Origin of the sequence: Shewanella sp. ULN5 (genome assembly GCF_030731885.1) — a bacterium.
GTDB lineage: Bacteria > Pseudomonadota > Gammaproteobacteria > Enterobacterales > Shewanellaceae > Shewanella > Shewanella holmiensis.
In genome coordinates this window covers 1-57,671 of record NZ_JAPJEE010000022.1, presented here as the reverse complement: position 1 = coordinate 57,671, position 57,671 = coordinate 1, and the positions used below count along the sequence as shown (strand labels likewise).

46 protein-coding genes (1 of these 46 running past the window's edge) are annotated in these 57,671 nt (G+C 41.1%); 27 read left to right on the top strand and 19 right to left on the bottom strand.

What is annotated here, in order from left to right:
• Positions 1 to 1,670: the 3' portion of a SurA N-terminal domain-containing protein gene (locus ORI98_RS16580; RefSeq protein WP_306135966.1), read on the top strand. The gene continues 205 nt to the left of window position 1, outside the view; only the last 1,670 of its 1,875 coding nucleotides appear in the window; its start codon lies beyond the left edge, outside the window; its stop codon occupies positions 1,668 to 1,670.
• Positions 1,671 to 1,836: 166 nt separating this feature from the next.
• Positions 1,837 to 2,715, top strand: coding sequence for a GyrI-like domain-containing protein (locus tag ORI98_RS16575; protein ID WP_306135965.1), 879 nt, complete (start codon positions 1,837 to 1,839; stop codon positions 2,713 to 2,715).
• Between the two features lie 90 nt (positions 2,716 to 2,805).
• On the opposite strand, the gene fabV is transcribed toward ORI98_RS16575, so the two are convergent.
• The 7 genes from fabV to pspF form a co-directional block, all read right to left on the bottom strand.
• Positions 2,806 to 4,008 (bottom strand): enoyl-ACP reductase FabV, encoded by a 1,203-nt coding sequence (gene fabV / locus ORI98_RS16570; protein WP_306135964.1) that lies wholly within the window; start codon positions 4,006 to 4,008, stop codon positions 2,806 to 2,808.
• 105 nt (positions 4,009 to 4,113) lie between these two features.
• Positions 4,114 to 4,899, bottom strand: a complete 786-nt coding sequence (locus tag ORI98_RS16565; RefSeq protein ID WP_261298922.1) for an ATP-binding cassette domain-containing protein — start codon at positions 4,897 to 4,899, stop codon at positions 4,114 to 4,116.
• Complete coding sequence (locus ORI98_RS16560; protein ID WP_261298921.1) at positions 4,880 to 5,890, bottom strand: oligopeptide/dipeptide ABC transporter ATP-binding protein; 1,011 nt, start codon at positions 5,888 to 5,890, stop codon at positions 4,880 to 4,882. Before ORI98_RS16560 ends, ORI98_RS16565 begins: the two co-directional genes overlap by 20 nt.
• 3 nt (positions 5,891 to 5,893) lie before the next feature.
• Complete coding sequence (locus tag ORI98_RS16555) at positions 5,894 to 6,784, bottom strand: ABC transporter permease subunit (RefSeq protein ID WP_261298920.1); 891 nt, start codon at positions 6,782 to 6,784, stop codon at positions 5,894 to 5,896.
• A complete protein-coding gene (locus ORI98_RS16550) occupies positions 6,771 to 7,802 on the bottom strand; it encodes an ABC transporter permease subunit (protein WP_261298919.1) in 1,032 nt (343 codons plus the stop codon). The genes ORI98_RS16555 and ORI98_RS16550 overlap by 14 nt, the downstream gene beginning before the upstream one ends.
• A 2-nt stretch (positions 7,803 to 7,804) precedes the next feature.
• On the bottom strand, positions 7,805 to 9,430 hold the full coding sequence (locus tag ORI98_RS16545) for an ABC transporter substrate-binding protein (protein ID WP_371931186.1): 1,626 nt from the start codon (positions 9,428 to 9,430) through the stop codon (positions 7,805 to 7,807).
• Between the two features lie 147 nt (positions 9,431 to 9,577).
• Entirely contained in the window at positions 9,578 to 10,678 is a 1,101-nt protein-coding gene (gene pspF, locus ORI98_RS16540; RefSeq protein ID WP_306135963.1) for a phage shock protein operon transcriptional activator, read from the bottom strand.
• Between the two features lie 179 nt (positions 10,679 to 10,857).
• Here pspF and pspA point away from each other — a divergent pair, with 179 nt between their 5' ends.
• The 6 genes from pspA (at position 10,858) to ORI98_RS16510 (ending at position 15,300) form a co-directional block, all read left to right on the top strand.
• Positions 10,858 to 11,541, top strand: coding sequence for a phage shock protein PspA (gene pspA / locus ORI98_RS16535; protein ID WP_261298916.1), 684 nt, complete (start codon positions 10,858 to 10,860; stop codon positions 11,539 to 11,541).
• Between the two features lie 20 nt (positions 11,542 to 11,561).
• Entirely contained in the window at positions 11,562 to 11,801 is a 240-nt protein-coding gene (pspB, locus tag ORI98_RS16530) for an envelope stress response membrane protein PspB (RefSeq protein ID WP_188842879.1), read from the top strand.
• Positions 11,788 to 12,183: an envelope stress response membrane protein PspC gene (gene pspC / locus ORI98_RS16525; RefSeq protein ID WP_306135962.1), complete on the top strand. Its 396-nt coding sequence runs from the start codon at positions 11,788 to 11,790 to the stop codon at positions 12,181 to 12,183. Before pspB ends, pspC begins: the two co-directional genes overlap by 14 nt.
• 46 nt (positions 12,184 to 12,229) lie before the next feature.
• Positions 12,230 to 13,687, top strand: a complete 1,458-nt coding sequence (locus ORI98_RS16520) for a YcjX family protein (protein ID WP_306135961.1) — start codon at positions 12,230 to 12,232, stop codon at positions 13,685 to 13,687.
• Positions 13,688 to 13,702: 15 nt separating this feature from the next.
• On the top strand, positions 13,703 to 14,830 hold the full coding sequence (locus ORI98_RS16515; RefSeq protein ID WP_306135960.1) for a TIGR01620 family protein: 1,128 nt from the start codon (positions 13,703 to 13,705) through the stop codon (positions 14,828 to 14,830).
• A gap of 137 nt (positions 14,831 to 14,967) precedes the next feature.
• Complete coding sequence (locus ORI98_RS16510) at positions 14,968 to 15,300, top strand: helix-hairpin-helix domain-containing protein (protein ID WP_306135959.1); 333 nt, start codon at positions 14,968 to 14,970, stop codon at positions 15,298 to 15,300.
• A gap of 59 nt (positions 15,301 to 15,359) precedes the next feature.
• Here ORI98_RS16510 and ORI98_RS16505 read toward each other — a convergent pair whose 3' ends face one another.
• Positions 15,360 to 16,097 (bottom strand): YciK family oxidoreductase, encoded by a 738-nt coding sequence (locus ORI98_RS16505; RefSeq protein ID WP_306135958.1) that lies wholly within the window; start codon positions 16,095 to 16,097, stop codon positions 15,360 to 15,362.
• A gap of 257 nt (positions 16,098 to 16,354) precedes the next feature.
• Here ORI98_RS16505 and ORI98_RS16500 point away from each other — a divergent pair, with 257 nt between their 5' ends.
• From ORI98_RS16500 to ORI98_RS16490, 3 genes are all read left to right on the top strand, one after another.
• Entirely contained in the window at positions 16,355 to 18,856 is a 2,502-nt protein-coding gene (locus ORI98_RS16500; protein WP_306135957.1) for a VolA/Pla-1 family phospholipase, read from the top strand.
• Positions 18,857 to 18,971: 115 nt separating this feature from the next.
• Entirely contained in the window at positions 18,972 to 19,982 is a 1,011-nt protein-coding gene (gene sohB, locus ORI98_RS16495; RefSeq protein WP_306135956.1) for a protease SohB, read from the top strand.
• Positions 19,983 to 19,990: 8 nt separating this feature from the next.
• Positions 19,991 to 21,034 (top strand): AraC family transcriptional regulator, encoded by a 1,044-nt coding sequence (locus ORI98_RS16490; protein WP_306135955.1) that lies wholly within the window; start codon positions 19,991 to 19,993, stop codon positions 21,032 to 21,034.
• A gap of 339 nt (positions 21,035 to 21,373) precedes the next feature.
• Here the strand turns inward: ORI98_RS16490 and ORI98_RS16485 are convergent, their stop codons facing one another.
• From ORI98_RS16485 to ORI98_RS16470, 4 genes are all read right to left on the bottom strand, one after another.
• Positions 21,374 to 22,612 carry an SO2930 family diheme c-type cytochrome gene (locus tag ORI98_RS16485; protein ID WP_306135954.1) on the bottom strand — a complete coding sequence of 413 codons (1,239 nt, stop codon included), beginning with the start codon at positions 22,610 to 22,612 and terminating at the stop codon, positions 21,374 to 21,376.
• A 62-nt stretch (positions 22,613 to 22,674) separates the two neighbouring features.
• On the bottom strand, positions 22,675 to 25,320 hold the full coding sequence (locus ORI98_RS16480; RefSeq protein WP_306135953.1) for a parallel beta-helix domain-containing protein: 2,646 nt from the start codon (positions 25,318 to 25,320) through the stop codon (positions 22,675 to 22,677).
• A gap of 217 nt (positions 25,321 to 25,537) precedes the next feature.
• Positions 25,538 to 26,605, bottom strand: coding sequence for a DUF3083 family protein (locus tag ORI98_RS16475; protein ID WP_261298905.1), 1,068 nt, complete (start codon positions 26,603 to 26,605; stop codon positions 25,538 to 25,540).
• A 164-nt stretch (positions 26,606 to 26,769) separates the two neighbouring features.
• Positions 26,770 to 27,327 carry an arylesterase gene (locus ORI98_RS16470; RefSeq protein ID WP_306135969.1) on the bottom strand — a complete coding sequence of 186 codons (558 nt, stop codon included), beginning with the start codon at positions 27,325 to 27,327 and terminating at the stop codon, positions 26,770 to 26,772.
• Between the two features lie 61 nt (positions 27,328 to 27,388).
• Between ORI98_RS16470 and ORI98_RS16465 the strand changes: the two genes are divergently transcribed.
• The 9 genes from ORI98_RS16465 to ORI98_RS16425 all read left to right on the top strand — a co-directional run bounded on the left by ORI98_RS16465 (position 27,389) and on the right by ORI98_RS16425 (position 39,862).
• Positions 27,389 to 28,132 carry an ABC transporter ATP-binding protein gene (locus ORI98_RS16465; protein ID WP_306135952.1) on the top strand — a complete coding sequence of 248 codons (744 nt, stop codon included), beginning with the start codon at positions 27,389 to 27,391 and terminating at the stop codon, positions 28,130 to 28,132.
• Positions 28,132 to 30,615: an ABC transporter permease gene (locus tag ORI98_RS16460; protein WP_306135951.1), complete on the top strand. Its 2,484-nt coding sequence runs from the start codon at positions 28,132 to 28,134 to the stop codon at positions 30,613 to 30,615. Before ORI98_RS16465 ends, ORI98_RS16460 begins: the two co-directional genes overlap by 1 nt.
• Before the next feature lie 429 nt (positions 30,616 to 31,044).
• Entirely contained in the window at positions 31,045 to 31,644 is a 600-nt protein-coding gene (recR, locus tag ORI98_RS16455) for a recombination mediator RecR (RefSeq protein WP_261298902.1), read from the top strand.
• Positions 31,645 to 31,853: 209 nt separating this feature from the next.
• On the top strand, positions 31,854 to 33,767 hold the full coding sequence (gene htpG, locus ORI98_RS16450) for a molecular chaperone HtpG (protein WP_306135950.1): 1,914 nt from the start codon (positions 31,854 to 31,856) through the stop codon (positions 33,765 to 33,767).
• 58 nt (positions 33,768 to 33,825) lie between these two features.
• Positions 33,826 to 34,692, top strand: coding sequence for a tetratricopeptide repeat protein (locus ORI98_RS16445; RefSeq protein ID WP_306135949.1), 867 nt, complete (start codon positions 33,826 to 33,828; stop codon positions 34,690 to 34,692).
• A 135-nt stretch (positions 34,693 to 34,827) separates the two neighbouring features.
• Positions 34,828 to 35,472 carry an adenylate kinase gene (adk, locus tag ORI98_RS16440; protein ID WP_188842916.1) on the top strand — a complete coding sequence of 215 codons (645 nt, stop codon included), beginning with the start codon at positions 34,828 to 34,830 and terminating at the stop codon, positions 35,470 to 35,472.
• Between the two features lie 775 nt (positions 35,473 to 36,247).
• Entirely contained in the window at positions 36,248 to 37,552 is a 1,305-nt protein-coding gene (locus ORI98_RS16435) for an inosine/guanosine kinase (protein ID WP_306135948.1), read from the top strand.
• A gap of 319 nt (positions 37,553 to 37,871) precedes the next feature.
• Complete coding sequence (nadE, locus tag ORI98_RS16430; RefSeq protein ID WP_306135947.1) at positions 37,872 to 38,702, top strand: ammonia-dependent NAD(+) synthetase; 831 nt, start codon at positions 37,872 to 37,874, stop codon at positions 38,700 to 38,702.
• Positions 38,703 to 38,902: 200 nt separating this feature from the next.
• Entirely contained in the window at positions 38,903 to 39,862 is a 960-nt protein-coding gene (locus ORI98_RS16425) for a WD40 repeat domain-containing protein (RefSeq protein WP_306135946.1), read from the top strand.
• A 53-nt stretch (positions 39,863 to 39,915) separates the two neighbouring features.
• Here the strand turns inward: ORI98_RS16425 and ORI98_RS16420 are convergent, their stop codons facing one another.
• Positions 39,916 to 40,458 (bottom strand): hypothetical protein, encoded by a 543-nt coding sequence (locus ORI98_RS16420; protein ID WP_306135945.1) that lies wholly within the window; start codon positions 40,456 to 40,458, stop codon positions 39,916 to 39,918.
• A 109-nt stretch (positions 40,459 to 40,567) separates the two neighbouring features.
• Between ORI98_RS16420 and ORI98_RS16415 the strand changes: the two genes are divergently transcribed.
• Complete coding sequence (locus ORI98_RS16415) at positions 40,568 to 42,022, top strand: carboxylesterase (RefSeq protein ID WP_306135944.1); 1,455 nt, start codon at positions 40,568 to 40,570, stop codon at positions 42,020 to 42,022.
• Here the strand turns inward: ORI98_RS16415 and ORI98_RS16410 are convergent.
• Positions 42,000 to 44,177 carry a diguanylate cyclase gene (locus ORI98_RS16410; RefSeq protein ID WP_371931185.1) on the bottom strand — a complete coding sequence of 726 codons (2,178 nt, stop codon included), beginning with the start codon at positions 44,175 to 44,177 and terminating at the stop codon, positions 42,000 to 42,002. The two genes, ORI98_RS16415 and ORI98_RS16410, sit on opposite strands and share 23 nt — an antisense overlap.
• A 356-nt stretch (positions 44,178 to 44,533) precedes the next feature.
• On the opposite strand from ORI98_RS16410, the gene ORI98_RS16405 reads away from it, so the two are divergent.
• From ORI98_RS16405 to ORI98_RS16390, 4 genes are all read left to right on the top strand, one after another.
• Positions 44,534 to 44,800, top strand: a complete 267-nt coding sequence (locus tag ORI98_RS16405; RefSeq protein ID WP_188842927.1) for a DUF4212 domain-containing protein — start codon at positions 44,534 to 44,536, stop codon at positions 44,798 to 44,800.
• 11 nt (positions 44,801 to 44,811) lie between these two features.
• Entirely contained in the window at positions 44,812 to 46,530 is a 1,719-nt protein-coding gene (locus ORI98_RS16400; RefSeq protein WP_261298887.1) for a sodium:solute symporter family protein, read from the top strand.
• Between the two features lie 137 nt (positions 46,531 to 46,667).
• On the top strand, positions 46,668 to 48,515 hold the full coding sequence (locus ORI98_RS16395) for a DUF294 nucleotidyltransferase-like domain-containing protein (protein ID WP_261298886.1): 1,848 nt from the start codon (positions 46,668 to 46,670) through the stop codon (positions 48,513 to 48,515).
• Entirely contained in the window at positions 48,515 to 49,216 is a 702-nt protein-coding gene (locus ORI98_RS16390; protein ID WP_306135943.1) for an exonuclease domain-containing protein, read from the top strand. Before ORI98_RS16395 ends, ORI98_RS16390 begins: the two co-directional genes overlap by 1 nt.
• 100 nt (positions 49,217 to 49,316) lie before the next feature.
• On the opposite strand, the gene ORI98_RS16385 is transcribed toward ORI98_RS16390, so the two are convergent.
• The 5 genes from ORI98_RS16385 to dapA all read right to left on the bottom strand — a co-directional run bounded on the left by ORI98_RS16385 (position 49,317) and on the right by dapA (position 54,897).
• Positions 49,317 to 50,402 carry a ketoacyl-ACP synthase III gene (locus ORI98_RS16385; RefSeq protein WP_261298884.1) on the bottom strand — a complete coding sequence of 362 codons (1,086 nt, stop codon included), beginning with the start codon at positions 50,400 to 50,402 and terminating at the stop codon, positions 49,317 to 49,319.
• A gap of 140 nt (positions 50,403 to 50,542) precedes the next feature.
• A complete protein-coding gene (locus tag ORI98_RS16380) occupies positions 50,543 to 51,238 on the bottom strand; it encodes a GntR family transcriptional regulator (RefSeq protein ID WP_306135942.1) in 696 nt (231 codons plus the stop codon).
• Positions 51,239 to 51,344: 106 nt separating this feature from the next.
• On the bottom strand, positions 51,345 to 52,916 hold the full coding sequence (locus ORI98_RS16375) for an aldehyde dehydrogenase (NADP(+)) (protein ID WP_306135941.1): 1,572 nt from the start codon (positions 52,914 to 52,916) through the stop codon (positions 51,345 to 51,347).
• A 10-nt stretch (positions 52,917 to 52,926) separates the two neighbouring features.
• On the bottom strand, positions 52,927 to 53,928 hold the full coding sequence (locus ORI98_RS16370; RefSeq protein WP_261298881.1) for a 4-hydroxyproline epimerase: 1,002 nt from the start codon (positions 53,926 to 53,928) through the stop codon (positions 52,927 to 52,929).
• 60 nt (positions 53,929 to 53,988) lie between these two features.
• Positions 53,989 to 54,897 (bottom strand): 4-hydroxy-tetrahydrodipicolinate synthase, encoded by a 909-nt coding sequence (gene dapA, locus ORI98_RS16365; protein ID WP_306135940.1) that lies wholly within the window; start codon positions 54,895 to 54,897, stop codon positions 53,989 to 53,991.
• 406 nt (positions 54,898 to 55,303) lie between these two features.
• On the opposite strand from dapA, the gene ORI98_RS16360 reads away from it, so the two are divergent.
• Positions 55,304 to 56,575 carry an FAD-binding oxidoreductase gene (locus tag ORI98_RS16360; protein WP_306135939.1) on the top strand — a complete coding sequence of 424 codons (1,272 nt, stop codon included), beginning with the start codon at positions 55,304 to 55,306 and terminating at the stop codon, positions 56,573 to 56,575.
• A 139-nt stretch (positions 56,576 to 56,714) separates the two neighbouring features.
• Positions 56,715 to 57,269: a D-glycero-beta-D-manno-heptose 1,7-bisphosphate 7-phosphatase gene (gmhB, locus tag ORI98_RS16355; RefSeq protein ID WP_261298878.1), complete on the top strand. Its 555-nt coding sequence runs from the start codon at positions 56,715 to 56,717 to the stop codon at positions 57,267 to 57,269.
• Positions 57,270 to 57,671 lie beyond the last annotated feature (402 nt).

Genomic DNA, 57,671 nt, shown 5'->3' with positions numbered 1-57,671 from the left:
AATATGGCGAAATGTTTGATGCCTTATCTGCTGATGACAATTATATGCAAAGTATTAAAGCCAGTGTGTTAGATCGCTTAGTGGCAAATGCTTTGGTTGATCAAGCTGCAAGTGATCTTGGTTTGCGCGTATCAGACGAACAAATAAAACAAGCTATTTTCAGTGAACCGGCTTTTCAAACTGATGGCCAATTTGATAACGATCGTTATCAAGCAGTTTTACGCCAACTAAATTATCAGCCTATAACGTTCCGTAATATGATGCATGTCGATATGACACGTCGTCAGTTATTAAACGCATTGTTAGGTAGCGACTTTGTCCTAGATGGTGAAGCTAAGCAATTGGCTGAAGTTCAAAATCAAACTCGCGACATTCGTTATATCGCCGTGGATGCAATGCCTTTCCTTGCTACTGCAAACGTGACGACGGAAGATGCTAAAGCATATTACGACAGTAACTTAACTCAATTTAATAGTCCTGAGCAGGTTAGCCTAGAATATGTTGAGTTAAATGTTAATGATATTGCTAAAGATGTCTCAGTTGATGATGCTGAAATCAGCCAAAATTATGAAGATAATCAAGCACAATACCAAACGCCCGAAAAACGTTTAGCAAGTCACATCTATGCCGCGAGTGGCGATGATGCGGCTGACAAGGCTAAATTAGAAGCCATTGCGGCTCGTATCGCAGCGGGTGAAGATTTTGCTGAATTAGCTAAAACAGAATCAGAAGATCAATTCAGTGCTGAGCAGGGCGGTCAAATTGACTGGTTTGAACAGGGCGTGATGGATCCTGCATTCGATGAAGCGTTATTTGGTCTTGAAAAAGGGCAAGTATCAGGTGTTGTTAAAGGTGAGTTCGGATTCCATATCATCAAATTAGTTGATATTCAGCCAGGTGCTGTAGCTGCGTTTGATGATGTAAAAGATAAAATTATTGCTCAAGTTAAAGAAAAGAAAGCACTAGATATCTTTTATGGTTTACAGACTAAGCTTGCTGATACCAGTTATGAAATTCCTGACACTTTGTTAGATACTGCTAACGCCGTTAAAAAAGAAGTGCAAACAACAGGTTTATTTACCCGTGATAACCCACCGGCTAACTTGAACAAACCTGCACTGGTTAAAGCTGCGTTTTCAGATCAAGTACTGACAAGTGGCATGAACAGCGATGTGATTGAACTTGAGCCTAATCATGTAGTGGTTATTCGTGTTAAGCAGCATCTGGATGCTGGCACTTTGAGTTTCGATAAAGTTGAAACCAACATAGTGCAACGTCTTAAACAAGAGAAAGCCAATGAAACAGCCCGTGAAAAAGCAGCGGGTTACATGACTCAACTAAAAGCGGGTGATTTTGCTCTTACAGATGCTCAACTGATCACTGTGTCTAAATTAGGCCGCTTTAATCAAGACATTGATGCTGCCATTGCCAATAAAGCTTTCAAGATGCCTACGCCAGAAGCTGGGGCTGTGTCAATTGATACCGCGGCATTAGGTTCAGGATATGCTGTCGTTGTGCTTGATAAAGTTAATGCAGCTGAGACTATTGAAGCAAGTGCATTACAGTCAGTAAAAGAAGGTCTTGCTCGTCAATACGGACAAGCTGATTATCGTGCAGTGATTGATTCTCTTAAAGCGAAAGCAACAATTGAATATCCTGTAGCTGAGTAATTTTTATTAGCAATAATAAGCCAAGGTGATTATGACCTTGGCTTTTTTGTTTCTAAAAATCAGACTTTTATTTATGATGAAGATTGACTACGTTACCTTGAACCTTCAAGACGTGAATAATAGTTCGTAGCTTTAACGTAAACATTGATTAAAATAAGGCGCTACTGTGGCTCTAGAACAACAATTTGAGCATGTTTTACAATTCATTGATGAGCATTTAAGTGAAAACCTGTCGCTCGCACTCTTAGCGGATAAAGCAGGGGTGCCAGTTAATCATTTCGAATTTATTTTCCATAGTTTGTATCATACTCAATTCAAAGACTATTTATCATTATTACGCAATATGGAAGCGGCTCAAACCTTAAGTTTTGATAAGTCAGTGAGTATTGAACACGTTGCTCAAATAGCAGGTTATGCCTCAACCACGGCATTTGTTGATGGTTTTACTCTCAGTATTGGTCAAAGCCCTGAATCGTTTAGACAAGCGCCAAACTGGGCCAATTTTTTTTCGAAGCAACAGCCGTTAAAAACGCTCTCAGAAGGGCATGAACAATTAGGCTATTTAGATGCCAATATTCGCGTTGAGACGCTGGAAGAGCTTGAATTGCTGATGATTGAACATCGTGGCCCTGCATTATATGTTTCTCAGTCTATTCAGGCCTTAATTGCGTTTAGAAAAGCACACAGCTTACTGCCATCGCAACAGCGTACATTCAATTTTATTTATTCTTTGCCTCAGGATCACAGCCACAATTATTCAATCGACATTGGTGTGAGTGTATCTCAAGCACAGTTAAGCGCGTTACAGGAGGTATTGTCTGGCTCTGCTCATTTTAAGGTAAAAACATTGCCTAAAGGACGCTATGCGGTGTTATCCCATAATGGTTCTCAAGATGAATTAAACGGTAAAATAAAGTATTTGTATGGCACTTGGCTGACAAAGATGAACTATCAGCTTAGAGAGCAGCCATTAACATTTGAACGCTTTGATATGGGGAATGATGATGAGAATGTTAATCTTAAAATCTATTTAGCAATTACATAAACTTGCAGTGCAGGGGGCTGTAATACATGGCTAATAAAATAACAAAAAACCAGCCTAGGTGGCTGGTTTTTAATGGTATGACAATATTGATTATAGGCTAATCACGTCAAACTCTACATTTGGATCGACATCAGCTTCGTAATCGATACCTTCAATACCAAAGCCAAATAGCTTCAAAAATTCTTCTTTGTATTCGCGGTAATCGGTTAGCTCAGATAAATTCTCAGTGGTCACTTGTGGCCACAGATCACGGCAATGCTTCTGAATTTCTTCACGTAATTCCCAGTCATCTAAGCGTAAACGATTTGATTCATCTACTGCAGGCGCTTGACCGTCAGCGCGGTATAAACGCTCGCTGAACATACGATAAATTTGGTCCATACAGCCTTCATGAAGACCTTCTTCACGCATCTTCTTAAATACCATGGCGATATACAATGGCATTACCGGAATGGCAGAACTTGCTTGGGTTACTACACTTTTAAGCACAGCAACATTGGCACTGCCGCCAGTTGCAGACAACTTGGTATTTAACGCATGCGCGGCACGGTCTAAATCCATTTTGGCTTTACCTAATGCCCCGTGCCAGTAGATTGGCCAGGTGATCTCGGTACCAATATAGCTATAAGCTACGGTTTTACAGCCATCAGCTAATACACCAGCCTGTGAAAGGGCTTCCATCCACAGTTCCCAATCTTGTCCGCCCATGACCGTCACAGTGTCGGCAATTTCTTGTTCTGTAGCAGGTTCAACTGAGGTTTCAATAATGGTGTCTTTGTTAGTATCGACTGCTGTTGCGCTATAGGTTTCACCCATAGGTTTTAGGCTTGAACGGATAACTTCACCAGTATCTGGTAATTTACGCACTGGAGAGGCCAGTGAATAAACCACCATATCAATTTGATCTAAGTCTGCTTTAATCAGCTCAATGACTTTTTGTTTAGCTTCATGACTGAAAGCATCGCAGTTTATACTTTTTGAATATAAACCTTCGGCTTTAGCAAACTTATCAAACGCGGCAGAGTTATACCAACCTGCAGTACCGGGTTTGGTTTCTGAGCTTGGTTTTTCAAAAAATACACCGATTGTGGCCGCGTCACTACCAAATGCTGAAGCGATACGTGAAGATAAACCATAACCACTTGATGAACCGACAACTAATACTTTCTTAGGGCCGTTTGATATTTTACCTTTGGCTTTAGTGAGTTCGACTTGTTCTTTGACGTTAGCCTCACAACCAACAGGGTGAGTCGTGGTACAAATAAAGCCACGAATTTTGGGTTTAATAATCATAAGTCAGTTTCTTCCTTTTTAGTTGGCACTAGGATAATAAGTTCATCGGTGAAATGGCACTGATTTTTGTCTAAAGTGCCTAATTTGGCCAGTGGTTGGAGCAGTTTAACGCTTTTGCATAAATTGACTTTGCTCTTGGATAAGCCTTTGGGTGTATTCATGTTGTGGTGACGTGAATAAGTCTTCTGTTTTGGCTTTTTCTACTAAGCAACCATTTTGCAGCACCATCACCTTATCACTGATATGCCTAATGATATTTAAATTATGGGACACAAAAATATAGGATAAACCCAGCTCTCTTTGAAGCTTTAAGAGTAAGTTGATGATCTGTGAACGCACCGATAAATCAAGTGCCGTTAACGCTTCATCGGCAATAATAATCTTAGGATTTAGCATCAATGCCCTGGCCACTGCCACACGTTGTTTTTGTCCTTCAGACACCATGTGCGGATAAAAATTAACATGTTCGGGCAATAAACCGACTTTCCTTAAGGTATCAATAACCTGAACTTTACGCTCTTCAGCAGATAAATCGGTACTGAAACGCAGTGGCTCATTTAATAAATCACCAATAGTTAATCTAGGATTCAACGAAGTGTTTGGATCCTGAAATATCATTCTGATTAGACGGCAACGTTGCTTTAAATTGCGAGACTCTAAGGCTTCGCCTTCAAAAAATATATCGCCACTGCTGCGCTGCTCTGCACCGACAAGAATACGAGCCAAGGTCGATTTCCCAGATCCAACTTCACCGACAATCGCCAAGGTTTCACCTCGCTCAAGCTCAAATGAAACTGGCATTAAGGCATCATAATATTGTGGCGTAAATCCCTTATAACCTGTTAAGTACTGTTTACTTAGGTTAGTCACTTTAAGCAAAGGTGTTGTCATCGGCTTCTTGCTCATTTTTGTAAGGGAAGTGGCATGCAAATGCACGATCTTTTAATTGCTCTAAATTGGGTTGTTTAACACATTGACGCTTCGCTTCTGGACATCTAGGCCCCAGACGACAGCCTGCAGGCAGATTCTGAACCGATGGTGATGAACCCTGTAGTGTTGGTAAGTTGGATTTGTGACGCATCTTACCAGTGTAATCAGGTAAATTCTTTAACAAGGCCCGTGTATAAGGGTGAAAAGGGCTTGAGACTAATTCTGATGTCAAGCCAGATTCCATCATTTGCCCACCATACAGCACCGTGAGGTGGTCACAATACTGAACTAAGGTCTCAAGTTCATGGCTGACTAATAAAATGGACACATTTTGTAGCTGATTTAACTGCGATAGTAGTCTGAAAATTTGTGCTTGGGTGTTTAATTCCATCGAATTGGTCGGTTCGTCAGCTATTAGCAACTTGGGATGGTTTGCCACAGCCATAGCAATCATGACTTTTTGGCATTCGCCTTCAGATAATTCCCAAGGAAAACATTTCATTAAGGCTTTAGGACTTTTAATGCCGACTTTATGGAGCCATTTTTGGGCGTTTAAATAAGTATCTTTTGACCTACGCCAAAAAGGCACATTTTTATTGGGAGTGATGGCCTCGATTAATTGACTGCCGACGGTCTTAACCGGATCTAAGCTGCCTGAGGGATCTTGAAAAACCATCGAAATATCACTACCCATAATACAGCGACGCTCTTTTGCGGTTAACTCTAATAAGTTTTGCCCATCAAACATCATTCTGTCGGCAATAACATGCCAGTTTGGACCAAGAATACCGAGAATGGCTTTTGCCAGAATACTTCTGCCAGATCCTGATTCACCAACTAGTCCATGGATTTCGCCAGGATTCATGGTCAAACTCACTTTCTCGAGCACAGCGACCCTACCCGTGTCGGTATCCAGCTCTATGGTAAGGTTTCTAATATCGAGTAATGGCATAGGTTAGTTTCTTATTGGGGCTATTGCGGAACGTAATCCGTCGCCCACAAGGTTAACGGCAAGTACGCTGAATAAAATGGCTACACCCGGAATAGTCACCGTCCAAGGTGCTAGTAAAAGGTTATCAAGTCCTTGAGCGATCATCGCTCCCCATTCAGGACTGGGAGCCTGGGCTCCTAAGTTGAGAAACCCAAGTGCTGCGATATCTAATATTGCCGCGGAAATAGCCATAGTGACTTGAATAATCAGTACTTCCCAAACGTTTGGCATGATGACATACCAAAATATTTGCAAATCGTTGGCACCATCCAGTTTGGCCGCTGTTACATATTCTTTTTGTAGCTCTTCATGTACCGCTTGATGTATGGTGCGAATAAATTGCGGCACCATTGCAATTCCGACTGCCCAAAAGACATTACTTAATCCTGGTCCAATAACGGCGACCACCAAAATTGCCATTAATAAGGATGGGATAGAGAGTAAACCATCAAGCAAATGGCCTAAAATACTCGATTTTAAACCGCGCATCATGCCGGAAACCGCGCCAATAATAAAGCCAAAGAATAAAGCACAACTGACAATAATCAATGACATACCGAAGGTTAATTGCACGCCGTGTAATATTCGGCTGAAAATATCACGTCCTAGATCATCGGTGCCAAGAAAGTACTCAACATGTCCTAATGGATCCCATGATGGTGGTAAAAGCAGTATCTGCTGATTCTGTTCATTCACTGAATAAGGAGCAATAAATGGTGCAAGAAGGGTTAATACCAGTAAAAATCCAACGCCCCAAAGGCCAATTAAAGCAAATGGGTTATGGGAGAATGATTTCCATACACGCCCAGCAGGAGTCGCAATATAATCCTGCTTATAAATCTTAATAGGTGGCATACAGTTCCTTTTTACTCATGGGGTTAATGGCTGTATGAATAAACTCAATCAATATACTAAGGAAAATAATCAATAATGATACAGATAAAATACCTGCTTGAATGACGGTATAGTCACGTTGATAAATGCCTGACACTAGCCAGCTTCCCACTCCAGGCCAGGAGAAAATAACTTCTACAACAATACCATAGCTTGCAAATGAACCTAACATAATACCGATACTTTTAAGTACGGGGATCATCGCATTGGGTAAAGCATGACGAATGATAATTTTGAGGGTATGTAATCCACGCGCTTCTGCAGCACGAATATAGGTTTGATTCATCACTTGCAACATTGCTTGACGAGTAATACGCACAATTAAAGTAAAAGGCAGTACGGCCAAGGTTATTGCGGGTAAAATCAAATGCATCAAGGCATCGACAAAAGCTTGCTGGCTGTATATTGAATCAGAGAGTAAGGTATCAATTAACATAAAACCGCTCACGGTCTCTATTTGATACAAAAGATTAATTTGCCCTGAAATGGGTAGCCAGCCTAAATTAACCCCAAACCACAATGAGAGCGTCAACCCAAGCCAGAACACTGGAATGGAGTAGCCAGTTAATGTCAGCCCTAAAATACTGCGTTGTATCAGCTTATTTTTACTGAGCGCGGCAGTAACACCAATGGGTACACCGAAAATTAACGCAATAAACCCTGAAAATAACGACAGCTCAAATGATGCAGGCAGCACGGTTTTCAATTCTTCAAAAACCAATTGTTGTGAGTTATTCGAGATGCCCATGTTGCCACTTAAACGTTGTTCAACGTAGGCAATAAATTGGCTAAAACGGTTGCTATCTAAATTGAAATCGTCGTTAGCTTGAGTGATTTGAGCTGCAGTGGGTTGTTGGATCCCAGTGAGAGCATAGTGTTCGTTAACAGGAAAAAGATGAGTCGCATAAAACAACACAGCCATCATGATGAGGGTAGTGGCTAAAAATAAGCTAACTCGTCTAAAAAAGTATCGCCACATGGTTAATTACTCTCTTGATGATTTTGTACGATTTTGGCAAATGCAATACCACCATAAGGTCTGACTTGCATTGACGTAATGGTATCTTTTTTCAAGATAACTTTTTGAGCATGTGCAATCGGGATTAAAGGCACTCGATCACTCAAAATAGCTTCGGCAGCTTGATAGAATGCTTTACGGTCTTCTCTTATGGTGGTGTTTTGTGCTTGCGTTAATAAGTGGTCAAAATCAGCCTGACACCATTTAGATCGATTATTATTTGATGATAAGGCTGCGCAACTCAGCAGGGGGGTAAAAAAGTTATCGGGATCACTGTTATCGGCATTCCAACCAATCAGTACGGAGTCATAATCATCACTGGCCAATTTCTGGGTAAAAACACTCCAATCGTATGAGATAATATTGATTTTAACGCCTACTTTGGCCAAATCTCCCTGAATCAATTCAGCCGTTTTAAGCGCATTTGGGTTATAAATTCGTGCGACAGGCATTGCCCAAATATCAATTGCTAAGTTTTTTATCCCAGCTTGCTCTAAAAGTAATTTGGCTTTTGCTGGATTATATTCATTACTGGCTAGATTGGCTGAATATGCCCAGGATGCTGGCGGCAAAATACCATTCGCTTCAACAGCAATATCATTATAGACCACGTCTAAAATATTCTGTTTATCAATAGCGTGGGCAATGGCTCTTCTTACTCGAATATCATTTAAAGGTGGCTTCTGAGTATTCAACGCCCAAAAAGCGACGTTAAGCCCAGGTTTTGCATCAACTTTGATGTGCTTATGCTGATCAATTACCGCTAACTCGCCGGCTTTAGGTAATGCAGAGACACTGCAGTCCCCTGTGATGAGTTTTGCAATTCGCGCAGTGCTCTTCGGTGTAATATCAAAAACCAGATGCTCTATATCGGGTTGAGCTCCCCAATAATTAGGGTGACGAATATAACGAATATATTCATTTTTAATGTATTGAGTTAATTGAAAAGGTCCGGTACCCACTGGTTGTAAATCTATCTGTTCAGGCACTCCATCTTTGAGTAACTTTGTCGCATATTCCGCGGACAGCATCACGGCAAAATCAGTGGCGAGATTAGATAAAAAAGAAGCATCTTTACGATTCAGATGAAATATAACTTGGTAGTCATTAACCTTTTCAATAGACGAAATAAGCTGTTCAAAACTAATACTTTGAAAGAAAGGGTAACCTGTACGGCTTACTGAATGGTAGGGATGTTGAGAGTCTATAATGCGGTTGAAAGAAAATAATACATCATCAGCATTAAACACTCGTTGCGGTTTAAAACGATGGGTCTCATGGAACAATACGTTATGACGCAGATTAAAGGTATAACTTAAACCATCATCGCTAATGTACCAGTCGGTAGCGAGTCCCGGTACAATATCGCCTAAATCAGGATTGTAATTTACCAGTCTGCTGTATATTTGATGTGATGTGGCATCAATGGTCGTGCCTGAGGTAACAAGTTGTGGATTGAAGCTTTCAGGGTTACCTTCACTGCAATATACCAAGCCCGGCGGAAGAGTTGCTTGGCCACACGCACTGAGTAACAGTCCGGTAAGACATACAAACATTAGTTGAAACCGTTGTTTCAAGAACACAGTCATAGCGAAATCGTATTTTTGCGGATCTGAGTGGTCATTTTAGCAGTGTAAATATCTTGGTAGCAAACAAGTTATTAAATTGTTTTTGGTGACTTTTTATCATCGCCCTTTAAAGCCTAATGGATTAAAGGACGATGTGATTATTTGTTGTTAGAGTAAATTGTATTTTTTTAAGATGCCACGCAATTGATGGTAACTCAGGCCGAGTATTTCTGCGGTTTTCTTTTGATTAAATTGACTTTCAGCTAAGGCCAATTGCAGTAATTCAATTTCTTGCTTTTCGGTATGCTCTTTAAAGTCGAGAGGAAAAGTGATTTGAGCTGCCGTGCCAGAACTTGTTGCGTTAGATAAATCCGACGCTAAAGCAGGGTTTGGGTCAGTGTTAACTTCTTTAACTGGTTCAGCCATTTGAGCCGATGTGGCGGCAACTTGTTGACGTTCTTTTGTTTTTATACGTGTTTGTGGACGATAAGGTGATGCGAATGGATCCAAAATAATATGATCAATCTCCTGTCCGTCGCTTCCTTCACGATAAACACTACGCTCAACCACGTTTTTCAGTTCGCGAATATTACCTGGCCATGTATGGCTCATAAGCTGCTCAACTGCCAATGGGCTGAATCCGCCGAAATATTCTAATTTAAGTTGCCGTGCCATACTGATGGCGAAGTATTCGGCTAAATCCATAATATCTTCTGTACGACAACGAAGTGGCGGTAAGGTGATCACATCAAATGCAAGTCGGTCGAGTAAATCCGCTCGAAATTCGCCTAAATCAGCCAGTGATGGTAAGTCTTCATTGGCAGCACAAATCAAACGCACGTCAGTTTGTACCGTTTTACTGCCACCGACACGTTCGAATTCGCCATATTCAATAACGCGTAATAGTTTTTCTTGGATAAGACCTGATGTGTTCGCTAACTCATCTAAAAATAATGTGCCGCCATTAGCGCGCTCAAAACGACCTTCATGTTTACCTTTTGCGCCAGTAAATGCCCCAGATTCATGGCCAAACAACTCTGATTCGAGTAAGTTTTCACTTAATGATGAGCAATTAAGTTTAATAAAACTTTGATCCCATCTACCTGATAGGTAATGTAAACGTTCTGCTATGAGTTCTTTACCTGTACCGCGTTCACCAATAATCAGTACAGGCTTTGACAAAGTCGCTATTTTCGAGACATGCTCTAATACTTCAAGCAGTGCATTAGATTGTCCGATGAGGTTATCTTGTTGAAATTGCTTATTCACAGTATTTGTTAGTCTTTTACGCTAATTATTGGTGAAAATAATAATAAGTGGCTCCGTACATAAAAGAAAGAGAAATGTGAAAATATAGTTAATCTGTTGATATTAAAGTAATTATAAATGTTGGCACACATAATGTATTAGTTATTGCGTCATCCACATAGAAAACTGAGGTACATATTATGGGTATTTTTTCTCGCTTTGCTGATATCGTTAATTCAAACATCAGCGCAATCCTTGATAAAGCAGAAGATCCAGAAAAAATGGTTCGTCTGATTATACAAGAAATGGAAGATACGGTTGTCGAGGTTCGTTCTACTTCAGCTAAAGTTCTTGCTGAGAAAAAAGAATTGCTTCGCCGTATCACTCGAGTGCAAGAGCAGGTTCACGATTGGGAAGAAAAAGCGGAATTAGCTATTTCTAAAGACCGTGAAGATTTAGCTAAAGCGGCATTAGTTGAAAAGCAAAAAACGGCTACTTTGTTAGCAACGCTTGAAGCTGAATTGAAAGTCGTTGAAGAGCATATTGCGCGTTTAAAAGATGAAGTGAGCCAGTTACAAGAAAAGTTAACTGATGCGCGAGCACGTCAAAAGACTATCATCATGCGTAAGCAAACAGCCACTTCACGTTTAGAAGTAAAAAAGCAGCTTGATTCAAGTAAAATTGATGATGCCATGATGAAATTCGAGCAATATGAGCGTCGGGTTGAAGGACTTGAGGCACAGGTTGATGCTTATGATTTAGGTAAAAAGTCAACTTTAGACGATGAGTTTGCTGCGCTAGCTGCTGAAGATTCTGTTAACGATGAGTTGGCAGCATTAAAAGCAAAAGTAAAAGCAAAAAATCAACCTAAATCAAAAGCGTAATAATTTTTCAGAGGTGAGTTATGGATATGGATCTTCTTATTGCACCAATTATCATTTTTATGATTGTTGTGGCTCCTATCTGGTTGGTGCTTCATTATCGCAGTAAGCGACAAGTGAGCCAGGGGCTCACTGATGAAGAATTTAACCAGCTAAATGATTTAATTGCGAAGGCGGATAAAATGAATGGTCGCATTCATACTTTAGAAGCTATCCTTGATGCAGAATCTCCAGAGTGGAGGACGAAACATGAGCGAGTCTAACGGACGTACCTTATACCGTAATCCGCAATCAGGAAAAATTGCTGGAGTGTGTGCGGGAATCGCAGAGTATTTTAACTTTGAAGTTTGGTTAGTAAGAGTGGTCTCAGCATCAATTTTATTACTAGGTGGCAGCGGTTTTATTGTGGTTATTTACATTGCGATGTGGATGATTTTAGATGTAAAACCACGTAATCAGTCACATTTAGATGCGCACAAAGATATTGAAGTTAAAAAGAAAGTTTGGCAGGCTGGCGAGCCAGCAAAACAGGCGCTATTTGATGTAAATCGTCAGTTTGCATCGTTAGAGTCAAGATTACAAAAATTGGAAAAACATGTCACTTCAGACACTTTTGATTTGAAACGCCAAATCAATAATCTGTAATCAAATCTAGGGCGGTTATCCGCCCTTGTTTTATTTGGAACTTACAATGAGTCTACTGGAACGCTCGTTCAATAAAATCGCTCAATCCGCCCAATCATTGGTTCACCGCAGTACAGATAGGCATGTGCGTTTGGCTGTCACGGGGTTGTCTGGCGCAGGTAAAACCGCTTTTATCACAGGGTTAGTGAATCAGTTATTACACGCGGGACTCAACTTTGATAAGAATCCACTGCCTTTATGGCAAGTCGCTAGAGACGGTCGTTTATTGGGTGTTAAACGTACTTTACAGCCAGATCTCAATATTGCTCGTTTTGATTATCAAAATGCTATGCAAGCTTTGGGTGGGCAACCGCCAGTTTGGCCACCTTCAACACGAAACATCACTGAGCTTAGATTGGCTATTAAATATCGTCCCGAACAAGGGGTATTAGCTAAATTGACAGATTCAGCCACATTATATGTGGATATTGTTGATTACCCAGGTGAGTGGTTATTAGATCTTCCAATGCTTAAACAGGATTTTGCAGCTTGGTGTTTAAACCAGCAGGATGCCGTGACGCGCTTACAAAGCAGTTCATTGTATGCTGTTTTTAGCGATCTTATTGCGGGTATTGAGTTAGCCGCTGCTGCTGACGAACAAGTACTAAAAAAGATTGCCGATACTTATCAAAACTTGCTTAATGAGATGGTACATAAACACGGGTACTATTTTGCACAGCCTGGAAGAATGTTGTTACCCGGTGAATTTGAGCATACTCCATTACTGACTTTTTTCCCGTTGTTAAGTTTATCACCGCTGCAACATGCACAATTCAACGATACTGAAGCAACTAGCTATTACCAGGTGCTAAAAACGCGTTATCAAGAGTATGTTTCCAAAGTGGTAAAACCTTTTTATCAAGATCACTTTGCTAAGTTCGATCGTCAAGTGGTGTTAGTGGATTGTTTAAATGGGCTTAATCATGGGCAAGCGCAGTTCAATGATATGGCACAAGCACTAAACAGCATAATGGAGAGCTTTCAATTTGGTCAATCCAGTCTGCTTAAACGTCTTTTTTCACCCCAAATTGATAAGGTGCTATTTGCCGCAAGTCAGGTAGACCGAGTCACTCGAAGCCAACAGAGTCATATTTTAAATTTATTAACAGAAATGTTAAAACAGAGCCAACATTTTGCACGCTTTGAAGGTTGTGAAGTGGAAACCATGGCGATCAGTGCAATCAAGGCGACTCAACATGGCATGATTAATTCGGCTAATGGTCAGCAAGAAGTGCTTAAGGGTACGGATAAAACCGGAAAGTTAGTAACACTTTACCCTGGAGATGTGCCAAGTCATCTACCACTGGCTGATTTTTGGCAGCAACAAGGCTTTGGCTTTTGTGCATTTTCACCGCCGTCTTTAGCTTCTTTGCCAGATGCCAATGTTGATCCCCAACAGCGCCTTTATCCGCATATTCGCTTAGATCATTTACTAGAGTTTTTGTTGGGCGATAAGCTGACCTAACAATTGAGTAAAAATATGAAGAACAATAACATAAAGCCGGCTCAAGTGTTTTCTGAACAACAAACGGTTGATGCTAAAACAGATGATGCTGTGTCTACAGTGCAACCGCCTTTAAAGCCCGCGCAATCTTTCAATGAGGCTGATTTTATTGATGAGTTGGCATTAGCAACGGACAAAACAGCTGATGACCTTCAATCATTGATGCCAGAGAGTGTGCTTGACGAAGTACTAAAGGAATCGAAGCAACCCAAAAGATGGTCTTTGTTGGCCAAGCTATCGCTTATTTCTGTCGGATTGTTGATTATTGTGCAGACGGTAACGGGTTTATTGACTGCTTTTGAACAAAGCCCATATTTGTTTGGTTTTTATGCATTTGTACTTGGTGTGTTGATCACCTGGTTGAGTGTTATTGTGATTAAAGAGTGGCGAAAACTTGTGGCTCTCAAACAGGTCGGTGTCAATCAAGATACTGCTACCCGATTGGCTGACAGTATGCAGATTGGTGAAGCTGGGCCCTATATTGAGTCATTGCTTCTACATTATCCTGATAACCAGGCTAAGCATGCTTATTTGTCTCAAGTCAGTGTTGAGCATAATGATGCTGAAAAAGTTATGTTATTTGATGACCTTGTGTTATCAGAGCGGGATGAATTAGCCAAAAAATATGTGAGTCGCTTTTCTGCTGAATCAGCTTTGCTGCTTGCTGCTAGTCCATTAGCGGCATTAGATATGGCACTCATTTTATGGCGTAATCAAGCCATGATTTCAAAAATTGCCAAAGTTTACGGTATTGAGCTAGGGTACTGGAGCCGCATAAAGTTGATTCGTTCAATTATCGTCAATATTATCTATGCTGGTACCGCTGAGGTCGCAACCGATTTAGGTACCCAATTATTGTCAGTTGAAATGACAGGTAAGCTATCTGCCAGAGTCGCGCAAGGTTTAGGTGGTGGATTACTGACGGCTAGATTAGGCTATCAGGCTATGGCTTTATGTCGGCCGATTAAGTTCAATAAAAAAAACAAACCTAAGTTAAGCAAAATCCATCAACACTTGTTGTCTGAGATAAAAGGATTAACTGCTGACGCAATTAACCAGTCAAAAGTATTAAAAGCAACTGATGAAAAGCAAAAAGTACAATAAATTAAGCAGATTTTTTGTGGTTTTTTTAATCAAAGTCTAATCTTAATATCTATCTTAATGACGAGATAGATTACTGAGCCCCGCCAGGGAATAGGGAAGTCGGCATTTGGCTCTGATTAGGACATAGGAGAAATAAGATGAAATTATCACCTTTTAGTTTGTTTGCTGTAATGACGATAGGGTTACTATCATTTGCGCATATCAACCTACATGCCGCGCAAGAAACGCCTGCGAAACAAGTGAGTCAAAAAGTGGTTGAGGCTAAATCTGACGTCACCTCAAAAGTGAATATTAATAAAGCTGATTTAGCGGAGTTACAATCATTAAATGGCATTGGTGAAGCAAAAGCTAAGTCTATCATCGAATACCGTAATAAAAATGGTAAATTTAAAGATGTAAAACAGCTGATGGAAGTCAGTGGGATAGGTGAAAAGTTATTAGCGCAAAATGCCGGTAGATTGGTCATTTAACCCTACTTATTAAGATAAAAAAGGAAGCATTTGCTTCCTTTTTGGTTAAATGCTTTTAGTTATTGGGCATTTAGGGCTTGTCCATTGGTGTTGATAGAATCATCACCCATTAAAAACAAGTAGGTTGGCATAATGTCTGCGGGTGATTTTAATGATTGCGGATCTTCAGCTGGGTAAGCTTTAGCGCGCATTTCAGTTTGGGTCGCACCAGGGTTAATACTGTTTACGCGAACCTGTGTGTTATCACACTCATCAGCAAGCACTTGCATCATGCCTTCTGTTGCAAACTTTGAAAATGCATAAGGTCCCCAATAAGCACGACCTTTTCTGCCTACACCGCTAGAGGTGAAGATAATTGAAGCATTAGCAGCTTTGCGCATTACCGGCAATAAAGCTTTTGTTAAAATGGCCTGAGCTGTGACATTCACTTTCATGATTTCTTCCAGTGAAGCCAAATCAATATGCTCAAAAGGACCAAGCGCGCCTAATTGTGAAGCATTGTGCAACAAACCATCTAGTTGACCGAATTGTTCAGCAATGGTTTCAGCCATATCGACATAGTTTTGTTCTGTCGCACCTTTTAAATCTAGTGGCACAATAGCTGGTTTTGGCGCGCCTAAAGCGACAATTTCATCATAGACTTTTTCAAGTTTTTTGACGGTTTTCCCCAATAGAATAACCGTAGCACCATGCTGTGCGTAAGCTAACGCAGCAGCTCGGCCAATACCATCACCTGCGCCAGTGACTAATATTGTTTTATTATTAAGCAAATCTTTTCTAGCTTGATATTCCAACATGATTCATTAATTCCTTGGGACACAACTGCCCGTCAAATCTACAATCGAACAAAAGGTAAACGACTGTTTTAAACAAATGACTGATATTTGTATGCTAAACAGCCAACAGGGTGTAATAAACTTGTAGCTAACTCTATAATTTTACGTTAACTTGAAACTAGCTAAGGGCTAAAATAAGTCCTTATGGTCATGATTGGACTATTGTGACCAATTTTTGGGGAAAACAAAATTATTACAACAAGATTTGGGGAAAAAAGATGAAAAGACTCATTTTGGGTGTTGCTATTGCATCTGCTCTAGGACTAACAGGTTGTTCGGAAGAAAGCTTTAATGAAGCTAAAGAAAGTGCCACTCCTTTAGTACCTGTGTCTCATATGCAGTTTGATCCTGCCAATGGCAAACTTCCATTACCAAACGATTTACTCTTTAGCGGTACCACTGATGGCACATTAAGCATTCCTGGTGAAGATGGAATTGACTACGTCAATCCTCAATTAGCATTGGGTGCTCTTGATGGTTGGTCAACCACTTCGCCTATTACTGTTACCGTAGAGTTAGCCAAAGATACTGATGGGAATATGCTTACTCTTGATGCTGCATCAGTATTTCAGCCTGGTGCAGTAAGAGTTTTTGAGGCAACTGTCGGTGGCGCGTTATCAAGCGATCCAGAGTGTAAAGCGGCAGCTTCTGTTTCAGCATGTAAAGTAGGTGATGAATTAACATTTGGTGTCGACTTTGTTTCTAAGGCTTCAGGTAACAAAGTGGCTATCGTGCCACTTAAACCTCTTAAAGCGGGCCAATCTTACCTTTATGCGACCACAGATCTTATTCAGGATTCATTGGGTCGCGGTATTGCGCCATCAACCACTTATGGTTTGTTAAAGTTAGATATTGACGTAAACCCTCTAGAAACGGCTGCGCAGTTACAGCTTCAAGGATTAGTGAATAGCTATGAAAAAGGCATGGCGGCAGAGCATGGTGTCGACCCTGCATCAGTCAGCTTCTCAGGCTTGTTTACAACTCAATCAGTAAAAGATGTGTACGAAACAACCAAATTACTCATGGCTGGTAAAAAAGAATATAAGCCATCATTTGTACAAACTCCAACGCCAATGCCCAATGGTGCAGGCGGAGTTGTTACCGTTGCCCAAGCGGCCGGATTAACGCCAGCAGATGGTGCTGCTTATGTGGTTTCAAGTTTAGCTGATGTGTATACCGCAGCAATTAAAGTACCAATGTACGGAAGCTGTTCATCAAGTGCTTGTTTAAGCCCACAAGGTGAGCCGTTAATTAATGGCCGGTGGTTTGCCCAAGGCGATAGCCCTGTATCAGTTTTATTAGCTGTTCAATCAGGTAAACTTAGTCAGGCAAATTTTGCCCAACAAGCTATCGGTTTTGGTATTGACCCAAGTGCAGCGTTTGCAAACCCGAGTTTATTAGCGGGTTTCTCTTGGACGTTAAAGGATGGCGTTACACCTCTAGACCCAACCAAACATTTAACTAAGTTTAACCCGATCCCAAAAATCATGAGTTATGAAACTGTTCCTGTATTGATTGCTATGCCAAACGCACAAAAAGTGGCCGCATTCCAGGCAACTCAAGGGTTAACCTTTACACAACCTACTAACGGCTGGCCAACTAATATTGCTATGCATGGTTTAGGTGGTGGTAAAGAGATGGCGTTAGCTTATGCTGGCTCTTATGCTGCTATGGGAATTGCAACGATTGCGATTGATATGCCGTTGCATGGTGCGCGTTCATTTGACGCCAATGGCGATGGAAAGTATGAAGTGTCGGCAACTGACCCATCTTACGGTGTGGTAGTTGGCAAACCTGATGCATTCAAAAATGGTAGCCCATTAGTATTTGTGAACATTGGTAGCACATTAACGGTACGTGATAACTTCCGCCAAGCAACAATGGATCATTTAGCATTGCGTTTGTTACTGACGGGCATGTACTCGCAAATCGCTCAAGCAGGCGGTCAGCAAGTATTTGATATCAGTAAAATCAGTGCTCAGGGTTTAAGCCTTGGTGGTATTGTTGGCACAACATTCTCTACCTATGCCAGTTCAGGTTTAGTTGACCCAGCGTCTGGAACACAATTACCTAACGCTTATGGCTTAACGGCCTCTTCTTTAGTTGCTCCAGCTGGTGGTCTAGCAGGTTCATTTGCGGGTTCTGCAACATTTGGCCCAGTATTGTTTGATAATATTAGTAAGTCTGACACTTTCATGGCGTTGGTTAATGCTGCTAATAAGGTTCCTGGTTATGAAGAGGGGACCCCTGAATACGATGCGCTGGTGCAAGCGGTTTATGCTGAGTTTTTACCGACTTTCGCCTTTGCTGTGCAAACGGCAGTTGATAGTGCAGATCCTGTGAACCACGGTGCTAAGTTAGCGGCAACAGGTTTACCGGTTCACTTAATCGAAGTGGTTGGTGATGGCGCGGGTAATTTACCTGACCAAGTTTTACCTAATGTTGTTGAGGGGTTCCCACTGTCGGGTACTGAACCTTTAATCGCATCGCTAAAATTGGGTTGTATTGACTCAACTGCGGCGGGGTCTGGTGCGGTAAGATTCTCTAAAGGACATCACAGTTCAATAGTGAGCCCAAGTGAAACCTCAGCCACCGATGGTATGGCTGCACAAGCTACAGCTGAAATGCAATCTCAAGTAGCCATGTTTGCTCGCACTGCGGCATTAGGTGCCGCAACAGTTGTGGTATCTGATAGCGATGTAATCCAAACTTGTAACTAATCATAACAATTTAATGTTTTGATTGTTTAAAAACCCAGCATATGCTGGGTTTTTTATTGTTTGTTTATCAATGGATATTGGTAAACTAAGTTATTATTTTTTCTCGGAGTGAATTTTGGACTTTTTAATTGAATACGGCATGTTTCTCGCTAAAGCGGTGACCATAGTGATTGCGATTGTGGCGGTGGTGATTGTCGTTATTGCCAGTGGCATGAAGAATAAGACAGATAAAGGCGAGCTTAAGCTAACAGATTTAACTGATGAATTAAAGCAATTGAAACATGATTTAAAACATGAGGTATTGTCTAAAAAACAGCTTAAAGCTTATGAAAAGGAAGTAAAAGCAGAAGAAAAGGCCGCTGAAAAAGAAGATAAATCACCCAGTAAAGTTTATGTCATCGATTTTAAAGGCAGTATTGATGCGAGTGAAGTGGCCTCTTTACGTGAAGAGATAACTGCTATTTTAACGATTGCTGAAAAAGACGATCAAGTATTGGTCAATGTTGAAAGTGGCGGCGGCATGGTTCATGGCTATGGTTTAGCATCAAGCCAACTAGATCGATTACGTCAGGCCGAAATTCCTTTTACTGTGTGTATTGATAAAGTGGCCGCAAGTGGTGGCTATATGATGGCTTGCGTTGCCAATAAGATTGTTGCTGCCCCTTTTGCCATTGTAGGCTCTATCGGTGTGGTAGCCCAATTACCCAATTTTAGTCGCTTATTGAAAAAGCATGAAATTGATTACGAACAACACACTGCAGGTAACTTTAAGCGCACCTTAACCGTATTTGGTGAAAATACCGATGAAGGTCGTGAAAAGTTTCAACAAGAGCTGGAAGAGACTCATGTCTTGTTCAAGCAGTTTGTGAGTCATTATCGTCCAGAGTTAGATTTGGAAAAAGTGGCAACGGGTGAGCACTGGTATGGTAAGCAGGCTTTGGATTTAGGTTTGGTGGATGAAATTGCTACCAGTGATGACATAGTGCTATCTTTTGCCAAAGATCATCAAGTTTTTAAATTGAAATATCAAACGAAGAAAAAACTAGCGGATAAAATCGCCCACGGAGCATCGTTGTCAGTGTCGAGTGTGGTGAGCAAATTGGCAGAGTTTAATCGGGTGCTTTAGGGCTTATTATGCTTAAACAAGGCGGCTACAATCCAAATCTTATGGTCGGAGATCAATGTTATCCGGCCTTTGAATTACGCAATTTGTTAGTGTTCATTCAGCAAGAGCTGGGTGATGACTTAGTGCAAACTATTTGCCAGCAAATTGGCGTGGGGATGGTTGAGTTAGCCGCCAGTCAGTTTGTGTATGTATGGCAGGTGGATTTCGCCTTAGAGTCACTTCGCACTCATAGCTCTCATGATATGGGGGCTAAGTTAGGTGCCAGCTATCAAGTCGAAAGTTTAGATGTACTGTTACCTTATTTAGAACAATTTGACACCCTGGGCGATTGCTTACAGTTTGTCGTTAAGCACCCAGAGCTTGTTGGTAGCTTTACCGACAGTCTTATTCGTGTTGAGGGTAATAAATTGTGGGTTCGTTGGCTTAACACGGGTAAGTCAAATATTAAAAAGTATTCGTTTCAGTTTCAACATAGCATCTGTTCATTAATTGGTTTAGCAAGGCAATTAGCGGGCAAGCACATTGTGGTAAGCGATATTCATCTAGCTGAGTCTCAACAGAATAGTGATGGTGTCGAACATCCGTTTTTAGCTGAATTTACTGGTGCTAAAATGTGCTACCAACAAGCCTATTTTGAATGGAGTATTGAAATTAATTGGTTATCATTGCCGATAACCTTCGCATTTCCCCAGCAAAATAGCACTGATCAACGCCCGCATATTCCTTCTTTGATTGAAGCGGTTTTACAACAATTGCGTCGTGCTATGCCTGAGGTGCCCACTTCGCTAGAAATGGCCGAAATGATGCACATGAGCGATCGGAGCTTGCGCCGAAAGCTAGCTTCAGCAGGCAGTAGTTATCAAAAGTTAGTCGATCAAGTGCGATGCCAGTTAGCAATAAAAATGATTCTGTCAGATAAAATGCATGCTGAGGATATTGCTGACATTATGGGATACAGTGATGTTAGCCATTTTAGGCAAAGCTTTAAACATTGGTTAGGTTACCCTCCCGGCTATTTTTTACGTCAGAACTTATCAGAAAAGTCTGAATGACAGTTGCTTTGACGTTAATGCATTATAATTATGAGGTTTTCATTGTCATAATTCATGGTTAATGACAAAGCTGAACTCTTATCAAGGCAGTAAAATAAGTTTTAGTTAACTTCGTAGCAAACTTGTCATTTGTTTTGAAAACAAGACAGATTAACACGTCAATAACGGGCCTATTGCACATTAATGAAACGCATTTAGCAAGACATAGGGCTGTTTGGTAAGCGCTTACTATCCCAAGCTGGGGTCAGTCCGCCATGGCGTAATTTCATTAAGATAACAAACATAGACAAAGCCACGACAAAAACCATATTTGCTCATCTCCATCTGCATTTTTAATGCTTATTGGCAGTTTCCTAAACTAGGCGGTAATGAGTCAATCCACTGCTTAATCAATGCAACGCCTTCTTGATGAACCACCTCGCGGCCAATAGGCGGCATTCTATCTTTAGCTGAAGATAAAATTTGTCTTTCATGAATGATCGAGCGATCTCCATTTCCGGGCACTATGTCGTAAGCGAGGCCGTTAGGGCCACCATCCCATCCAGGAGGTTGTTTGCAAATACCATATTCGAATGTAGTGTGGTCAACATCAAAGCCGAGCCTCAGCCCTGAAATACTGGCAAAACCTTGCGGGTTATGACAATGGGCGCAGTTAATGTCTATATAGCCTTTTGCGCGGGCAGTTAAATCTTGCGTATTATCGTTTAATGCAAATGATTGCGGCGCGTCAGCTAATTGTAGTTGTTGCAGCCAACCTTTATTTTCCAATAGTTGCAGTTGATTAATCGTTTGGCCGTTAGTGAGCGTAATGTTTCTATTTAGCGCATGTGCTTTTAAGCCTATTGGCATAATTTGGCTGGTTTGTTGTGATACCAGTTGATGACATATCTTACATTCAGCTTTACTCGGGATGTGGTATTCAAATTGAATGGCTTCACCCTGGTTATTCATTTCGTGTTCAATATTGGCACCAGCAACTAATAATGTGGCTTGTTGGTTTTTCCACTGATATGTCAGAGCCGTCCAGCCAGTTTCTCTGTGGATTAACAGCCGTGTTTCTATCAATATTTCGTTTTCGCTACCACTTAAGCTTGTGTCATATGGGAGAGCAAAAGTTTTAACTAATACAGATCCTACTGGTGGTGTCATACGTTCATTGGCTTGGTAATTAAATGATAGCCCTTGTGGAATAAACAAAAACCGGTATTTACTGGCATAGTTAGAAAAAAGCTCAGTAGATAGCTGATATAAATACCCAGGTGTTCTTGGTGAGGCTGTGGGATTGCTAGGGTCAATAAACAGACTGTAGTCGGCTAAATTGTCGCAATCTTTATTCATTAGTGCTTGCCAGTTCACTTCGGTGGTTTGGCTGTTACAAATCTCATCTTTGCTAGGTGGATTGATTGTAGGAGGTGAAACAACTGGCGGAGTGGGTGTTACGGATGGCGCAGAAGTATCATTGCTTCCACCACCACATCCACTAAAACAGCCCAAAGAAAGCAGCACAACTATCGAAGCAAAACGCGCTTTTTTTGAAGAAGTGCAGGGCAGGCTGACAGTGTATTTTTGGGGCATCATATTATCCTCTGCATAACAAAGCCGGGTTTCCCCGGCTTTGTGTCAGTCACTATATGTGTCGTTTAAGAACAACTAGCCGCTGGTAAGCGTTTAATCCACTCACTGATCAATGCAACCCCTTCAGCATGGGATAAACTTCGACCAATTTCTGGCATACGATCACCTGGGTTGTTACTTTCCATACGGAAGTGAAGAATCGAGTCTGCGGGCTTGCCTGGCACGATATCAAAGCCTAAATTACCACCACCATAAGCAACTGGAGATTTACATGTACCATGCGAGAATCCCGCATCGTCTGCATAGGCACGCCAGTATTCAAGCTTTAACCCTGTATTCGAAGCGTTACCTTCAGGACGATGACAGTGTGCACAGTTAATGTCTAAATAGCCTTTGGCCGTTTGCATTAATTGCGTATCAGTCATGCTGGTAATACTGGTTTCATCACCATCTTGGTATTCAGGAACACTATCAACCTGAGTTAACTCAGGCACACCTTGAAGAATACCAGCCGCTTGCCATTTAGATAACTGATTCATCGTGCCATCAGCATAAGCGTAATCACGATTTAGATGACGCGCTTTAGGGCCGATAGGTACAAACACCGCGTTACTGTCAGCGTCAGCTTTAAACTGATGACATTGTTTACACTGGTTCATGCTAGGCACAACATAATCAAAGTCTAAATCTTCGCCTTTATGGGTAATTTTTTTACCTTGAATAGCACCCGCTTTAGCAATAACCGCATCAGACTTGTCTGACTTCCATACATAAGGTAAAGCGCTCCAGCCTGTCGCACGATGAATTAACAAGCGTGTTTCGACTAAATCTTCATTGGCAAAGCCACGATTATTAGTATTGTCTGGCAAGGCGAAGGTTTTACTGATAACCGTACCGACTGGAAAGTCGAATGACTCGTTGGCGGTGTAATCAGCTTTGGTTCCTTCAGGCACATATACAAAGCGGTATTTAGTTGCATGATCAGTAAATAACGGAGTATTTAAATCATAAGGTAAACCACCAGAGTTAGGGGCCGTTGTGGGGTTTTTCATATCAGCAAACAAGTTGTAGTCTGACAGATTAGGGCAGTTTGCTTTGAGTAGCGCATCCCAATTAACCTTGCTTCCCTGCGCTTCACAAAGACTTAAATCGCCATCACCGACTAAACCACCTTCACCTTCACCGATTGACCCACCACCGCCAACTAAAGTGCCTCCGTCACAACCTGCAGTATCATCATCAACACCACAGCCAAACACTTGATCACCAAAAGTCACCGTATGAACCGGTAAACTCACTTGTGAGCAGGCTAATAAATCGGTTTGCGGAGCTTGGTAAAGTGTATCGGGAATGTTCATGTCACTGTTGGAGTTAGCAAATAAGCGGCCTACACTGACATCTCCATTATTAGTGATACAGACATTATCGCTGCCATCGTCTGCAAAGGGTAACTCTTGCAAGCCAAGGTAAGCTGCAGTGCCATTATTGGATAATGCTTCACCTAAACCATCATACAAAATCCCCGGTAATTTTCCGTGAGTGAGTACATAGGCCTTGATAATATCATCAATCAGATAACCCTTAGGTTTTGAGCCGTAGTCAGTAATGATGTTATCGTGAACGTGAATATTACGAGGGGTTGGGCGCCAACCATCACTAATTGCTTGTCCTGGTTGACCATAGTTACCAACAAAGCTACTAATATCAGGTTCAGCAATGAAGAAACTGGTAACAGTTAACCCTAAGGTGTCGTGATTAGTAATTTCATTATTAAACACTTCTACTTTATCTGTTGATAAAATGATCACGCCGGTACCCGGTGGAACAATATGTACACCAGCAGGGTTAGATGAGGCATTAGCAAAATTTAAGGTGTTGTTATCATGCACTTTGTTATTAAACACACGTACGCTAGAACCGTATCTGTGATTGTTGATCGGTAAGTCGAACACTAAAATACCGCCAGTATTACCTACTGCTTCATTGTCATAAACATCGGCATATTTAGAGTTTTCAATTTCAATACCCGCCACGTTCTCTTTAGCAATGTTACGACGAACCACAATATATTCAGACTGACCCACATAAATACCCGCATCAGCGCTACCGCGCACATAGGTATCTTCAATAAGAATGTTTTCACACTCAACTGGGTATAAACCATAAGCACCATTATCTTGGTCCAGCTCACCTTCCCAAATAGTGGCTAATCGGCGCAAAATAATGCCATTAGTGTTTTTAAGTTTTATGCCGTTATTTTTAGCTTCGTTAACCGATAAATCTTGGATAATGATATTCACTGCATTTTGAACGAATATGCCGTCACCTGAGTTAGCTTCAGAGAAGTCTAAGATGGTTTCGTTCATGCCATAACCCATAATGGTGACATTTTTAGCGAAGGTGCCATCACCATCGACGTCGCCATCAAATAGTAATGTGGATTGGATTTTAAAGTTACCCTTTGGCAGAACGATGACGTCACCCGATTGAGCATTAATTAATGCCTCTTGAATGCTAATACTCAGGTTGTCACCTGCCTCTACCATAATGGCACCTTCAGGGAAGGTTGGGCCGGTTTCTGTTGGGGGTTGGACGACTGGCGGGGTGGTATTGATTGTTGTATCGTCATCAGAACCACAACCTGTAAGCCCAATACTTACCGCTGTAGCGACTAATGTAGGCATAAGCCAAGGCAATTTCTTGTTGAACATAGCATCTCCTGCTTTTTATTATTTATATTGGTTTGATTGAGCAAACCACTACGGTTTATCCGTATGCTGTTCAACATGCCTTGTTTGTGGATTGTTAATCAATGTGAAATCTGGCCACAATTTAATAACATATTCTTTTTTGGCATTAAAAATAAAAACGGTAGCCTAAGCTACCGTTTGAAACGCATGTATAACGTTATGATAAAAATATTGTTATTTAAGCCTTGTAACTTAAATGCTGGTGGAAACGTAAAATCACATCAATGTGTTCTTTATCGATATCAAATTCATTGGTGAAGCTACGAACAGCATCTTCAACTTGGTTCATGAAACGACCAAAGCCTTCATCATTTGAGTCATTTTTACCGGCAACGATAACAAAGCGTAACGCTTCAACTAACTTATCATCTTCCCAATGTAAAATAGGCGCAGGTGCTTCTGTATTTGGATCAAAACCGACCATTTGGAATTCAGCTGTGCTGTTTAAACGTTCAAATTTACTGTTACGCACTAAAGGTACTTTACCGTTAGCGACCATCGCCACGCGTAAAAGTTGGCGTTCTTTGGTTGCTGCAATAAATTTGTCGGCCACATTTTGATAGCTTGGACCAAAGTTAGTGGTGTTTTCAGACAGTAATTGCTTTTTGATACGACGGCCAACAGGGATGCTTACCGTAACATAATTAAGTGTACTGACATCTTCAGGCAGGTTACATTCACGACGTTTATAGCGGTTATCTACTGCACGTAATTTATAACCATAGGTTTCTTTAATGCCTTTGTTTTTGGCGAAGAAATCATATGAAATGTGTTGATGATCGCGCACTTTCATTTGAATATTAGCAATAGGCAGTAAAGGTTTAATTTCAGCCATAAACTTTTGCACATTCGCGTGGAAAGTGGCCGAGTTACTGCGTAATTCTGTGCCTGTTGCTAGAAATACAATCTTCAGTTTTTTGGCTCTATAACCACTAATGCTGTGTAAGCGGTTTGCTTCGTGGTGCGCAGGATTATAGAAAAAACGCAGTTGTTCTTCAGTTGATAAGCAATAGGCTTCACTATGAAAACGCACCATAGGAAGTTTATCTGTAGCGATAACGTGAACATTGAATAAATCATGCTTTTCAGCGACTTGATAGACTAGTTTGCTAAATTCATAATAGCAATTTTCGAGGTCTGTATAGCTAGCTAAGAAAGCATCTGTAAGTGGGAATCCTACCGAGATATACTGGTTTTTACGTGTTGCTGTTGGTAGGTATACTTTTTTTTGACGACTGACGGACATAATTTTTCCTTTTAGTCTTACATTAAGTCTTGTTTTAAGTTCTGTTTTTAATCTTTAGTGTGTAGTCAAACGTATCTACTCATCCTTGTCACCGTATTCTAATGGTTAAAGCTTAAAATAAAATGACTATTTTAAGATTTTATGTTGAATAAATTTTACCTAGATCACTTTTTTAACACATCAATGATCCAGGGTTTCATCCATTGCGTAATGATTGGCTGTGCTTCCACATTGGGATGAATGCCGTCTCGTTGCATTAATGAGGGTGTGGGCGCGATGTCTTGCATGAAAAATGGGATCAGGGGAATGTTGTAACTGTCGGCTAGCTCATAAAAGACATCATTAAACATCTTGCTGTAACGAGGCCCATAATTGGGAGGGACCATGACTTCGGTGAGTAACACTTTTGCATCACTTTGCTGTGAGGCTTCAATGATTTTTGTAAGATTTGATTTCAATTGAGTCGGTGGAAAACCTCGTAATCCATCATTACCGCCCAACTCAATGACGACTAAGTCAAATTGGCTAGAAGCGAGTAAATCCGCGATACGTCTAGCGCCGCCGGCTGATGTCTCACCACTAACCGAGCCATTTACAATGGTGTGCTGAGGCAGCTCATTACGTAACAATTGCACCCAACCTTGCTCTTCTTCCATACCATATCCTGCACTTAAGCTATCACCTAGTATCAAAATCGTGGCAGCATAGCTGGAAGAAGAAATTGATAAAACAACAATTAGCGTAGCAAGACTGCGCTTAATCGCTGATGTTAAGAAGGATCCTATGTCAAATTTTGCTAAAGACTCTAGTGCCATTACAGTAACTAACCTCATAAAAACAGTGGTAACTCAAGAAGGTGAGCTTACTATCCTCAAGGGCATCAACATGGATGTCAAGCAAGGAGATAGTGTTGCAATTTTAGGACCATCTGGATCTGGCAAGTCAACGTTACTCGGGTTACTTGCCGCACTAGATACACCTACATCGGGTGAAATATTATTAGCTGGCTCGGCGTTGTCTGGTCTCAATGAAGAGCAAAAAGCAGCGCTGCGCAAAAAGAAAGTCAGCTTCATTTTTCAATCATTTATGTTAGTTGATACCTTAACAGCTCTCGAAAATGTCATGTTGCCAGCAGAATTGGCCGGTGTTAAAGATGCCAAACAAAAAGCTCAAACTATGCTTGAACGTGTCGGATTAAGCCACAGGTTAACTCATTTACCTAAGCAATTATCAGGCGGTGAGCAACAAAGGGTGGCTATTGCGCGCGCCTTTATTTGTGAGCCCAAAGTACTTTTTGCTGATGAGCCAACTGGTAATTTAGATAGCGTTAATGGAGATAAAATTGCCGACATGTTATTTGCGTTAAACCAAGAAAGCGATACTACACTAGTCTTGGTTACCCATGATTTACAATTAGCAAAACGCTGTAAGCGCCAGTTTGTAATGGACAGTGGCCTGCTTACCGAAGCCAATAACACCCAAGCTAAAACCATTAATCAGCCTTTGATGGCAGAGGAGATGAGTTAATGGAGTGGCAATTAGCATGGCGCCTTTTTAAACGAGAATTAGCCCAAGGTCAGTTACTGCTTATTGTGTTGGCTATAACCCTTGCCGTGTTATCGGTGAGTGGTTTAGCGCGCGTCAGTGAGCGCTTACAGGTAGCGATTAACGGTGAAGCAGCAACCTTTATAGCGGCTGATCGCATCATAAATTCCCCTGTGGTGGTTGATCCTAAATTATTGGCAATCGCTGATGCGTTAAATCTTAAGCATGTGACTAATATGCAATTTAACTCTATGGTTTATGCCGGTGATAAATTCCAATTAGTGACCATTAAAGCAGTGGGTGAGGCTTACCCATTAAAAGGTAAAATTGAATTATCGAGCGGTGAAACCTCAGCACTACCCACCAAGGGCGAAGCCTGGTATGAAAATCGTTTAGGCGGATTGTTAGGTTACCCAAAGTCTTTAGAATTAGGGAATAGCATTTTAACCCTATCAGCTGAAATTAGCCGCTTACCCGACGGCGGTTTTAATCCCTTTGCATCGGCGCCTGTGTTACTGATGCGCCTTGATGATGTTAATGCAACCGGCATTATTCAACCAGGTAGCCGGGTCAGTTATATTTATCAATTCACAGGAGATACAGACGCGTTAGCCGAATTTGAACAACAGGCGAAGCCTTTACTCAATAACAGTCAGCGATGGGTAGATGTACAATCTGGTGATTCGCCAATTGCCTCCGCGGTAAAACGTGCGGAACGTTTTTTATTATTAGCCAGTTTACTAGGTATCGCGTTAGCCTGCGCTGCAATAGGTATTGCTGCTCAGCGTTATTGTCAGCGCCATTATGATGTTGTGGCCATGCTAAAAACCTTTGGCGCATCAGCTAAACAAATCCGATTATTGTTTGGCTTGCATTTGATGCTGGTGACGTTACTTGGGATTGTGCTGGGACTATTGGGTGGTTTATTACTTGATTTAGCGATAACCCAATTCTTGCCACCTGAAATCGCGGCTTATTCGCCACCTTATTTACGCCCATTTTTACTGGGAATGTCGACTGGATTAATCAGCGCTTTTATGTTTTCGGCTTATCCACTCATGCGCTTATTAGCTATTCCACCTTTACGGGTATTGCAGCGTCAGCTGGAAGGGTTACAACTGGGGATGTGGCTACATTTGCTACTCAGTTTAGGTGCTATGGCATTATTGGGCTACCTGTACTCAAGAAGTATCGCATTGACCATGACAGTAGTGCTTACAGTATTGTTGCTGGGTTTACTGCTCAGTATTCTTGGGTTTGTGATGATCAGAATGGGCCACAGTGTGGGCATGAAAACCACCAACCCATTACAGTTAGCTTTAGCAGGGCTTCGCCGCAGGGCAAGACAAAACGCGGTTCAGTTGGTCGGCTTTAGTAGTGCTCTGGTATTGCTGCTAACCATATTGGCTTTGCGACAAGACTTACTAAATGAATGGCAAAAACAGTTGCCCGAAGATGCACCTAATTACTTTTTGGTTAATATTGCCCCTGAAGATACCCAACCTTTGCAGCAATTTTTGGATCTACATCAAATACAAGCAACCGATATTTATCCTGTTATCCGCGGGCGATTAACCCACATCAATGGTGAAGAGTTAATTTCAGGTGAGCAACAAGATGCTGGCATGACTGGCCGTGTGGGGATTTCTCGCGAGTTAAATTTAACCTATCGAGATACTTTACCGCCAAATAATCCGATTGTTGAAGGGACGTTTAATCAGGCTGACGATGAAGTGTCTGTTGAGTCTGGTGTGGCAGAGCGACTTGGGTTGGCTTTGAATGATACCATGACATTCAATATTGATAATCAGTCATTTACGGTTAAAGCAACCAGTATTCGTAATGTGCAATGGGAAACATTGCAGCCGAATTTCTTTATGATTTTTAGGCCCAAAGCTCTTGATAAGTTTAACTATACTTCCATGGCCAGTTTTCATTTAGATGATGACAAGCTTAAACAGGCGGGCAGCCAATTGAGTGCTAATGCGGTTGTGCTGCAATTAATCCAACAGTTTCCGACTATTTCAGTGATAGATGTGGGCGCTATGGTTGGACAATTAAGGCAGATTATTGATCAAGTGTCATTATCGCTCAGTCTTGTTTTAGCGCTTGTGCTTTTGGCCAGTGCGTTAGTGTTGATTGCACAAACGGAAGCGGGCATGGCAACAAGGCAGCGGGAGCTGGCGGTGCTGCGAACCTTTGGCGCATCCGGTTGGCTATTGCGTTCAGCAACTGGATTAGAGTTTGCACTACTTGGTGCTATCGCTGGGTTGTTAGCTGTGATCGTGGCAGAGTTTGCGCTTTATATGCTTAAAACGCAGGTGTTTGAATTAGTGGTTTATATGCATTGGCCCTGGTGGATTATTGCTCCGTTATCAGGTGCTGCAGTAGTGTCAATATTAGGCATGTGGCGTTGCCGACAGCTGTTAAACCAATCTTGCAGTGATTTGTTAAAAGCAGGATAAAACAATATTAGGGAGATGCTTTGTCTCTCCCAAATTGTTACTTAACATGTGATTTGGTTAACGTTAAGGCTGATGATCATTTGTGGTTATATGTTGTTGAAGTCAAACCCTTCGGGCCGCGTTTGTTGGTCATTTGCACTGCGTTATCGACTTCTTATGTAGAATAACGACACCACAAAGTCTCTGCTTTGTACAAATGACCAATAATTCGCTGTAAAAATAACCTTGAAAGATAAAAGGCCTTAGGACATATGAAGTCAACGCTTGCAATAGAATGTGCTGAAATATCGATAAAACCCCATTACCCAGTATCGTTTAGCCATTTTAACTTGGATGTTTTTGCAATCTGTTTTGCAATCTTAGATGACACAGTGAATAATCAGCCACATTAATGCTTATGCTATTTAGATTTGAAGGTTTGTTATAAATATGAAATTCAGCCCGTTGGTCGATGAGCTTATTCAATCGCTGCGAATTTTACCTGGTGTTGGTCCCAAATCGGCACAACGCATGGCTTTTCAATTATTAGAGCGTGAGAGAAAAGCCGGTATTAAGCTTGCCGAATCATTACAAAAAGCCATGTCTGAGGTTGGGCATTGCAAAGGATGTAGAACCTTTACTGAACAGGATTTATGCCCGATTTGTGCTAGCCATAAACGAGGTAATGCCGACGTTATTTGTGTGGTTGAAACCCCTGCTGATGTATTAGCGATTGAGGCTGGTGGCCACTTTAATGGTCGTTACTTTGTATTGCTTGGGCATTTATCGCCACTGGATGGCATTGGACCTGAAGAGTTAGGATTGGCCTTATTGGAGCAACAATTATCGTCCGATGATGTGCAAGAGCTGATTTTAGCCACCAACCCAACGGTTGAAGGTGATGCCACAGCCCATTTTATTGCCGATATGGCTCGCCGTCATAATGTGGTCATAAGCCGTATTGCTCATGGCGTGCCAGTGGGAGGCGAATTAGAATATGTTGACAGCACGACGTTGGCCTTATCGTTTAATGGGCGCATAAAATTATAACCTTATCGCTCATGCTTAAGTCATCATCACTTAGTGGGTGATGGCTTAAAAAATAAGCAAAAAAACACCACCCCCTTGAATTGTATTCCCTAAGCCCCATCTCTTGTATATCAAAGCATTTTAAAGTGGTCGCTTTGGCGGTGTTATCAAGTTACCCGCATAAAGTGACTGTTATGTAATACCTCAAAGTACTATCAAGGGAATTATTCATGTCACAACAAGAAACACATGGTTTTCAAACCGAAGTTAAACAGTTACTGCATTTGATGATCCACTCTCTGTATTCAAACAAAGAGATTTTCTTACGTGAATTAGTTTCAAATGCGGCCGATGCGGCGGACAAACTCCGTTACTTAGCCTTAACGGATGACGCCTTATACGAAGGCGATGGTGATTTGCGCGTGCGTATCAGCACCGACACTGAAAAAGGCACAGTGACCATTTCTGATAATGGTATCGGTATGACTCGCGACGGTGTGATTGAGCATCTAGGTACTATTGCTAAATCAGGTACCAAAGAGTTTTTTAGCCACCTTTCTGGTGAAGCGTCTAAAGATTCACAATTAATCGGCCAATTTGGTGTCGGTTTTTACTCAGCATTTATCGTGGCCAAAAAGGTCACTGTTCGCACTCGAGCTGCGGGTAAACCAGCAAATGAAGGCGTGTTGTGGGAATCCGAAGGTGAAGGTTCATTTAGCGTAGATAACATCACCAAAAATACCCGCGGTACCGAAATCACCTTGCATTTACGTGATGAAGAAAAAGAATTTGCTGATGATTATCGTTTACGCTCAATCATTACTAAATATTCAGACCATATTTCTGTACCTGTGCAAATGTTTGAAGAAGGTACTCCTGAATCAGATGGTCCAGACGGTGAAAAAATTCCAGCAACCGAAGGTTTTTGGAAACCAATGAACAAAGCGACTGCGCTTTGGACTCGTAATAAATCAGATATTTCTGATGAAGAATATCAAGAGTTTTACAAGCATATTTCGCACGATTACAGCGATGCATTAAAGTGGTCACATAACCGTGTTGAAGGTAAGCAGGAATATACTAGCTTATTGTATATACCATCAAAAGCGCCGTTTGATATGTTTAACCGCGAACACAAGCACGGATTAAAACTGTTTGTTCAGCGCGTGTTTGTTATGGATGATGCTGAGCAGTTTATGCCGACCTATTTACGTTTTGTAAAAGGCTTAATTGACTCGAAAGATCTGCCATTAAACGTTTCGCGTGAAATTTTACAAGATAACCAAATCACCAAGTCATTACGCACAGCATTAACCAAACGTGTGCTGGGTATGCTTGAAAAGCTAGCTAAAGATGATGCTGAAAAGTATCAGGCTTTTTGGGCTGAGTTTGGTCAGGTGTTAAAAGAAGGTCCTGCTGAAGATTTTGCTAACCGTGAACGTATTGCCAGCCTTCTGCGCTTTGCATCAACTCACGATAATACCGCGGCAACGACTGTATCGTTAGATACCTACATTGAACGCATGAAAGAAGGGCAGGAAAAGATTTACTATATCGTAGCAGATAGTCATGACGCTGCAGTAAATAGTCCACACCTTGAATTATTGCGTAAAAAAGGCATTGAAGTGTTGTTAATGTCAGAACGTATCGATGAATGGTTAATTAACCATTTAACCGAGTACAAAGGCAAAAAACTGCATTCAGTCACTAAAGGCGATTTAGAGTTAGGTTCATTAGAAGATGAAGCTGACAAAGAAGCCCAAGAAAAAGTGGCTGAAGAGTCTAAAGGCTTAGTTGAGCGTATTAAAGCGGCACTTGATGGCAAAGTGTCTGATGTAAAAGTGACGTCTCGTTTAACCGATACTCCAGCATGTGTGGTAACGGGTGAAGGCGAAATGTCGACCCAAATGATTAAATTAATGCAAGCAGCCGGTCAGCCAGTGCCTGACTCTAAGCCGACATTTGAAATCAACCCAACGCATCCGTTGGTCGAGCGTTTGAACAGCGAACAAGACGAGCAACTGTTTGCTGATTGGTCAAACTTGTTATTACAACAAGCGCAACTTTCAGAGAAAGGCAGTTTAGCTGATCCATCGGCATTCATTAAATTAATGAACCAAATGTTGATGTCGAGCTTTAAATAACACTTGAGCGGATATGAAAGCGGACTACATGTCCGCTTTTTGCACTTTAAGGGGACCTATGGACCATATCATTTCGTTAACTAAAGAAAACATCCAGCAAGTTGTTGATACCTCGATGGAAAAAATGGTGGTATTAACCTTTTTTGCCCAGCAGCAGCCTGAAAGCATGCAAATGCTACAAACACTTACCCAGTTAGCTAACGCACAACAAGGGCGTTTCATTTTGGCATCGGTTGACTGTGAAGCGGAAATGGAAATTGCGCAATATTTTCAAATTCAAAGTTTACCTACCACGCTTGTGTTAGATAAAGGTCGCCCAATTGATGGCTTTGCTGGTGTGCAAGACAGCGTAAGTGTTACCGCGTTACTGGATAAACATTTACCGCCGATGTGGTTACAAGCATTTGAAGACGTTAAAGCACAGTTGGCACAAAGTGAACCATTAACGGCTGAAACACTAACCAACCTAAGTGCAGAACTCAAAGAGATTGCACAACAAGCGGATAAGCTTGCTCAGGTGCAATTAGTGCAGGCGGATGTGTATTTACAATTAAATCTGCTAAGTGATGCAAAAACGATACTGTCGAGCATTGGGTTGGCGGATCAAGACAGCTATTATCAAAATTTAAAAGCTAAACTCGCATTAGCTGAAGATGCTGCTGATACTCCTGAAATTCGTGATCTTCAACAACAACTTGAAAGTAATCCTGCAGATATTTCATTATCAATTGATTTAGCTAAAGCACTTAACAAAGCCCAACGTAATGAAGAAGCGTTAGACACGCTTTTTGGTTTTTTACAAAAAGATTTGAATGCAGCCGATGGTAAAGTTAAACAAGTGTTCTTGGAAATATTAACCGCTATGGGGCAGGGCAATGCCTTGGCAAATCAATATCGCCGCAAATTATACACCCTGCTGTATTAAACACGCTTAGCTTCAATTGGGGCGCGCTTATTAGATATAGGTCTAATGGAGTGTGTTTGCCACTATGAATAGTGCGGCAGATATGCGAAAATCGCCGCCCTAAAAAGAATATAATCTTAAAAGAGGACTTTAGAGATGCGCATTATTTTATTAGGTGCCCCAGGTGCCGGTAAAGGTACCCAAGCTCAATTTATTATGGAGCAATATGGTATCCCACAAATCTCTACTGGTGATATGTTGCGTGCTGCGGTTAAAGCGGGAACACCACTTGGTTTAGAAGCCAAGAAGGTAATGGATGCTGGCCAACTAGTTTCAGATGACTTAATCATTGGTTTAGTAAAAGAACGTATCGCACAAGATGACTGTGCTAAAGGCTTCTTACTTGATGGTTTCCCTCGCACAATTCCACAAGCTGATGCAATGGCTGCTAATGGCATTGTGATTGATCACGTGATTGAAATTGACGTGCCAGACGAAGAAATTGTTAAGCGCATGAGTGGTCGTCGTGTTCACTCTGGTTCTGGCCGTGTTTATCACGTTGTATTTAATCCACCAAAAGTGGAAGGTAAAGATGACGTTACCGGTGAAGAATTAGCAATTCGTCCAGATGACGAAGAGTCGACTGTTCGTAAGCGTTTAGGTATCTATCATGAGCAAACTAAGCCATTAGTTGACTATTATGGTAAAGTTGCTGCAGAAGGCCGTACCGAGTACAACAAGTTTGATGGCACTCAAAGTGTAGCCGCCGTAAGCAAGCAATTAGCTGCGGTGCTAAAATAATCACTTCATCAGTGAATAAAAAGCCTGCATTTGCAGGCTTTTTTGTGCTTGTTCAATGAGAATGTTAACGCAATTCCGAATGCTTAATATCTAACTACTGTGCTGTTCATCATCAGAACAAATTAAGTGTGTGCTAAAATAAACTGTCCCACTTAAGCTATTTTCTTAAAATGAGCGTTCGCATGTTTGTTTTCCCCCACTATCCAGTAAGCATAAACGGTTTTCTGGTTATAGATGCGCTGGAAGAGGCTGATAATACTTAAAAGATGACGGATAAGACACTCTAAATCTTTATCAATCAAACCATCACATAGTTTGTTTGACGTTAGCTAAAGAGATAATAGTAGAATGAACCATTAATTGTTGTTTGATGTTACATCTGGTTAGTTTGGTTCATTGACCTGAATGGTGAACAATACTGTTTATTGCTTTTGTAGATAATGTCATTTAATCGTCAATTCTCAAACCATCATGGTTAAATATGTATTCAAAAAATGTAATAACTCGTTATAAATTCGACTCATAACAAGAAGTAGATATTTAGCCAGTTCAGATCTGTGTTGTCATCAGAGTTTTGCTCATTGAACACAAGGCAGAACAAGCTAGACATGTCTTGTGATTGTGGCAAAAAGTCATTTAATCTCATAAGGTTAATATGTTATTATTCGCCGCCTTTTGTCTATGGCAGCTGCATATTTAGGCAACATTGCCTTAAATATAAACTAAACTGATATTTTTATTTCGCTGCACGGATGCAAACTCATGAGAATCGATTATGAAGTTTCCAGGTCAACGTAAGTCGAAGCATTATTTCCCAGTAAGTAACCGTGATCCGCTTTTGGCGCAATTTACCCAACAGCCGCAAACTTTTCCTACTTACATTTGTGGTATCGACCAAACTTTAGTAGACATTGAAGCTAAAGTTGCCGAAGAGCTACTTGAGCGCTATGGCTTACCTAAAGGTAACTCTACGTTAATCGATGATGAAAGAGCACACATTCTTTACAACGAATTAAAATCAAATGACATGATCAGTGATGAGTTTGCGGGTGGCACCATAGGTAATACCGTGCATAACTACTCAATTCTTGCTGATGACCGCTCAGTATTATTTGGTGTCATGAGCCAAAATATTATGGTCGGTAGCTATGCTTACCGCTACCTTTGCAATACCTCTTCAAAGGTAGATTTAAACTATTTACAACCCGTAGATGGCCCTATCGGACGCTGCTTTACGTTAATTTCGGCTGATGGTGAACGCACTTTTGCGATCAGCAAAGGCTCAATGGACAAGCTGACGCCTCATTATATTAATCAGCAAGTGGTTCAAGAAAGCTCTGCTTTGGTGATCACTGCCTACTTAATGCGAGCGAGTGAGGGGGATGGCATGACATCGGCTGCGATGCAAGCGATTGAATATGCAAAAGCCGCTGAAGTGCCTGTTGTGTTAACGCTTGGTACGCGTTTTTTAATTCAAGAAGACCCTGTTTGGTGGCAAAACTTTATTAAAGAGCATGTCACTATTCTGGCAATGAATGAAGATGAAGGTGAGGCGTTAACGGGCTTTAAAGATCCTTTATTGGCCAGTGAAGCAGCGCTTGAGTGGTGTGATATGGTGCTGACGACCGCGGGAGCGATTGGTTTATATACTGCAGGTTATGCTGAAGATAGTGCTAAACGCGAAACCAGCCACACTTTGCTACCTGGTGCTATTCCTGAATTTAACCGTTATGAATTTTCGCGTCCGATGTTAAAAGCTGACTGTGAACAGCCAATTAAAGTGTATGCACACATTGCCCCGTATATGGGGGGGCCGGATTATATTCGTAATACTAACGGTGCTGGAGATGGGGCTTTATCGGCTTTGTTACATGATCTGTCGGCTAATAATTTCCATAAAGCCAATGTGCCTGGTTCAAGTAAGCATAAGCGTGATGGATTATGCTACTCGTCATTCTCTCAAGTGTGTAAATATGCTAACCGTGTCGCTTATGAAGTATTAGCCCAGCACAGCCCAAGGTTGTCTAGAGGTTTGCCTGAGCGAGAAGACAGTTTAGAAGAGTCTTATTGGGAACGCTAATCCGAGATTTAATTAGCTAAGTAATCTTTACTCTGGTTAATAAATCTTTCTTCTGCGGCTATTTTTAACGCTAACGGTTTGGGTTGACGTGCAATACTCATTTAATGCAAGCATATTTGACTTGTAGCCCTGAAGCGTTCAGGCTGAGGAGTTGGAGTATGTATTTGACTTAATATCAATGCATTAGTGAATACCTTATCCAGAGTTCAGCTTAAATAAAAAATACTTTAAAAATAAACGATAATGTTTTGTCATTATCGTTTTTTTTTCACAAATTTTTAATAGAATAGAGCCAGATTAATCATTGAAGGAGCTTAAGGTGAAGGGACAAATTTTACGAGAAATGCATGTGCTCAAAGCAATTGAACCCGAATTTGAAGTACAAAGACGCGTCGCATTTATCAAATCTAAGCTCAAAGATGCCCACTGTTTTTCGCTTGTTTTAGGGATCAGTGGTGGCGTTGATTCATCATTAGCAGGGCGTTTATGTCAATTAGCTGTTGATCAGCTAAACGATGGTTTGGCGGATAAATCTTATCAATTTATTGCAGTCAGATTACCTTATCAAGTTCAAAAAGATGAAGATGAAGCGCAATTAGCTTGTAAATTTATTCAACCCAGTAAGCAAGTGACTGTGAATATTGCCCAGGGGGTTATTGGTGCGCATGACGCCACTTTAGCTGGACTTGCAGATGCCGGAATAAAATTACCAGACACGGATAAGGTTGATTTTGTTAAAGGTAATGTGAAAGCCAGAATGCGTATGATCGCGCAATATGAAATTGCGGGTATGGTCGGGGGCTTAGTCGTCGGTACCGATCATAGCGCTGAAAACATTACTGGCTTCTATACTAAATTTGGCGATGGTGCATGTGACTTAGCGCCTTTGTTTGGCTTAAATAAACGCCAAGTACGTCAAATTGCAGCCTATTTAGGTGCACCAGATATTCTAGTTAACAAAGCTCCGACAGCGGATCTTGAAGATGGCAAGCCGCAATTGGAAGATGAGGTTGCATTAGGGCTAACCTATGATCAAATTGATGATTTTTTAGAGGCTAAACCTGTAGATGCTCATGTTGAGTCTAAATTAATTGCGATTTATCAGCGTACTCAGCATAAACGTAAACCTATTCCAACGATTTACGATTAATATCTCTTTAACATTGCTGGCAACTTTCAGAAATATGACACATAGCAACTTGTATGAGTTTTTTGTGTGTCTTTTATTTTTGTTCAAATCAGTGCTCTTTAGCATTAAACAGACTCAATCCTATGCTTGGGTATTCACGGCGATAAGTTTAAGGAATTAATTTGCTTGCTAGCACTAGCACGAGATCATCGTGGATGTTTATGCTTATCCCATTGGCATTCACTATGCTTTTTGGCTGTAATCAAATCGAAGATAGTAAAAAGCCGATTGAAATTCATCGTTTGGTCAAAGAGAATCTTGTGGATGCTGTATTGTCAACTGATGCCAGTATTGCGGTGACATTGGGGCAAAGTCGCACATTGTCTGTGTGGGATATCACGACTCGAACCCTATTACATCAATGGACTGGTGATGACTTTGACGAAGTGAATTATCAATTGGCACTATCAGGAAATAAGCAATACTTGATAACAGCAGGAAAGAACAACATTTCAATTTTAAATCTTGTAACTGGAAAGCTAGATCTTCGTTGGATGGCTCAAGGCTTTAACCCTGATGCGAGTGTAACAAGTCTTTTTTTAAGTCAAACTGGCGGCACAATTATCGTCGGTATGAGTGATGGTTCTATCACTGTCATCCAGCGCAGCAGCATGACTATGTCATTGTTTAAACAACACAGTGCAGCCGTTAATCATGTTGAACTCTCTGAGGTTGAACAGCAGGTTTTATCGACGGGACTAGACGGTCAGGTACAGATTTGGGCTATCAATAGCGGTGAAGTAATAAATAGTTTTTCACGTCCGCAAAGGGTCACCAGCGTGAGCTTTGATCAAGTCAGTAGGCGTTTATTTATTGCGGATGCTTTAGATAATAATGCTATTTTTGACTCGAAGACCAGTTTGAATGTTGGCAAGCTCGATTACCTTGAACGTTATCGTTACTTTCGTGTTGCGCTACTTATCAACAATGCTAATAATTTAGTTACGGCAACCTCAAAAAAAACGGTTATCTACTGGAATACGATATCTGGAAAAGAGCTTTATAGTTGGAATATTACCGCCTTTAGCGCAGGAACAACAGTATTGTCGATGAAGCTCAAATCAAAGGGTAAATTATTGACCTTAAGCTCAGATGGAGCACTAGAAACCTGGCGTTTGTAAAACACATTCCCCATCGATATTATTTAACGGTTGAGTATCCTACTTGTTAAACTTCAGTTATTTTGGTGCAGCAAAGGTCTTAATAATGCTATTAATGCATTAGGAAATTGGCGATAGTCTAAATATGGCGTTAGAAATATTGGGTGATGGTATTGAATAGTCTGCTTTTCATTCAATGACAGGTTTTGATCAAGTTTGATATTTTCAAATGTGAAACGTGAAAAGGTATTTTTGCCGCAAATGATGTGCATGATATTAGGATCTAGCGCAAGATCATCCGCTTTTTCAAATGAATCATTCACAATGACAATTGCAAGGGGGACATGAGCGGCACTATTTTGTTGAAACAAGCTTGGTTGTACTTTTCGCCAATCAGAAAACTCTTTGCACACAAGTTTACTTATTATCACCATAATTTTACGCCAGTGATTACCATTAGCATGAATTAATTGTGCAATTGCTTGTTCATTTATCGCAAGCCAATGTTTTGGAATGATTGGCGCTGACGGTAAATAAAAGATGATTTTGGGTGTCGAGGCCCCAAAGTAGTGACTAATTGATTCTGGCGTGGATGAATTTTCATCAAGCATTTTCATTTTAATATCGTTTACTATTATGATTAATATAATATCTTATCAGCCTAAACTCTTTTAGGCGTTTAGTTTTTTGATGTACTCATTGTTGGTTTAGATTAAAAGGATCCCCATGCGCGCTATTGTTATCGGTTCTACTAAGCACTTTTTCTTTGCATTATTTTATAGCATCATTGGCACATCCCTCGCTTTGATTATGTTGGCAGTTTGGCTATTAAATGAAAAGCCAGATCTTTCAATATGGCATACAACCCATCTAAAAAATGAATATCATCAACAGTCTGGTTTAAAAAATTTTACTGAATATCTATCCTTAGAAGATAAACTTTTTAAAGAAGTTGATAAAAAGATTTATCAGAAATATCAGCCGGAAATAGCCTCTCCAGTAAATCGTTATGAAAAAGGCAGTTCGTCGGATCCTGCTTTATGGCATTCAGATTGGAATCGCTCTTTTGAATGGGAAAATGATGATGCTGAATTTGGCTTATTGCTAATACATGGTATGTCAGATTCCCCTTATTCAATGTCACATATCGCAGAACATTATCGTCACCAGGCTCATATTGTGGGATTAAGATTGCCTGGTCACGGTACTATTCCATCTGGGTTGACTGATATTACCTGGTCTGATTTAGCTGCTGTAGTGTCACTGGCCACCACTCACCTGTCAGAAAAACTAAAAGGTAAACCCCTCTATGTGGTGGGTTTTTCAACGGGTGCAGCGTTAGCGTTAAACCATGAACTTGAAGCAATTACGCTTAACAAAGCTACCCAATACAGTAAAATGATTTTCATGTCTCCAGCAATAGGTTTAACGCCCATCGCACAGGGAGCCTACTGGCAGGCAAAGTTAGGTGAGTTACTTGGACAAGAAAAATTGTATTGGAATAGTGTTGAAACTGAATATGACCCATTCAAATACATGTCATTTGCGGTGAATGCGGGGGATGTTGTTTATCAGCTAACGATACGTAATCAGCAGCTTTTGAAACAATTAAACCCTAAGCAATTGCAAGCAATTGCGCCGATTCAAACGTTCCAGTCGATCATTGATGATACGGTTTCTTCGGTAAATGTTGTTGATGAGCTTTATCAATATTTACCTGAAAATCAACATGAATTGGTTATCTTTGACTATAACCGCAGTTCAAATTTCCGGTTGTTAATGAATCAAGATCCAATGCTACCGTTTGAGCCATATTGGACCAATCATTCGATTGATTATCGTTTAACCTTTATTGAAAGTTACCAACAAGATGGACGCGCAGTGCGTGCAAGGGAAGTCGGATTATTCGCTGATCAAGCTCCGCAAGAACTGTTGTTGAGCTGGCCTAAAGGAGTATTTTCTCTTTCGCATATTGCTTTACCTTTTCCAATTGAAGATTCACTTTATGGGCCAATTGCCGTTGAAAACAGTGAGACGGTTCAAATTGGCCTCGCAATATTTCAGGCTGAAAGAGGGTTGTTATCAATGTCTGCCGCCAACATGTTGCGTCAAAAATGGAACCCATTCTACCCTTATATGTTAGGTCGAATGGATGCCTTTATGATTCAGCTTCAGGATTAATAATACTGACAATGACTCTATTACGTCCCTGGGCTTTTGCCTGGTAGAGATTATCATCAGCAATTTTAATCCATTTATCTAATTGGGCATGATAACTGGCATTTGCCGTTATCGCGCCTATGCTGACCGTGATGTTGAAATCTTGCTTCGAATTTGGGGCGTTGATTTTAGTTGCAGCTAACTTAATTCTAAATTCATTTAAATGATGCTCAATATTCAGTGCATTTGTCATGGGTAAAATCAGAATAAATTCCTCACCGCCATAACGAGCCAAAATATCAATATCGCGCTTAAAGTGCTGTGATAATTGCTCAGATACTTGGCGAAGACATTCATCGCCGGCTAAATGGCCATAGCTGTCATTAATCGCTTTAAAAAAATCTAAGTCGAGGATTGCCACAGTAATAGCTTGTTCGCTACGTATGCAAAAATCTCTTATTTCAGTAAATTTATGTTCTGCAAAGCGTCGATTAAATAGATTTGTTAATGGGTCTTTATCCACTAATTCCTGTAGTTTTTGATTGGCATTTTCCAGTTCTAATGTCCGCAATGCGACGGTTTCTTCCAGTGCTAACTGGTGTGATATAAGCTCTTGTTTACTGGTTAATAATCTTTGATAAAGACTATAAACCTCTTTTGGCGAGCTTTCATCTAATACTTGAGTGTTTAAATCATTTTGATTTAATTTTCCAAAATGATTTGCCACCATCTCCAAGGGTACTGTCAGTAACTGACTAATTCGATTAGAAATAAAGAAACTGAACAGCAATGCAGCCAGTAATATGATAAAGCTAGTGAGCATCTGTTTTTCTGCCAGTTTTAACAATGGCGAAAAAGGCTCAATGACATATATTTTCCAGCCGTTATTAAGCTCTTTAGAGGCATAAATATATTCAGGAATTTTAGATGCTGTATTTTTTAAATTGAGTAGCTGTAAATCTGTGACATAAAATCCATTATGGATACTGTACTTAAATGGTGACATCACTTTTAAATTAAGCTCATCTGAGGCGTAAATGATGCTATTGGCTTCATCGGTTAATATGATTGACTGGCTCTTGTGTTGGTTGAAATCATAATCAATAGCGGAGAAGTATTTTAAATCGAGTGAACCTTCAATAATCCCCGCTGGTTGTAAAGGAGCATCTTTTTGAAAATAGGGGGCGCTAATCGCTATGATTGCATCATTACCGAAGCCTCTTCCAACAAAGACTGACGAGGTAAATATTTTCTGGTTATAAAAAGCCTCGATAAAATAGTCTCGGTCTTTAACGCTTAAATGGTTACTCGAGTGAATGTCTTTAAATCGTGTAATTGGGGTTGCGCTAACTATTTTCGCTTTATCATCAGTGATGAGCATACTGATAAAACCTGGATAATTATTATGTAAATTGCTCAGTAAAGGTTGTTGTTCGGCACTGGTATTGTTCACTAATGTAAAAAACTGTGCGGCATTTTTTATCACCTTGGTATGCATCTCGATATATTGTTCGCCAGCATAACTTAGATGAAATACCGTTTCTTGCTGATTCTTTTTAATCAGTGATTGCTGTTTATTCAATGAAATAAAGTTGAAATACAAAGCTGAAAACAAGAGCGATAAAGTAATCATTAAGGTTATGAAATACACCATCTGCTTACTGAGTGTCCGGCGCTGTTTATCTTTAATCTTAGTTTCAAATAACCATAATTTGGGCAGCATTAATATCAGTAAAGACGCAATACTGGTGTAAATCAAGCTATTAATCGCTTGCTTTAGAGTCACAAAGGGCAGATGTTCTGCGGGTAATTCAAAGAATATATTGGCCATTAAGTAGAATAAGGGCATGCCAATCAAAACCCAAAAAATGATACTGCCATAAAGAGCATAAATATCACGTCGCCGACAAAAACCTAAAAATAATGCCTCTAAGGAAAAAATAGCAAACACATGATAACTGTCCCAAATTAGCATCAGGCCTGTAGAAGCAAACAAGGAGGTAATTAACGCGTACCAAGGACCACATAATACCGCTACGATAACCGTTAGTGTATTACCTACAATAAATTGTACGTTAGCAAAAAAAGGAATGGGATAAAGATTAATCACAAGGGCAAGAATGCCCATTGCAATGGAAAATAACAGGTTTTTTGGAGCTGAAAACAGGTTTTTCAATGAAATATCCTTTCTCATTATTATATAAAAATTTTACCTGCCAAATCACATGATCACAAGTTATTCACTTCGCCATTCACTTGTAATAGCTTGGTTATTCCCTGTCTTACTTAATTTAATGGTTATAGCAACAGCATATTTGTTCGACCTTGGTCTAGGACTGCAGGCTAATTACATTATGTTTACCTTGTTCGATGTTTGCCTATGTGTATGTTTTTAATCTGTTTATTTTGTTTTCTTTGATATATGTCATCATTTAATTAGACTAAGGTCTTGATTGTCGAACCCCCTAGAGTTGCTAGATTAACAATGACTTTACAACTCGACTTTATAAAAACTAGCACAGGGGAGTCGCAATGGCTTTTGAAAATAACGATAAAGCAGCAGGGTATTGGCGTGAAAATTTACGTTTAGTACTTGGACTGCTAGCAATTTGGGCTGCAGTGTCATTTGGCTGCGGTATTTTATTTGTAGACGCGCTTAATGAAATCACCTTTATGGGATTTAAATTAGGCTTTTGGTTTGCGCAGCAGGGTGCAATGTATGTATTCGTGGCGCTGATTTTTGTTTATGTGGCAAAAGCAAATGCCCTAGACAAAAAATACGATGTTCATGAAGACTAAGGGGCACTGAAATGGATGTTCAAACATTAACATATATCATTGTTGGCGCGACGTTTGCGCTGTATATCGGTATCGCGATTTGGGCGCGTGCTGGTTCAACTAAAGAGTTTTACGTTGCTGGAGGTGGGGTTCCACCAGTGATGAACGGTATGGCTACCGCAGCAGATTGGATGTCAGCGGCATCATTTATCTCGTTAGCAGGTATCGTATCATTTACGGGTTATGACGGTTCTGTTTACTTAATGGGTTGGACAGGGGGCTACGTATTATTAGCTTTGTGTATGGCGCCTTATTTACGCAAGTTCGGTAAGTTTACGGTGCCCGACTTTATCGGTGACCGTTACTACTCACAAACCGCACGTACCGTTGCAGTTATCTGTGCCATCTTTATCTGTTTTACCTATATTGCAGGTCAAATGCGTGGTGTGGGTGTGGTGTTCTCTCGCTTCTTAGAAGTTGAAGTCGACACAGGTGTTTATATCGGTATGGCCGTGGTGTTCTTCTATGCGGTATTAGGCGGCATGAAAGGGATTACTTATACTCAGGTTGCTCAATACTGTGTATTAATTTTTGCCTTTATGGTTCCTGCTATTTTTATCTCTGTCATGATGACGGGGCACGTATTACCTCAAGTTGGTTTTGGTGCTGAATTAGTCGATGCCGCAGGTAATGGTACGGGTGTTTATTTGCTGGACAAACTCGACGGTCTATCTGCTGAACTCGGATTTTCGCAATATACTGAAGGCTCAAAAGCCATGGTTGATGTGTTCTTTATCACTGGCGCATTGATGTTTGGTACTGCAGGTTTACCACACGTAATCGTTCGTTTCTTCACGGTTCCAAGAGTGAAAGATGCGCGTTTATCAGCGGGTTGGGCATTAGTGTTTATTGCAATCATGTATACCACTATTCCAGCATTAGCGGCTTTCTCTCGTGTAAATATGATTGAAACCATTAATGGTCCTGATTCAACTGGTGTGGCATATGAGTCTGCTCCTGATTGGATTAAGAACTGGGAAAAAACCGGTTTAATAGCATGGGATGATAAAAATAACGATGGCAAAATTTCGTATGCCAATGGTGCGACAAATGAAATGACCATTGACCGCGATATTATGGTACTTGCTACGCCTGAGATTGCTAGTCTACCAGCATGGGTTATCGCCCTTGTTGCCGCCGGTGGTTTAGCCGCAGCGTTATCAACTTCAGCCGGTTTATTACTTGTTATTTCGACGTCGGTATCACATGACTTGCTTAAAAAGAATCTCATGCCTGATATTTCAGACAAGAAAGAATTGATGTATGCCCGAATTGCAGCTGCGCTAGGTATTGTGATGGCAGGATACTTTGGTATTAATCCGCCAGGTTTTGTGGCCGCGGTGGTTGCGATAGCCTTCGGTTTAGCCGCAGCATCGCTATTCCCAGCCATTATTATGGGTATTTTCTCGAAAACCATTAATAAAGAAGGCGCAATATCAGGTATGTTAGTTGGTTTATTATTTACCGCTGGCTATATTGTTTACTTCAAGTTTGTCAACGTCGGTGCTAACACGCCAGAAAACTGGTTATTCGGAATTTCACCAGAAGGTATCGGTATGATGGGTATGTTTGTTAACTTTATTGTGGCATTCGCTGTCAGTAAAGTAACAGGCGCTGTACCACAGGATGTTGTTGATATGGTTGAGTCTATTCGCTTCCCTCAAGGTGCGGGTGAAGCTCAAGACCACTAAGCATTATTATCTTCCCTTTTAAGAGCGCTTCGGCGCTCTTTTTTTATGGGTGAAAAAATAATCGTTGGGCTTAAGTCTTATAGCCAATATTTAGTTAGTGGCGCTATATTAAATCAAAGGGTCTTTGAGAAAAAATTATGAATGCCAGCGAGTTACAGCCCATTGAACAGTTTTTACAAACCCATGCACCTTTTGATGTGCTGTGTGCTGCGCTGATAGCACGTTGCGCCCGTGAAATTAATATTGGTTACTATGCTAAAGCATCAGCATTTGTTGAGTTTGATCCAGTTAATCCCAAACTCTATTTAGTGCGAAGTGGCGCGTTTGAGGTCAGAGATCCCCAAGGTGTGCTCGTTGATAGGGTTGCTGAAGGTGAGTGTTTCGGCTTCTCGACCTTATTGTCGGGTGAAAAGGTGGTTAATAAAGTGGCCATTTTAGAAGATGGTTTGGTGTACCACATTCCCCAAGCTTTGTTTACCGAGCTGCGCACGCAAAATCGTCAGTTTGATACCTTTTTCACCCGAGCGTTTGCACAACGTTTGCGAAATGAGCATAAGTTTAAGGCCAAAGATCTTACCACGACGAGTCGTATAACCAATCTTATGTCGCATACACCGATCAGCATTGAAGTAAACGCTAGCGTTCAGCAAGCCGCAAAGTTAATGCGTGATCACCGAGTTTCTTCCGTTTTAGTGTTGCAAGATCAACAATTGGTTGGCATTTTAACTGACCGCGATTTACGTAATCGCGTCTTAGCTGAAGGCTTAGATGGCCTCGCGTGTGTCGACAAAGTCATGACAAAACAACCACAAACGGTTGCCTCAAATGCATTAGTTTTTGAAGCCATGTTATTGATGAGCGAACACAATATTCATCATTTGCCAGTGGTTGATAATCAGCAAGCCAAAGGGATGGTAACCAGCACTGATATTTTACGTTCGCAAAGTTCGCAACCTTTATTACTTATTGGTGAAATCGATCGCCAATCTTCTATTGAAAGATTAATCCATGTCAGTAAGCAAATTCCGGTGTTATTACAAAACTTAATCAGCGCAGATGCAAGAGCTGAAGAAATCGGCCGAGTATTAACCTCGGTTACCGATGCATTGACTCGTCGATTGATTGTGCTTAACCAACAATTATTAGGCAAGGCGCCAATGGCGTTTTGTTGGTTAGCATTTGGTTCACAAGGACGTCAGGATCAAGTGGCGTGTTCGGATCAAGACAATGGCTTGTTACTAGCCCATGAACCAGATGAATTTGCCGCAGCATATTTTGATAAATTGACCCATGCAGTTTGTAAGGGGCTAGACCAATGTGGTTATATTTATTGTCCAGGCGATATCATGGCGCAAAATCCACAATGGCGATTATCATTGCAACAATGGCAACAGAAGTTTAAAAAATGGGTGATGTCTCCAGAACCTAAGGCGCTGATGCATGCCAGTATTTTCTTTGATATGCGCGCGGTTTATGGACCGCAAACCTTGTTTGATGAGCTACAAGACTCGGTAATGTCGCATACTAAAGATAATGATATTTTTTTAGCGGGCATGGCGGGTAATTCATTACAACAAACGCCGCCTTTAGGTTTTTTCAGAAAATTTGTGCTTGAGCGTGATGGAAGTGAAGTGAAAGGCATGGATTTAAAACATAAAGGCAGTGCCTTGATTAATGATATTGCTCGGGTGTATGCCTTAAGTGCAGGGATAAAAGAGGTGAATACCGCTAAACGCATCCGTGCGTTAATGGATGCCAATATCATCAATCGTAAAGATGCGCTAAACCTTGCTGATGCTCATGAATTTATTGCTCATATGCGCTTAGCTAATCAAGGTTATCAAGCCACTAACAATTTGGTCGTAAGTAATTATCTAAAACCGCAGGATCTCTCATCATTGCTTCGCCACCAATTACGCGATGCTTTTAAAGTGGTGCATGATGCTCAATCTGGGTTAAAGCTTAAATTTACTCGGAGCTTCTAGTGGTCAATCATTTATGGCTTAAAAGTCGATTTTGGTTAGACTCGTTATCAAAACAACAAGGCTCACATGATCGCCAATTAAATGAATATCAACATTCATTAACTCAACAGTTTACTCGCAGCATTTATGATGCTGATTTGATGGCTATTGATCTTGAGATGACGGGGCTTGACCCGATAAATGATCAGATAATCAGTATTGGTTTGGTGCCAATTAGTAAGGGAACGATTCCTTTAGTGAGAGCACAGCATTTGATGATTTCAATTGATGGTAGTGTGGGCCAAAGTGCCGCTGTGCATGGCATTGTCGACCACCAATTACAGGATGCTTTACCTATTGATGCGGCTATGGCGTGGTTATTAAGACAAACTCAGGGTCATATTTTAGTGGCTCATCATGCACCTATGGATATGGCGTTTATCCAACAAAGTTTGCAAAACGTATTTGGTCAGCGGTTACTATTGCCTTTCATCGATACCTTAATGATCGAGAAAACCCGTTATCTTCGTCAGCACGGTCAATTAGTTGAAGGGTGTGTTCGCTTAGGGCAAAGTCGAGAAAGATATCATCTCCCTGTATACGCAGGCCACAATGCACTGATCGATGCGATAGCCTGTGCAGAGTTATTTTTAGCGCAAGTGTCAGCATTAGGTGGTTTAAAGCAGATAAAGTGTCATGAACTTGTGGGGCTATCAAAATAAAAATGCCCATCAACGATGGGCAATTTGAATGCGAATTAACAGTAAATAAACAATAACTGAATTTAATTAAGTCTTTGACTAACTAAGCTACATAGTGGGCTTATCTACCTTCTTCAGCCGCTTTTTTAAAGAAATAATCCACAGCAGGTTTAATTAACTCAAGTGCAGTTTGCTCACAATCTGGCACTTTGGCATCACTTGTATTAATGGGGGTCACACGGTCAGTCCATTTGAACAGCAATGCTGCCGATGTTAAGCCAGCACCAAATGCACAAGATAAAATGGTTTGGCCTGGTTTGATCAACCCTTTATCTAACGCATCACATATTGCAATGGGAATGGTGGCTGCAGAAGTGTTGCCATAATTAGCGATATTGACGATTGCGCGTTCTTTCGGAATTTTCATCCGACTAACCAAAGTATCGATGATACGCTCGTTAGCTTGATGTGGAATCACCCAATCAACATCATCTTTATCGACGTTACACTTCTCAAGAACCTTAGTGCTCAACGAGCCCATTCCTTGAATAGCGCGTTTAAAGATTTCTTGACCATTGAATTGTATATAAAAATCTAATGAGCTGGTGTCTAATCTATCCATTTGGCTGCCAAAGCTTGATTTCAATATTTCACGTCCATCAGGGTCATTATTCAGCTCATAGCCTAATACACCACCTTCCTCTTCACGTGCTTCTAAAACCACTGCGCCAGCACCATCACCAAACAATACGGCTGTTTCTCTACGCGACCAGTCTAAATAAAACGATAAACGCTCAGCACCTATGACTAACACCTTTTTATTCTGGCCACTTTTAATCAATGAGCTCGCTAAACCGATACCGTATAAAAATCCGCTACAAGCGGCATTGATATCAAAAGCACCACAAGTTGCACCAACATTCGCTTGAACTGTGGAAGCGATGTTCGGGATCAATGTATCAGGGCTTGCTGAAGCTAAAATAATTAAATCTAATTCACTGCCATCGATACCTGCTGCAGCTAAAGCGTGTTTTGCAGCAACACTTGCAAGCACCGAAGTGTTCACATGGCTGATATGACGTTTGCTGATCCCAGTACGAGATTTAATCCACTCGTCAGAGGTTTCCATGAAAGTCGCCAGATCATCATTGGTTAATGACGATGGCGGGACGGCTTTGCCCCAACCTGTAATATGCGCGTACTGCATCGTATGTTCTCTCAAAAAATCAAATTAGTCGTAGGTTGCTATTGAACGTGACAATCGGTATGAAAATAGCGGTGTGATTACATGTCATTTCAAATGCTTTAGGGGTGGACAGTGTAGGTTATCAATGCGCTACACAGTCCTTATTTAGGCTTTTTTAGAGGAGTGCTGCTTGTTGAGCTTGGGACTAATGCTCTGATTGCGACTAACACATCCATAATATGTTGATGTAACAGTGCAGTTGCCGCCTCAATATTTTTACTTTTGCATAGTTCCAGTAATTGCCTATGCTCCTGTTCCGCTTTTGGGATCCCCGCTGTTCTCAGCAGTTGTAATCGAATATAACGGTCACAATTGGTGTTTATGCCATGCACAAGATCAAGGGTGTGTGGGCGATTTGCGGGTTTGTATAGAATCGTATGAAATTGGGTATTAAGCTCGTTCCAGCTTGCCACTGTGTCTTCATGCTTAAAGGCTGACTCTAATTGGTCGAGGATATTTTCAGCCTGAACAATATCTTGTTGTTGTAAGTTAGGTATAGCCTTAGCGAGTAAATCGGTCTCGATCATCGCTCTTAACTCAAATAATTCGGTGGCTTGTTCTGCAGATAAAAGCGTAGCTGTTGCACCTTTGTGCGCCTCAAACTTGACCAATCCTTCAGCTTCTAGCTGCAATAAAGCTTCGCGAACTGGAATTCGACTAACATTGAGTTCCTCTGCAAGGGCGCTTTGACGCAGTGCCTCGCCAGCCACGATGACACCAGAGAGAATTTTTTCCCTGAGAACTTCGACAACAATTTGAGTACGTGTTTTATGGATAATCGGTGTTATTAGACTCATAGCTTCCGTCTATTTATTCATTACTACATTTTATCCACCCAAGGTTACCGCTAAAAAAACTATTAATAAAGGGAAAATATTCGTTTCCCTTTATTAATTTTCACTATTAAAAAGTAATTAATTGCGGGTTTTCGGGGCGTAAATCCCTTGGAAGTTGTGACAACGGCATATTCTGATAGCAAATAGGGCGCACAAAGCGTTTCATCGCCTCTATTCCTACAGATGTTGAACGCACATCAGTACTGGCTGGATATGGGCCTCCATGGTTCATGGAGTAACAGACTTCCACACCGGTCGGCATTTGATTGAATATTAATCTACCTACTTTGTAGCTTAAATTTTCTATGAGTTGGTCGCAGTCTTTAAGGTCTTTTTCAAGCCCGTGAATGCTGGCAGTTAGTTGACCTTCTAATCCATCTACAAGTTGATGCATTTCTGCCATTGTGTCGCATTGTACTAAAACAGCGAAAGGGCCAAACACTTCAGCTTGCAGGCTTTGATTTTCCAAATAGTCGCTAACTGAGACAGTCAAAGCAAGCGGACGTGTGTGGTGGCTTGCCGTTGCAGCTTTTCCTTGAGCAAGAATATTTACCCCTTTAATGTTCATTAATGCTTGTGTCATTTTCTGATAAGTTGCAGCTATCCCTGACGTTAGCATTGGGGCTGCCTCTTGCATTGCCATTTCTTCACTAAAGCTGGCCAGATATCTTTTCAGGGCTACATCTTTTAGTGCAACGATTAGCCCAGGACTTGTACAAAATTGACCATGTCCCATCATCATTGACTGCACCTGTGTGCGGGCAAGCGATTCAGCATTTTCAGCCATTAATGTAGGTAAAATAAATTGTGGATTGATTGAACCTAACTCACCATAAAAAGGTATCGGTTGGGGTCGGGTTGAACACAGGTCCGCTAAGATACGACCTACTTTTAACGAACCGGTAAACCCAACAGCCTTGATGCTAGAATGTTGAACTAGTGTCGTTGATCCCGTTGGCTGACTTGCCTGAATAAGATTAAAAACCCCTGCAGGCATGTTACAAATCTCGATGGCACGCGCTATCGCCTTGGTGACTAACTCACATGTAGCAGCATGAGCAGGGTGCCCTTTAACGACAACGGGACAACCCGCTGCGAGTGCTGATGCGGTATCGCCGCCAGCAGTAGAAAAAGCCAACGGAAAGTTAGATGCACCAAATACGGCAACAGCGCCAATGGGTAAGTAACCCAGGCGCGAATCCGCTTTAGGTAATGGGGCTCGTTCTGGGTTAGCGGCATCAGCGTACCGAACATCTGAAGGTGAGCGTAAATAACTGGCAAACATTTTTAGTTGATTGCAAGTTCGACCTGTTTCACCTTGCAGACGAGCCAAAGCAAGGCCAGTTTCTTGATGTGCAATTGCGATGATATTATCGACATCGGCCATAATTTGTTTGGCAATTTCATCGAGAAAATCCGCTTTTTGAATCGAAGAGGTTTGACGATAAGCAGCAAAAGCATTATCAGCTGCAATCACCGCTTCGTTTACCTCTTGAGCTGTGGCTTCAGCAAACGTCCAAGACAATGGCTTGTTTTCTACTGGGTTAAAACTGGTGAAGCCATCAGCGTTACCTACCCAATGACCGCCAATAAAATGCTGACCGCATATGTTTGCTGTTGTATTGTTTTGCTCTTTCATCGTTATTCCTTTAAACCACCTGAAAACCAAATGCATATGGATCGCTATCATCGATTGTGATGGCATTTTGTCCGAAAACTCGCGCCCAGCCTTGAATACTTGGACGAATCGCATCGTAGTCACCCACTTTTGTAGCTGATTCTACTTTACCGATAAATTGGCTACCGATAATACTTTCGTGAGTATAGGTGTCGCCGACTTTGAGAATGCCGCGGGCAAAAAGTTGCGCAAGTCTAGCGCTAGTCCCTGTACCACAAGGTGAACGGTCAATGGCTTTGTCGCCATAAAAGACTGCATTGGCACCGTCTGAGCCTTCTGAAATAGTCTCGCCGGTCCACAGAACGTGAGAGACACCTTGAACCGTTGGGTCATCAGGATGCACGCAAACCAGTTGTTGGCGTGCCGCTTCACGCACAATTGGGCTCCAACGTAAAATGTCTGCAGCTGACCAATGACGCAATCCGGGGAAGTTTTCTTGAGGATCAACTATGACATAATAATTGCCACCATAAGATACATCTACCGTTAAGGAACCAAGACCTGGCACCTCCAAAATAGCATCCATATGTGCTAAGTATGCGGGCACGTTATAAATCTTTACCCAATCAACTTTGTTATCAGTTTGTTTGTAGTCGATATTGATTTGACCAGCCGGTACATCTAATGTCAGTTTTCCGGGGACTTTTGGTGTTAATAAACCGGTTTCGATTGCTGCTGTAACTGTGCCTATCGTGCCGTGGCCACACATAGGTAAACAACCACTTGTTTCGATAAATAAAATTGAGGCGTCGCTGTTAGCTGAGCAAGGCGGGTAGAGAAAAGACCCTGACATCATATCGTGGCCTCGTGGTTCAAACATTAGTGCTTTACGGATCCAATCATAATTGGCCAAAAAATCCTGACGCTTTTCACTCATAGTGTTGCCGATAAGATTCGGATGGCCACTGGTGACCAACCGAACCGGATTACCGCAAGTATGAGCATCGACGCAAAAGTATGTTCCTTTTATCATCGTTGCCGACTCCATTCTTGTTATTGTTGTTTAGGGGACAAGTCTTTTAGGGAATAAGAATTAAATGTACTTATTCAAATCTAAACGTGTGGCTAAAGCTTCGTTTACCACTTTTTGAACATAATCGCGTTCTTCACCGATTAACGTCATGCGTGGCATACGGACGTTTTCATTACCTCGTCCAACGATTTGCTCTGCCAGTTTGATGCATTGAACCAATGTTGGAATGGTGTCTAACCTCAGTAGTGGCATAAACCAGCGGTATATTTCACGCGCTTCTTCGATACGGCCTTCACGGGCAAGTCTAAATAAGGTGACAGATTCACGTGGGAATACATTGGTTAACCCAGAGATCCAGCCAGTCGCACCTAATAAGATACTTTCTAGTGCAATATCATCAACGCCACATAGAATTTCGAAACGATCACCAAAACGGCTTTGCAATTCAGTTAAACGGCGGGTATCGGTTGTGGATTCTTTAATGGCAACGATGTTTTGTTCTTCCGCTAGAATTTCGGTCATTTGAAGGTTGATGTCCACACCATAACTGACAGGGTTGTTGTAAATCATGATTGGCAATTTTGTTGAACGTGCAACGGTTTGGAAATGTGTAATCACTTCACGATCGGTTCCACGGTAAACCATAGCGGGTAATAACATTAATCCATCAACACCCAGAGCGTCGACATCTTGAGCATATTGCGCCGCAAGTTGGGCGGTATTTTCGGTGCACCCAGAAATAACAGTAATACGACCATTGACTGTGTCAACTGTATGCTTGATGAAGTCACGCTTTTCTTGAGGGCTTAAAGAAGCATTCTCACCAATAGTGCCGAGTGCAATAATGCCGTCTATACCGTCATTAATCAGATCTTCAAGCATCCGGGCATTCGAGTCATAATTAATGCTCCCGTCATTATTAAATTGTGTCGATATCGCGGGGAATACGCCTTGCCAGTTTCTTTTCATTTTGTGCCCTTATTTTGCGTTAAGGTAGAGGTTAATAGTATTAAGCGTTACTTCTATCAGGAATCAAACCTAAGCACAGATAATCATACTGATGCTTAGGATTTAGCTTTCCCAGTGTTTACAAAAAAGCCATTTAGAGGCCCGATTTAGTCATCTATACCGTATAGAGTCTAAATGATGTTAACTACTTTACTATAATTGAATACTGTATACAATATTCAATTATAGTTGTCATTATTTGAAATAGTGCATTAGGTACAATTGGAAGTGTTTTAAGAATAGTTGTTGAAATAATTTTTTCGACATTATTGCAATGTAAGTAAGCATTCGTTGCTTATTGCTCAAAGCGCTAGTCAAGCTTAGTTTATAAGCCCATATAATCATGAATTAACATAAGAGATTGAAAATGGATTCAGGTAATAGCAGTGTTGACGACTTAGGTGAGATGACTGTAATAGGTGCAGGTATTGTGGGTTTAGCATCTGCGCTTTACTTACAAAGAGCAGGTTTTAAGGTCAGCCTTTTTGACAAAGAGGCTATCGCTGCCGGTGCATCACAGGGAAATGCAGGGCATTTTGCCACAGAACAAGTATTCCCTTTGGCAAATCCGAGTTTACTGCACCAATTGCCTTGGATGCTAATTGATCCATTAGGGCCATTTAGGATACGTCCTAGATATTTTTATCGTGCTTTGCCTTGGTTCATGAGATTTTTGTTTAATATGTTACCTGAACGTCGAACGCATAATAGTCTGGCCATTAAAGCACTTAATGAACAATCAATTCATGAAATGAAAGAGATACTGGCTTTTTGCGACAGTGAAGAATTATTACATTTGAATGGTAGCTTATTGGTATTTGAGGGGAACTCTCTTGAAGAGGTTGAACGAGAGTGGCGTATGTACCAAGAGGCGGGTGTCAATGTTGAGCTATTAACGGGTAAGCAGGTACGTGAGTTGGAGCCAAGTTTAAGTGACAAGATCACTCATGCACTGTTTTTTACTCAAGTGGGGCACACGCCAGACCCTTATCAGATTTGCGTTGCCATAGCGGATAAATTTAAGGCTTTAGGGGGCATTTTTAAAGTGGCACAAGTTGACACCATCATTGCAGAGGGTGAATGTGTTTCTGTTTTGATTGATGGTGACATGAAAGTCTCCAGCAATAAGCTTCTATTAACGGCTGGTGCGTGGTCTAAGCCTTTAGCCAAACAACTTGGTCATCATGTGCCGCTTGAAGCTGAGCGGGGTTATCATCTTATGATGCCGCAAAAGGCTAAGCTATCGCGGCCTGTGGCATCCTATAACCGTAAGTTAATTATTACGCCAATGGCTAAAGGAACCCGGTTAGCTGGCACTGTCGAATTTGGCGGGCTAGATGCACCTATGTCTCCAGGGCGAGCGGACTGTTTATTACCACATGCAAAAGCGTTGCTCCCGAATGTATTTGAACATGCAAATGTTGAGGATGGAACAAGATGGATGGGATTTAGGCCTTCATTACCAGATAGCTTACCCGTTATTGGAAAAACAATGGTTGATAACATTTATGTGTCTTTTGGTCACCAACACTTAGGGTTAACTTGGTCGGCAATCAGTGCCAAATTGATTACAGAAACGATTCTAAATGAAAAAACAACGTTGGACATGGCACCATATAGCATCGGAAGATTTAGTTAACGAGAGAACTAAGTGATGTAATGAGATTGCTGGTACTTGCCAAAATTGAATGATTGATATCATTTACGCGGTGCAATTTATAACGATGAATGGAATAATAGTAAAATAATATTTTATATTGTCTTATGGAGTTGCACCTTTGAACAGAGCTGTATTTTTAGATAGAGATGGTGTCATTAATAAAGACACGGGTTATGTTCACCTTGTTGATGATTTTGTATATATAGATGGCGTATTTGATGCTTGTCTTGCATTAAAGAAGATGGGGTATCTATTAGTCGTTGTTACCAATCAATCAGGAATAGCTCGTGGCTTCTATAGTGAAGATGATTTTCATACATTAACTGAATGGATGGATTGGAACTTTGCAGATAAAGGTGTGGATTTAGATGGTATCTATTATTGCCCACATCATCCTGAAAAAGGCATAGGGGAATACAAGCAAGACTGTGATTGTCGTAAACCTAAACCAGGAATGATGCTTGATGCTGCCAAGTTTTTGAAAATCGATATGGCGAACTCAGTAATGGTCGGTGACAAAGCTGACGATATGCGAGCAGCTAAGGCTGCAGGTATTGGAAAATCAATATTAGTACGTAGTGGTAAAGTGGTTGATGAAGCCGGCATTAAAGAAGCAACTATAGTAGTTGATAGTATTGCTGATGTACCAAATGCGATAAAACAAAGCCTTTAGCAACTTACATTGCGCTAAAGATCCTCATTTTTGATGGTAAAAACACCACTTGGTTCAAAAAGTATTCACTTGGGCGGTGATTTGTTAAAAAAGCCCAAACAGGGCTTGCACAAAATCTTAAGCTGCCTATAATGCGCATCCACTGACACGGCACAGAGCGAAAGCAAAACGCAGAGTCAGCTTGGTTTACAGCGGTAAAACGCAACAAACCAAACGCGAAAAGAAAGTTTGAAAAAACACTTGACGCAAACAACAGGGTCTGTAAAATACGCAGCCCAAGCCAATGACCTAGCGTCCTAAGGCGATGTTTGAAAAATTAACATCAACGCTCTTTAACAATTTATCAAGTAATCTGTGTGGACATTCACAGGTATTGAGTTATTCGAAATTGCTTCTTCTTAG

Excerpts from the sequence above, each read along its gene's own strand:
- ORI98_RS16400 (WP_261298887.1), top strand. The coding sequence starts at position 44,812 with ATGGATGTTCAAACATTAACATATATCATTGTTGGCGCGACGTTTGCG.
- ORI98_RS16370 (WP_261298881.1), bottom strand. The coding sequence starts at position 53,928 with ATGATAAAAGGAACATACTTTTGCGTCGATGCTCATACTTGCGGTAAT.
- ORI98_RS16460 (WP_306135951.1), top strand. The coding sequence starts at position 28,132 with ATGGAGTGGCAATTAGCATGGCGCCTTTTTAAACGAGAATTAGCCCAA.
- ORI98_RS16380 (WP_306135942.1), bottom strand. The coding sequence starts at position 51,238 with ATGAGTCTAATAACACCGATTATCCATAAAACACGTACTCAAATTGTT.
- pspC (WP_306135962.1), top strand. The coding sequence starts at position 11,788 with ATGAGCGAGTCTAACGGACGTACCTTATACCGTAATCCGCAATCAGGA.
- ORI98_RS16385 (WP_261298884.1), bottom strand. The coding sequence starts at position 50,402 with ATGCAGTACGCGCATATTACAGGTTGGGGCAAAGCCGTCCCGCCATCG.
- ORI98_RS16490 (WP_306135955.1), top strand. The coding sequence starts at position 19,991 with ATGCTTAAACAAGGCGGCTACAATCCAAATCTTATGGTCGGAGATCAA.
- fabV (WP_306135964.1), bottom strand. The coding sequence starts at position 4,008 with ATGATTATTAAACCCAAAATTCGTGGCTTTATTTGTACCACGACTCAC.
- ORI98_RS16360 (WP_306135939.1), top strand. The coding sequence starts at position 55,304 with ATGGATTCAGGTAATAGCAGTGTTGACGACTTAGGTGAGATGACTGTA.
- ORI98_RS16480 (WP_306135953.1), bottom strand. The coding sequence starts at position 25,320 with ATGTTCAACAAGAAATTGCCTTGGCTTATGCCTACATTAGTCGCTACA.
- ORI98_RS16465 (WP_306135952.1), top strand. The coding sequence starts at position 27,389 with ATGTCAAATTTTGCTAAAGACTCTAGTGCCATTACAGTAACTAACCTC.
- ORI98_RS16565 (WP_261298922.1), bottom strand. The coding sequence starts at position 4,899 with ATGACAACACCTTTGCTTAAAGTGACTAACCTAAGTAAACAGTACTTA.
- ORI98_RS16510 (WP_306135959.1), top strand. The coding sequence starts at position 14,968 with ATGAAATTATCACCTTTTAGTTTGTTTGCTGTAATGACGATAGGGTTA.
- htpG (WP_306135950.1), top strand. The coding sequence starts at position 31,854 with ATGTCACAACAAGAAACACATGGTTTTCAAACCGAAGTTAAACAGTTA.
- pspB (WP_188842879.1), top strand. The coding sequence starts at position 11,562 with ATGGATATGGATCTTCTTATTGCACCAATTATCATTTTTATGATTGTT.
- ORI98_RS16395 (WP_261298886.1), top strand. The coding sequence starts at position 46,668 with ATGAATGCCAGCGAGTTACAGCCCATTGAACAGTTTTTACAAACCCAT.
- ORI98_RS16520 (WP_306135961.1), top strand. The coding sequence starts at position 12,230 with ATGAGTCTACTGGAACGCTCGTTCAATAAAATCGCTCAATCCGCCCAA.
- ORI98_RS16420 (WP_306135945.1), bottom strand. The coding sequence starts at position 40,458 with ATGAAAATGCTTGATGAAAATTCATCCACGCCAGAATCAATTAGTCAC.
- pspA (WP_261298916.1), top strand. The coding sequence starts at position 10,858 with ATGGGTATTTTTTCTCGCTTTGCTGATATCGTTAATTCAAACATCAGC.
- ORI98_RS16505 (WP_306135958.1), bottom strand. The coding sequence starts at position 16,097 with ATGTTGGAATATCAAGCTAGAAAAGATTTGCTTAATAATAAAACAATA.
- ORI98_RS16415 (WP_306135944.1), top strand. The coding sequence starts at position 40,568 with ATGCGCGCTATTGTTATCGGTTCTACTAAGCACTTTTTCTTTGCATTA.
- ORI98_RS16375 (WP_306135941.1), bottom strand. The coding sequence starts at position 52,916 with ATGAAAGAGCAAAACAATACAACAGCAAACATATGCGGTCAGCATTTT.
- ORI98_RS16550 (WP_261298919.1), bottom strand. The coding sequence starts at position 7,802 with ATGTGGCGATACTTTTTTAGACGAGTTAGCTTATTTTTAGCCACTACC.
- dapA (WP_306135940.1), bottom strand. The coding sequence starts at position 54,897 with ATGAAAAGAAACTGGCAAGGCGTATTCCCCGCGATATCGACACAATTT.
- ORI98_RS16515 (WP_306135960.1), top strand. The coding sequence starts at position 13,703 with ATGAAGAACAATAACATAAAGCCGGCTCAAGTGTTTTCTGAACAACAA.
- ORI98_RS16425 (WP_306135946.1), top strand. The coding sequence starts at position 38,903 with ATGCTTATCCCATTGGCATTCACTATGCTTTTTGGCTGTAATCAAATC.
- ORI98_RS16555 (WP_261298920.1), bottom strand. The coding sequence starts at position 6,784 with ATGCCACCTATTAAGATTTATAAGCAGGATTATATTGCGACTCCTGCT.
- ORI98_RS16560 (WP_261298921.1), bottom strand. The coding sequence starts at position 5,890 with ATGCCATTACTCGATATTAGAAACCTTACCATAGAGCTGGATACCGAC.
- recR (WP_261298902.1), top strand. The coding sequence starts at position 31,045 with ATGAAATTCAGCCCGTTGGTCGATGAGCTTATTCAATCGCTGCGAATT.
- adk (WP_188842916.1), top strand. The coding sequence starts at position 34,828 with ATGCGCATTATTTTATTAGGTGCCCCAGGTGCCGGTAAAGGTACCCAA.
- ORI98_RS16545 (WP_371931186.1), bottom strand. The coding sequence starts at position 9,430 with ATGACTGTGTTCTTGAAACAACGGTTTCAACTAATGTTTGTATGTCTT.
- ORI98_RS16405 (WP_188842927.1), top strand. The coding sequence starts at position 44,534 with ATGGCTTTTGAAAATAACGATAAAGCAGCAGGGTATTGGCGTGAAAAT.
- ORI98_RS16435 (WP_306135948.1), top strand. The coding sequence starts at position 36,248 with ATGAAGTTTCCAGGTCAACGTAAGTCGAAGCATTATTTCCCAGTAAGT.
- ORI98_RS16485 (WP_306135954.1), bottom strand. The coding sequence starts at position 22,612 with ATGATGCCCCAAAAATACACTGTCAGCCTGCCCTGCACTTCTTCAAAA.
- ORI98_RS16475 (WP_261298905.1), bottom strand. The coding sequence starts at position 26,605 with ATGTCCGTCAGTCGTCAAAAAAAAGTATACCTACCAACAGCAACACGT.
- ORI98_RS16500 (WP_306135957.1), top strand. The coding sequence starts at position 16,355 with ATGAAAAGACTCATTTTGGGTGTTGCTATTGCATCTGCTCTAGGACTA.
- ORI98_RS16445 (WP_306135949.1), top strand. The coding sequence starts at position 33,826 with ATGGACCATATCATTTCGTTAACTAAAGAAAACATCCAGCAAGTTGTT.